At 60.8% G+C, this 57,671-nt stretch carries 50 protein-coding genes (2 of these 50 only partly in view); 26 read left to right on the top strand and 24 right to left on the bottom strand.

What is annotated here, in order from left to right:
- From CKW30_RS27410 to CKW30_RS02135, 6 genes are all read right to left on the bottom strand, one after another.
- Positions 1–2,462, bottom strand: partial view of an Ig-like domain-containing protein gene (locus tag CKW30_RS27410; protein WP_256584129.1) — the 5' portion only. Its footprint begins 2,080 nt before the window's first position; 2,462 of the gene's 4,542 nt are visible here — the first part of the coding sequence; its start codon is at positions 2,460–2,462; its stop codon lies beyond the left edge, outside the window.
- Positions 2,463–2,869: 407 nt separating this feature from the next.
- Positions 2,870–3,829: an alpha/beta hydrolase gene (locus tag CKW30_RS02115; RefSeq protein ID WP_095179687.1), complete on the bottom strand. Its 960-nt coding sequence runs from the start codon at positions 3,827–3,829 to the stop codon at positions 2,870–2,872.
- A gap of 61 nt (positions 3,830–3,890) precedes the next feature.
- Positions 3,891–4,919, bottom strand: coding sequence for a transketolase family protein (locus CKW30_RS02120; RefSeq protein WP_071171997.1), 1,029 nt, complete (start codon positions 4,917–4,919; stop codon positions 3,891–3,893).
- Positions 4,916–5,764 (bottom strand): transketolase, encoded by an 849-nt coding sequence (locus tag CKW30_RS02125; RefSeq protein WP_095179688.1) that lies wholly within the window; start codon positions 5,762–5,764, stop codon positions 4,916–4,918. Before CKW30_RS02125 ends, CKW30_RS02120 begins: the two co-directional genes overlap by 4 nt.
- Positions 5,765–5,781: 17 nt before the next feature.
- A complete protein-coding gene (locus tag CKW30_RS02130; protein WP_095179689.1) occupies positions 5,782–7,080 on the bottom strand; it encodes an MFS transporter in 1,299 nt (432 codons plus the stop codon).
- A 100-nt stretch (positions 7,081–7,180) separates the two neighbouring features.
- Positions 7,181–7,930: an SDR family NAD(P)-dependent oxidoreductase gene (locus CKW30_RS02135; RefSeq protein ID WP_073474913.1), complete on the bottom strand. Its 750-nt coding sequence runs from the start codon at positions 7,928–7,930 to the stop codon at positions 7,181–7,183.
- A gap of 194 nt (positions 7,931–8,124) precedes the next feature.
- Between CKW30_RS02135 and CKW30_RS02140 the strand changes: the two genes are divergently transcribed.
- Positions 8,125–9,042: a LysR substrate-binding domain-containing protein gene (locus CKW30_RS02140; RefSeq protein ID WP_024012668.1), complete on the top strand. Its 918-nt coding sequence runs from the start codon at positions 8,125–8,127 to the stop codon at positions 9,040–9,042.
- A 223-nt stretch (positions 9,043–9,265) separates the two neighbouring features.
- Positions 9,266–9,508 (top strand): hypothetical protein, encoded by a 243-nt coding sequence (locus tag CKW30_RS02145; protein ID WP_095179690.1) that lies wholly within the window; start codon positions 9,266–9,268, stop codon positions 9,506–9,508.
- A gap of 201 nt (positions 9,509–9,709) precedes the next feature.
- Here CKW30_RS02145 and CKW30_RS02150 read toward each other — a convergent pair whose 3' ends face one another.
- Complete coding sequence (locus tag CKW30_RS02150) at positions 9,710–10,618, bottom strand: LysR family transcriptional regulator (protein WP_095179691.1); 909 nt, start codon at positions 10,616–10,618, stop codon at positions 9,710–9,712.
- A 134-nt stretch (positions 10,619–10,752) separates the two neighbouring features.
- Here CKW30_RS02150 and CKW30_RS02155 point away from each other — a divergent pair, with 134 nt between their 5' ends.
- The 3 genes from CKW30_RS02155 (at position 10,753) to CKW30_RS02165 (ending at position 13,013) form a co-directional block, all read left to right on the top strand.
- Positions 10,753–11,781 carry an alpha/beta hydrolase gene (locus tag CKW30_RS02155; RefSeq protein WP_095179692.1) on the top strand — a complete coding sequence of 343 codons (1,029 nt, stop codon included), beginning with the start codon at positions 10,753–10,755 and terminating at the stop codon, positions 11,779–11,781.
- A 24-nt stretch (positions 11,782–11,805) separates the two neighbouring features.
- Positions 11,806–12,240: a cyclophilin-like fold protein gene (locus CKW30_RS02160; RefSeq protein ID WP_224787240.1), complete on the top strand. Its 435-nt coding sequence runs from the start codon at positions 11,806–11,808 to the stop codon at positions 12,238–12,240.
- Between the two features lie 140 nt (positions 12,241–12,380).
- Positions 12,381–13,013 (top strand): carboxymuconolactone decarboxylase family protein, encoded by a 633-nt coding sequence (locus CKW30_RS02165; RefSeq protein WP_095179693.1) that lies wholly within the window; start codon positions 12,381–12,383, stop codon positions 13,011–13,013.
- 39 nt (positions 13,014–13,052) lie between these two features.
- Here CKW30_RS02165 and CKW30_RS02170 read toward each other — a convergent pair whose 3' ends face one another.
- Entirely contained in the window at positions 13,053–14,054 is a 1,002-nt protein-coding gene (locus tag CKW30_RS02170) for a cupin domain-containing protein (RefSeq protein WP_371857501.1), read from the bottom strand.
- Positions 14,055–14,113: 59 nt separating this feature from the next.
- Here CKW30_RS02170 and CKW30_RS02175 point away from each other — a divergent pair, with 59 nt between their 5' ends.
- On the top strand, positions 14,114–15,340 hold the full coding sequence (locus CKW30_RS02175; protein ID WP_143497844.1) for an MFS transporter: 1,227 nt from the start codon (positions 14,114–14,116) through the stop codon (positions 15,338–15,340).
- 5 nt (positions 15,341–15,345) lie between these two features.
- On the opposite strand, the gene CKW30_RS02180 is transcribed toward CKW30_RS02175, so the two are convergent.
- Positions 15,346–15,969 (bottom strand): TetR/AcrR family transcriptional regulator, encoded by a 624-nt coding sequence (locus CKW30_RS02180; protein WP_056785092.1) that lies wholly within the window; start codon positions 15,967–15,969, stop codon positions 15,346–15,348.
- 130 nt (positions 15,970–16,099) lie between these two features.
- Here CKW30_RS02180 and CKW30_RS02185 point away from each other — a divergent pair, with 130 nt between their 5' ends.
- Positions 16,100–17,317: an MFS transporter gene (locus CKW30_RS02185; protein ID WP_076563247.1), complete on the top strand. Its 1,218-nt coding sequence runs from the start codon at positions 16,100–16,102 to the stop codon at positions 17,315–17,317.
- Positions 17,318–17,335: 18 nt separating this feature from the next.
- Here the strand turns inward: CKW30_RS02185 and msrA are convergent, their stop codons facing one another.
- From msrA to CKW30_RS02200, 3 genes are all read right to left on the bottom strand, one after another.
- Positions 17,336–17,842, bottom strand: a complete 507-nt coding sequence (msrA, locus tag CKW30_RS02190; RefSeq protein WP_016774420.1) for a peptide-methionine (S)-S-oxide reductase MsrA — start codon at positions 17,840–17,842, stop codon at positions 17,336–17,338.
- A 146-nt stretch (positions 17,843–17,988) separates the two neighbouring features.
- Positions 17,989–18,774, bottom strand: coding sequence for an enhanced serine sensitivity protein SseB (gene sseB, locus CKW30_RS02195; protein ID WP_095179694.1), 786 nt, complete (start codon positions 18,772–18,774; stop codon positions 17,989–17,991).
- 238 nt (positions 18,775–19,012) lie between these two features.
- Complete coding sequence (locus CKW30_RS02200; protein ID WP_095179695.1) at positions 19,013–21,139, bottom strand: TonB-dependent receptor domain-containing protein; 2,127 nt, start codon at positions 21,137–21,139, stop codon at positions 19,013–19,015.
- Positions 21,140–21,329: 190 nt separating this feature from the next.
- Here CKW30_RS02200 and ppk2 point away from each other — a divergent pair, with 190 nt between their 5' ends.
- The 5 genes from ppk2 to cydB all read left to right on the top strand — a co-directional run bounded on the left by ppk2 (position 21,330) and on the right by cydB (position 25,869).
- Positions 21,330–22,145, top strand: a complete 816-nt coding sequence (ppk2, locus tag CKW30_RS02205; RefSeq protein ID WP_095179696.1) for a polyphosphate kinase 2 — start codon at positions 21,330–21,332, stop codon at positions 22,143–22,145.
- 704 nt (positions 22,146–22,849) lie between these two features.
- On the top strand, positions 22,850–23,065 hold the full coding sequence (locus tag CKW30_RS02210) for a hypothetical protein (protein WP_095179697.1): 216 nt from the start codon (positions 22,850–22,852) through the stop codon (positions 23,063–23,065).
- Positions 23,066–23,088: 23 nt separating this feature from the next.
- Complete coding sequence (locus CKW30_RS02215; RefSeq protein WP_095179698.1) at positions 23,089–23,478, top strand: VOC family protein; 390 nt, start codon at positions 23,089–23,091, stop codon at positions 23,476–23,478.
- Positions 23,479–23,481: 3 nt separating this feature from the next.
- Positions 23,482–24,855 (top strand): cytochrome ubiquinol oxidase subunit I, encoded by a 1,374-nt coding sequence (locus tag CKW30_RS02220; protein WP_095179699.1) that lies wholly within the window; start codon positions 23,482–23,484, stop codon positions 24,853–24,855.
- A 12-nt stretch (positions 24,856–24,867) separates the two neighbouring features.
- Positions 24,868–25,869, top strand: a complete 1,002-nt coding sequence (gene cydB / locus CKW30_RS02225; protein ID WP_095179700.1) for a cytochrome d ubiquinol oxidase subunit II — start codon at positions 24,868–24,870, stop codon at positions 25,867–25,869.
- Positions 25,870–25,872: 3 nt separating this feature from the next.
- Here the strand turns inward: cydB and CKW30_RS02230 are convergent, their stop codons facing one another.
- The gene (locus tag CKW30_RS02230) at positions 25,873–28,482 is read right to left on the bottom strand and encodes an EAL domain-containing protein (protein ID WP_095179701.1); all 2,610 of its coding nucleotides are present in this window, start codon (positions 28,480–28,482) and stop codon (positions 25,873–25,875) included.
- Positions 28,483–28,701: 219 nt separating this feature from the next.
- Here CKW30_RS02230 and CKW30_RS02235 point away from each other — a divergent pair, with 219 nt between their 5' ends.
- On the top strand, positions 28,702–30,906 hold the full coding sequence (locus CKW30_RS02235) for an OsmC domain/YcaO domain-containing protein (RefSeq protein ID WP_095179702.1): 2,205 nt from the start codon (positions 28,702–28,704) through the stop codon (positions 30,904–30,906).
- 500 nt (positions 30,907–31,406) lie between these two features.
- Here the strand turns inward: CKW30_RS02235 and CKW30_RS02240 are convergent, their stop codons facing one another.
- The 3 genes from CKW30_RS02240 to CKW30_RS02250 form a co-directional block, all read right to left on the bottom strand.
- Positions 31,407–31,922: a PaaI family thioesterase gene (locus CKW30_RS02240; RefSeq protein WP_095179703.1), complete on the bottom strand. Its 516-nt coding sequence runs from the start codon at positions 31,920–31,922 to the stop codon at positions 31,407–31,409.
- 8 nt (positions 31,923–31,930) lie between these two features.
- Complete coding sequence (locus CKW30_RS02245) at positions 31,931–33,088, bottom strand: GGDEF domain-containing protein (protein ID WP_095179704.1); 1,158 nt, start codon at positions 33,086–33,088, stop codon at positions 31,931–31,933.
- A 105-nt stretch (positions 33,089–33,193) separates the two neighbouring features.
- Positions 33,194–33,442, bottom strand: coding sequence for a hypothetical protein (locus CKW30_RS02250; RefSeq protein ID WP_056785124.1), 249 nt, complete (start codon positions 33,440–33,442; stop codon positions 33,194–33,196).
- Between the two features lie 167 nt (positions 33,443–33,609).
- Between CKW30_RS02250 and CKW30_RS02255 the strand changes: the two genes are divergently transcribed.
- Entirely contained in the window at positions 33,610–34,251 is a 642-nt protein-coding gene (locus CKW30_RS02255; protein WP_095180289.1) for a class II glutamine amidotransferase, read from the top strand.
- A gap of 87 nt (positions 34,252–34,338) precedes the next feature.
- Positions 34,339–34,680 carry a hypothetical protein gene (locus tag CKW30_RS02260; RefSeq protein WP_041480431.1) on the top strand — a complete coding sequence of 114 codons (342 nt, stop codon included), beginning with the start codon at positions 34,339–34,341 and terminating at the stop codon, positions 34,678–34,680.
- Between the two features lie 1,246 nt (positions 34,681–35,926).
- Here the strand turns inward: CKW30_RS02260 and CKW30_RS02265 are convergent.
- From CKW30_RS02265 to CKW30_RS02280, 4 genes are all read right to left on the bottom strand, one after another.
- Positions 35,927–36,883, bottom strand: coding sequence for a 2-hydroxyacid dehydrogenase (locus tag CKW30_RS02265; RefSeq protein ID WP_056785128.1), 957 nt, complete (start codon positions 36,881–36,883; stop codon positions 35,927–35,929).
- 31 nt (positions 36,884–36,914) lie between these two features.
- On the bottom strand, positions 36,915–37,673 hold the full coding sequence (locus CKW30_RS02270; RefSeq protein ID WP_095179705.1) for an SDR family oxidoreductase: 759 nt from the start codon (positions 37,671–37,673) through the stop codon (positions 36,915–36,917).
- Positions 37,674–37,706: 33 nt separating this feature from the next.
- Positions 37,707–38,399 (bottom strand): fumarylacetoacetate hydrolase family protein, encoded by a 693-nt coding sequence (locus tag CKW30_RS02275; protein ID WP_095179706.1) that lies wholly within the window; start codon positions 38,397–38,399, stop codon positions 37,707–37,709.
- Between the two features lie 99 nt (positions 38,400–38,498).
- On the bottom strand, positions 38,499–39,848 hold the full coding sequence (locus CKW30_RS02280) for an MFS transporter (RefSeq protein ID WP_056785134.1): 1,350 nt from the start codon (positions 39,846–39,848) through the stop codon (positions 38,499–38,501).
- Between the two features lie 541 nt (positions 39,849–40,389).
- On the opposite strand from CKW30_RS02280, the gene CKW30_RS02285 reads away from it, so the two are divergent.
- Positions 40,390–41,322 carry an AraC family transcriptional regulator gene (locus CKW30_RS02285; RefSeq protein WP_095179707.1) on the top strand — a complete coding sequence of 311 codons (933 nt, stop codon included), beginning with the start codon at positions 40,390–40,392 and terminating at the stop codon, positions 41,320–41,322.
- A gap of 8 nt (positions 41,323–41,330) precedes the next feature.
- On the opposite strand, the gene CKW30_RS02290 is transcribed toward CKW30_RS02285, so the two are convergent.
- From CKW30_RS02290 to CKW30_RS02305, 4 genes are all read right to left on the bottom strand, one after another.
- Positions 41,331–42,524 carry a GAF domain-containing sensor histidine kinase gene (locus CKW30_RS02290; RefSeq protein WP_095179708.1) on the bottom strand — a complete coding sequence of 398 codons (1,194 nt, stop codon included), beginning with the start codon at positions 42,522–42,524 and terminating at the stop codon, positions 41,331–41,333.
- A 127-nt stretch (positions 42,525–42,651) separates the two neighbouring features.
- Positions 42,652–44,826 carry a TonB-dependent siderophore receptor gene (locus tag CKW30_RS02295; RefSeq protein WP_095179709.1) on the bottom strand — a complete coding sequence of 725 codons (2,175 nt, stop codon included), beginning with the start codon at positions 44,824–44,826 and terminating at the stop codon, positions 42,652–42,654.
- A 268-nt stretch (positions 44,827–45,094) separates the two neighbouring features.
- Positions 45,095–45,934 carry a glutathione-dependent disulfide-bond oxidoreductase gene (gene yghU, locus CKW30_RS02300; RefSeq protein WP_095179710.1) on the bottom strand — a complete coding sequence of 280 codons (840 nt, stop codon included), beginning with the start codon at positions 45,932–45,934 and terminating at the stop codon, positions 45,095–45,097.
- 231 nt (positions 45,935–46,165) lie between these two features.
- Entirely contained in the window at positions 46,166–46,669 is a 504-nt protein-coding gene (locus CKW30_RS02305) for a cupin (RefSeq protein ID WP_095179711.1), read from the bottom strand.
- A 180-nt stretch (positions 46,670–46,849) separates the two neighbouring features.
- Between CKW30_RS02305 and CKW30_RS02310 the strand changes: the two genes are divergently transcribed.
- From CKW30_RS02310 to CKW30_RS02355, 10 genes are all read left to right on the top strand, one after another.
- Positions 46,850–48,637, top strand: a complete 1,788-nt coding sequence (locus CKW30_RS02310) for a thiamine pyrophosphate-requiring protein (protein WP_095179712.1) — start codon at positions 46,850–46,852, stop codon at positions 48,635–48,637.
- Between the two features lie 10 nt (positions 48,638–48,647).
- On the top strand, positions 48,648–49,385 hold the full coding sequence (locus tag CKW30_RS02315; protein ID WP_177434185.1) for a DUF72 domain-containing protein: 738 nt from the start codon (positions 48,648–48,650) through the stop codon (positions 49,383–49,385).
- A 74-nt stretch (positions 49,386–49,459) separates the two neighbouring features.
- The gene (locus tag CKW30_RS02320) at positions 49,460–50,347 is read left to right on the top strand and encodes a Dyp-type peroxidase (RefSeq protein ID WP_076563227.1); all 888 of its coding nucleotides are present in this window, start codon (positions 49,460–49,462) and stop codon (positions 50,345–50,347) included.
- A gap of 9 nt (positions 50,348–50,356) precedes the next feature.
- On the top strand, positions 50,357–51,322 hold the full coding sequence (locus CKW30_RS02325; protein ID WP_095179713.1) for a Gfo/Idh/MocA family protein: 966 nt from the start codon (positions 50,357–50,359) through the stop codon (positions 51,320–51,322).
- Between the two features lie 216 nt (positions 51,323–51,538).
- Positions 51,539–52,291, top strand: coding sequence for a GntR family transcriptional regulator (locus tag CKW30_RS02330; RefSeq protein ID WP_095179714.1), 753 nt, complete (start codon positions 51,539–51,541; stop codon positions 52,289–52,291).
- A complete protein-coding gene (locus CKW30_RS02335; protein WP_095179715.1) occupies positions 52,288–54,018 on the top strand; it encodes a fumarate reductase/succinate dehydrogenase flavoprotein subunit in 1,731 nt (576 codons plus the stop codon). Before CKW30_RS02330 ends, CKW30_RS02335 begins: the two co-directional genes overlap by 4 nt.
- A gap of 27 nt (positions 54,019–54,045) precedes the next feature.
- On the top strand, positions 54,046–54,291 hold the full coding sequence (locus tag CKW30_RS02340; RefSeq protein ID WP_003225615.1) for a ferredoxin family protein: 246 nt from the start codon (positions 54,046–54,048) through the stop codon (positions 54,289–54,291).
- Between the two features lie 211 nt (positions 54,292–54,502).
- Entirely contained in the window at positions 54,503–55,927 is a 1,425-nt protein-coding gene (locus CKW30_RS02345; protein ID WP_177434186.1) for an ABC transporter substrate-binding protein, read from the top strand.
- Between the two features lie 561 nt (positions 55,928–56,488).
- On the top strand, positions 56,489–57,268 hold the full coding sequence (locus CKW30_RS02350; protein WP_024012709.1) for an ABC transporter permease: 780 nt from the start codon (positions 56,489–56,491) through the stop codon (positions 57,266–57,268).
- Positions 57,268–57,671, top strand: the beginning of a protein-coding gene (locus CKW30_RS02355) for an ABC transporter ATP-binding protein (RefSeq protein WP_095179717.1). The gene runs 445 nt beyond the window's last position; 404 of the gene's 849 nt are visible here — the first part of the coding sequence; it begins with the start codon at positions 57,268–57,270; the stop codon falls past the right edge of the window. The genes CKW30_RS02350 and CKW30_RS02355 overlap by 1 nt, the downstream gene beginning before the upstream one ends.

Below are 57,671 nucleotides of genomic sequence, written 5' to 3' on the forward strand. Positions count from 1 at the left end.
ACGCCATCCGATTGGCTGACTTGCAGTTGTTGGCCTTCGATCTGCGGGCTGTTCAGCGGCACTGTAAAGGCGCCGCTGCCGTCGACGATCGCGGTGCCCAGCACATTGCCGGCCGAATCCTTGACCGACACGGTGGCACCGGGTTCGCCGGTGCCGCTCAGTTCAGTGCCGCCTGCATTCAGCGACAGATTGGAAGGGGCAGTGGGGGCCTGGATATCCGGCGCTTCAACTGGAACTGCCGGGGAGCCAGTGGGCGAGCCATCGGTCTGCACAACGCTGAGGTTCTGGCCATTGGTTTGTGGCGACGACAGGGTGACTTCGAACCGGCCGTTGCTGCCGACCAAAGCTGTTCCCAGCACGGTCCCGTTGGTGTCAGTGACAGTAACGGTGGCGCCGATCTGACCCGCGCCGGAAACTATGGCGCCATTGGCGGAAATGCTTACATCGGTCACGGCTACCGGTGTGGTCAGATCGGGTGCGATTACGTTGACCGGCGCCGATGGATTGCCATCTGCGTCGGTCTGGATCACTTGCAGTTGTTGCGCATCGGTCTGTGGTGTGGAAAGTGGAACGGTAAAATTGCCATCGGCATCCACCGTGCCCGTGCCGATGATGTTGCCGGCCGGATCGCGCACAGTGACCGACGCACCCAACTCACCCTTACCGGTGAGCGTCTGCCCCTGAGCGTCGAGCGCAAGATCGGAGACGGCCGTCGGCCCTTGGGTGTCAGGCGTGACGTAGTTCAGTGGTGCGGAAGTGTTGCCAGCGGCGTCGCTGGCACTGATCTGCAGTGTTTCGCCATTGTTCTGCGGACTGCTCAGTTGCAGGCTGAACGTGCCGTCCGCGGCCACCACGGCCGAACCGAGCACATTGCCGTTGGCGTCGCGCACCGTTACGGTCGAACCGGCCTGGCCGCGTCCGCTTAACTGCGTGCCATCGATGCTCACTGCGATGTCACTTGGTTGGGTCAGCCCGTCGAGGTCAACCGCGATGATAGTCACTGCTGGCGAAGGGTTGCCGGCGGCGTCGGTGACCAGCACGCTCAGCGCCTCACCATCGATTTGCGCGGCATTGAGTTGCACTGTGAAGGAGCCATCGGCGGCGACCAGAGCCGTGCCGAGCAGCGTGCCTTGCGCATTGGTGACGCTGACTGTGCTGCCGGGTTCGCCACGGCCGGTGACCGAGAGGCCATCGCTGCTCACCGCCAGATCCGTCGCAGTGCCGGGGCCGGTGATGTCCGGTGCATTGAAGGTCACGGTCGGCGATTGCGCACCGGCGCTGTTGACCGCCACGATACTGAACGTTTCACCGTTGGCCTGCGCGCGAACCAGCGTCAGCAGGAAAGTACCGTCAGCGGCCACCGCCGCACGCCCGAGCAATTCGCCGTTGGCGGCACGGACTTCAATCGTGGTGCCGGCCCGGGCGGTGCCGGTCAGCTGGCTGCCGTCGCTGCTCAAACCGAGATTGCCTGGCGTCGTCGGTTCGACGATCTCCGGCGCGCTGACCGTTGCGCCGGTCGAGATATTGCCTGCCGCATCGGTTGCATTCACGGTCAGCGGCTGGCCGCCGGTTTGCGCGGGGCTGAGGGCGACGCTGAAAGTGCCATCCGCCGCCACCACAGCGCTACCGAGTAGCGTGCCATCGGCGGCGCGCACCTGGATGGTCGAGCCGGCTTCACCGGTGCCGCCGAGTTGCGTGCCATCGGCGCTCACAGCGAGGTTGCCAGGCGCAGTGGGCGCGGAGGTATCCGGCGCAGTGACCGTACCCGGCGTCGAAACGTTGCCTGCAGGGTCGGTGAGCGTCACGTCGAGCGGCTGGCCATTGTTCTGCGGCGTACCCAGGTCGACCTGGAAACTGCCATCGGCGCCAACGGTACCGGAACCCAAAATGTTGCCGGCTGCATCGCGTACCTGAACGACACTGCCAGCTTCGCCAAAACCACTCAGTACCCGGCCATCGGCCGACAAGGTTAACCCGGTCGCGGGCGCGGGAGGCGTCGCGTCTCCACCGCCGCCACCACCGCCGCCGCCCCCACTTCCGCCGGCAGCGGCTGCCGCACCACCCGCGCCCAACAGGCCAAGCCCGGCAATCGCCCAGGCCGGCGTCGCGCCATCCACCACACCGACGCCAGCGATCAGCTCGTCCAGCGAATTGATTTCGTCAAAGGTAAAGCCGTTGAACGGCTCGGCGCTGTAGCGCGCCTGCCACAGTGTCGCGTCGTCACCCTGAAAGACAATGTCATTGGGCACGCCGTCAGGGCTGGTGACAAAGAAATTGGAGATTTTGATTTGCTCGCCGGACTTCAAATTGACAATCAAATCCTGACCGCTGCGACTGGTCGACGCCAATTGATCGGGCCGAACCGGCATTTGTACAACTGAAGGCTGACTGAGCTGAACATTGCCCCAGTTCTGGGCAGTGAGCTGAGAATTGGCTTTGTCGGCAATGACGATGTTGTCCATTACTACTCCCTGTAAATGGGTGGGGCGGACGTCCACGGATGGTTTTAAAACCATAGATAGGGAGTGTCAGATGGGGCTGCCTGATTTTTGACGAGCGTATGGATGGGCCATTTGCCCACGTTTGTCTCTTTGAAAATTCGTTCTATTCAGGTCGTTACCGTTTGTCGGGACGTTGGATCCAAGGGGTTTTTGGGTGCAACAAAATGTGTCGGTTTCGACATTATCCAAAGAGACGCTGGAAAATATCCGGGCGGAATCGAGGAGAGCGATGGCTAAGCGATATTGAATTTCTCAAAGCGCAGGCCACCCTCCGCAGCTGCCTGTCTGCGAAGGTATTAATCAATAAGCGTAGAAGGGGGGGAAGGCTTTGTATAAGAAATCCTGTTTTACCGTTTCAGCGGTTCTTTCTATCCCTCAGCAGTTAATGCGCTAGCTATCGATCGCCGAAGTGATCGGACGATATCCAGCGCAGACTGATCGCTAACACTGCCGGGGCACTGATCAAACATATGTGGCGCCCCAGGGTAGACATGCAGTTCGACGGCAGCCCCGGCGCGCGACAGACGCATGGCAAATGCAACGTCCTCTTCCAGGAACAGATCCAGCGCCCCGACGGCCAGAAACGTCGGTGGCAAGTCACGCAGATCGTCTTGCAGGGCCGGCGAAAACCAGCCGATTGGCAGATCATCCAGCGCTTGGTCAGCGCGCAGGCAATCCCAACAGAACTGGTTGGCTTGCGCCGGCCAGCCAATCACTCCGGTCGTGCTGTTCTGGTGAGGCGAGGCCGGGCTGCCCGAACGGTAATCGAGCATCGGATAAACCAGCACCTGGCTGGCGATGGAATATTCGCCGCGATCCCGCGCCACGATGGCCAGCGCTGCTGCCAGACCTGCACCGGCACTGTGACCCATGACGATTACTTTGTCGGCGTCAATGTTGAGCGTTTGCCGGTTGGCGAAAACCCAGCCGAGGGCGGTGTAGCAATCTTCCAGGGGAATAGGGAAGGGGTGCTCTGGCGCGAGACGGTAATCGACAGCGACGATGATCGCCTGAAGTTCTTCGGCGAGGTTAGCCAGATAGTCATCGGCCATTTCGGGGCAACCAAGGACGAAACCTCCACCGTGGATGTACAGGATCACCGCAAAATTACCGCCCGGTGCCCCGGCGGCAGGCCGGTAAAGACACAGGCGCAAATCCTCACCGTCGTGGGCCTTGGTCCATAGGCTTTCACCGCGCGCTTGTTCTCGGGATTTGAATGTCGCATGGACACGCTTCCTGATCGCGGGCAGCGTCTCCAACGTCCAGGCTTCTGCGCCGGGGGTTAAAAAGCTTTTGAAGTCGGGATCCAGCAGTTCATGTGCTTTCACGTTCTGCCTCCTGGTTGCGAATGAACGAGCGCCTCGGATGGAGGCGCCGCTCACGGTGGAGTTACAGCCAGGCTTTGATCTGCGCGCAAACGGCCGGCGTCGAAATGCCGTAGCGATCATGCAGCGTCGGCAGGGCGCCGGCGTCGAGGAACGCGTCGGGCAACGCGATCTGCCTGAAGGTGGGCGTCACGCCATTGCGCAACAACAACCCGGCAACCGCCTCACCCAAACCGCCGATGATCGAGCTGTTCTCGGCGGTGACCACCAGACGCCCGGATTTGCGCGCTTCGGCGAGAATGGTTTGTTCATCCAGCGGCTTGATGGTCGGCACGTGCAGCACGGCCACATCAATGCCGTCGGCCTGCAATTGCTTGGCCGCTTCCAGTGAGCGCATGGTCATCAGCCCGGTGGAGATGATCAGTACGTCGTTGCCCGTGCGCAGGGTCTTGGCCTTGCCGATCTCGAATTTATAACCGTACTCGTCCAGCACCAACGGCACATTGCCGCGCAGCAAGCGCATATAGACCGGGCCTTGGTGAGCGGCGATGGCCGGCACGGCCTGTTCGATTTCCAGCGCATCGCACGGGTCGACAATCATCAGATTGGGCATGGCGCGGAAAATAGCCAGGTCATCGGTGGCCTGGTGGCTCGGCCCGTAGCCAGTGGTGAGACCGGGGAGGCCGCAGACGATTTTGACGTTGAGGTTTTCCTCGGCGATGGCCATGCAGATGAAGTCGTAAGCGCGGCGCGAGGCGAACACCGCGTAGGTGGTGGCGAAGGGTACGAAACCCTCACGCGCCATGCCCGCCGCAGCGCTCATCAGCAACTGTTCGGCCATGCCCATCTGATAGAAACGCTCCGGATGCGCCTTGGCGAAAATGTGCAGGTCGGTGTACTTGGACAGGTCCGCAGAGAGACCGACGATGTCCGCGCGCTGATCTGCCAGCGCTGCGAGCGCATGGCCGAACGGTGCCGAGCGGGTCGCCTGGCCCTCGGAGGCAATCGAGGCAATCATCGCCGAGGTGGTCAGGCGCTTTTTCACCGGCGCGCCAGTAGCAGTCGAAGGCGCAGTGTTGGCGGCGTTGCTCATTGGTCTTTTCCTTCTTCAAGGTTGCTCAGTGCCAGGTCCCATTCGTGTTCTTCGACGCGAATGAAGTGGGTCTTTTCCCGGTTCTCCAGAAACGGCACACCTTTGCCCATTTTCGTGTCGCAGATGATCACGCGCGGTTGCCCGCCCGGGTGATTGCGCGCGGCATCGAATGCAGCGACCAGGGCGTCGAGGTCATTGCCGTCGACGCGCTGGGTAAACCAGCCGAAGGCTTGCCAGCGATCGACGATGGGTTCGAACGAGAGAATCTCGCTGGAGTAACCGTCGGCCTGCTGGTTGTTGACGTCGACGATGGCGATCAGATTGTCGAGCTGCCAGTGCGAAGCCGACATCACCGCTTCCCAGGTCGAGCCTTCATTGAGTTCGCCATCGGACAGCAGGTTGTAGACGAACGAGGCCGAGCCTTTGCGCTTGAGGCCCAGGCAGGCGCCGACTGCGATGCCCAGGCCCTGACCCAGCGAGCCGCCGGTGATTTCCATCCCCGGGGTGTAGGCGGCCATGCCCGACATCGGCAGGCGGCTGTCATCCGAACCGTAGGTTTCCAGCTCGTCGAGGGGAATGATCTCGGCTTCGATCAGCGCTGCGTACAGCGCGATGGCGTAGTGGCCGATGGAGAGATAGAAGCGATCGCGTTGCTCCCATTCGGGATCTGTCGGGCGATGGTTCATCGCATGAAAGTATGACACCGCCAGCAGGTCAGCCGCGCCGAGGGCCTGGCCCACATAGCCCTGGCCCTGAACCTGGCCCATGCGCAGTGCATGGCGGCGAATGTTGTGCGCGCGCTGGGTCAGGCTCAGCGATGCAGCGTGTGCAAGATTAGTCGTCATGATGAAACTCCGTTGACTCAACGATTGACCAAAGCGGCAGGAATACGCAGGACCAGGCTCGCGCCGAGGAACAGCACGCCGGTGATGAGGTACATGCCGATGGCGCTGGAACCGGTCAGGGTGGTGATCCAGCCGATCAGATAGGGCGAGCAAAACCCGGCGAGGTTGGCGAAGCTGTTGACCGCCGCGATGCCGGCGGCCGCAGATACCCCGCCAAGCAGCGTGGTGGGCAGCATCCAGAACAACGAGGTGGCGGAGAGAATGCCGGAGGCGGCCAGGCACAGGCTGAGGATCGACAAGGTCGGATTGCCGCCCATCAGCGCTGCCAGGCTCAAGCCGATCGCACCGGCGATCATCGGCACGATCAGATGCCAGCGGCGCTCGCGATGTTTGTCGCCACTGCGGCCGACCAGCAGCATGGCGGCGATGGCGCACAGGTAAGGCAGGCTGGTCAGGAACCCGATGTGCAGCGGGTCGGAAACGCCTGCATTGCGCACCAGTGTCGGCAGCCAGAAGGTGATCGCATATTGGCCCATGACCACACAGAAGTAGATCGCCGCCAGCAGCCACAAGCGCCGGTCGCGAATGAACTCGCCGACCGAGGCATGGGTGACCTTTTGCTGGTCGTCTTCGGCCAGCTCGCGAGTGATCAGCGCTTTTTCCTCGTCATTGAGCCAGGTCGCCTGATGCACGCCGTCCTTCAGATAACTCAGCACCAGCAGGCCGACGATGACCGTGGGCACCGCTTCCAAAACGAACATCCACTGCCAGCCGGCCCAGCCGTGCACACCGGCAAAGTGGTTCATTATCCAGCCCGAAAGCGGGCCACCGACCATGCCTGACAGCGGAATGGCGATAAACCACAACACGGTCATGCGCGCCCGCCGATAGGACGGAAACCAGTAGGTGAGGTAGAGCAGCAGGCCCGGCGCCAGACCGGCTTCGGCAATCCCCAGCAGAAAGCGCAGCGCGTAGAACTGCCAGGCGGTTTCAACGAAGGCGAACAGGGCCGAGACGATGCCCCAGGTGATCATGATCCGCGCAATCCACACTCGCGCGCCGACCTTGTGCAGGATGATGTTGCTGGGCACTTCGCAAAGGAAATAGCCGATGAAAAACACCCCGGCGCCCAGTCCGTAGACCGTTTCGCTGAGGGCCAGATCGTTCATCATTTGCAGCTTGGCGAAACCGACGTTGACCCGGTCCAGATAGGCGCACAGGTAGCACAGCATCAGGAACGGCATCAGCCGCCAGGCCGTTTTGCGATAGGCAGAAGAACGCACGGTCGAAACCGCTTCGAGCGACAGGGTAGTCATGATGGTCTGATCTCTTGTTTTTATTGACCGCCAGGCCATCAGGCCCGGCTGCGTCATCGATCCAGAACCGCACGGGCCACGCAGGCCCGCCCAGAGTTACTCAGTGAATCAGCATGCCGCCGTTCACATCGAGGGTGATGCCGGTCAGATAAGCGGACAGGTCGCTGGCCAGAAACAGCGCGGCGTTGGCGACGTCCTGCGCTTGACCCAGGCGCCCGAGCGGAATGCCTTCGATGATGGCGTGGCGGCGGTCATCCTGCATCAGGCCGCCGGTGATGTCGGTGTGAATCAGGCCCGGGGCGATGGAGTTGACGCGGATATTGTCCGGCCCCAATTCCCGCGCCATGGCCTTGCCCAGCCCCAGCACACCGGCCTTGGCCGCGCTGTAATGCGGGCCACCGAAGATGCCGCCGCCGCGCTGGGCAGACACAGACGACATGCAGACGATGCTGCCGGAAGACTGTTGGCGCATCAGCGGAATCACCGCCTGGGACATGAGCAAAGTGCCGCGCAGGCTGACGTCCAGCACCTTGTCGTAGTCCGATGGGCGAATATCCAGAGTCTTCAGTGGCTGGGTGATGCCGGCGTTGTTGACGAGAATATCGATGCGCCCGAAGTGCTCGATGATGGCGGCGACGGCTTGCTGAACCTGCGCTTCGTCGGCCACGTTGGCCGCCAGGCCCAGATGACCTTCGCCCAGTGCTGCGGCGGCGTCACGTGCTGCGGATGCATCCAGATCGAGGATGACCACGCGAGCGCCGTGTTGCGCAAATGTGCTGGCGGTAGCGCGGCCAATGCCACGGGCAGATGCGGCACCGGTAATGATTGCGACTTTGCCTTGAAGAAGCATGGAGGATTCCCTCGAATTGTTTTTATTGGGTCGGTGTGTAAGTAACCGATGACTCAGCTTGTCCTCCGGGGCGAGCGTGAGCAATAACGCGGAAGTCACTCAATGCTGAAAAAAATTCAGCACTCGTCAGGCCGTTTCGCAAATGCTTGAATGAAACCGGTCCGTACATCACAAGAAATCACCACGGAGTCCCCATGCGCTCAGACACTGAGGCATCGATCATCCTGCCACCGCTGAAAGCAATTCAGGCCTTCGAGCAAACCGCGCGCTTCGGCAACGTCGCCAGGGCAGCAGAAGTGCTGGACCTGACGCCCTCGGCAGTCAGCCATCAACTGGCGAAACTCGAAGGGATGATCGGCCGGCAATTATTCGTTCGCGCTGCTCGGGGCGTCTCGCTGACGCCGGTCGGCGAGCAATACCTCAAGGAAGTCTCCGGGATTCTGCACAGCCTCGCCGTTGCCACCGAGCGTGCGGCCAGCGATGTCAGCCTCGATTGCCTGCGCTTGCACTCATCGCCAAGCTTCGGCCTGCTCTGGCTGATGCCGCGCCTGGAAGCGTTTCGCGCCAGTCATCCGGACATACAGATCAACCTGTCGTGCTCGTATGAATCGCTGCACTTCAGTCGCGACAAGATCGACGTCGATATCCGCCATGGTCTGCCGAACTGGCCAAGCTATGAGGTGCGCACGGTCAGGAATGAGACGTTCGCGGTGCTGACTTCACCGAAACTGCTCGCGCAGCGCCCGGTGCGCGGCGCGGCGGATCTGCTGGAGTGCGATCTGATTCTGTCGGAAGCCACTCTGCTCAAATGGCCGCAATGGTTTGCCCAGCATGGTCTGGCGCGTCCGGAACGGCCATACGCATTGAGCTTCGATCGTTCATACATGTCGCTGGAAGCGGCGAGTCATGGCTTGGGTTTCGCGCTGGAAAGCACATTGCTGGCGCAGAAGTATTTGGCCGCGGGCACGCTGGTTGAAGTCGCGCCTGAATCACTGAGTGCTGCGGTGGCGGCGCACCATTTGGTTTTCCCCAAGGCGCACTCCAGCTTTCCACGGGTCAGGCGTTTTCTGGCGTGGATGGAGAGCGAGTTGGGCCACGAGTTCGCGTATTGAGTCGGGATTAATTCTTTCAAACTCTCTGAACCGCTCAAGGTCAATCCATTATCGGTCTTGATCATTCACGCAAGAACGCACTTTACCGCGCACTGCCGATCCGCGAAAAACCAAAGGCTGAGCAGGCTGTTGTTTTCTGTGTTCATCGTTTCTTTAGAAGGGGCTGATTTATGGTCATCACATGTCTGGGATGGGGATCACTGATCTGTAAGCCGGGGAAGCGATGAGCACCCGCAGCCAGGCGCAGATTGCCGCGATCTTCGATCAGCTGTTGGCACTGCGAGAAAGCGTGGACATTCTTCAGCACGTGGAGAGCAGTAGCGTCGAGTCGCTGCGTGGTCATCAGACCGTGGACGCCCCCGAGTCGCTGGATCTGGTGTTTCAAAAGCTGCAAGAAGACATCGCCAGCATGGAGGAAACCTTGGCGACGATTGCCGAGGCTACCGGGGATGTGTCGAAGTTGTGAGGCGCGCGCGGGGTGGCATGCAGAGATGATTTGCCTGGTCTGGCGTCTTCGCGAGCAGGCTCGCTCCCACATTGGATTTGTGAATCGATTGATTTCCGGGATCTGCCGCTAAACCCTGTGGGGGTGAGCCTGCTCACGAAAGCGCTGGGTCAGGCACTTATTCTATTGGATGTGCCGACGCTATCGCGAGCTGGCCCGCTCCTACAAAGGGGCTGGGTCTCTCACCACGCGCAACGCATCCACCACCAGTGAAAACGCCGGCGACGGTTGGCGGCGGCTGGGGTAGTAGAGGTGGAAGCCACCGAACGGTTCGCACCAGTCTTCCAGCACTCTGACCAAACGCCCTTCAGCCAGGTGCGTACCGAACTCGTCTTCAGGCAGGTAGGCAATCCCTAACCCGTTCACAGCCGCGTCGGCGATGTGCACGGTGGAATTGAACACTAGTTGCCCGTCGACCCGTACTTTCAGCTTTTTGCCCTGGCGCTCGAATTCCCAGGCATCGACACCGTCGTAGGTCGGAAAGCGGATGTCGATGCAGCGGTGCGCCGCCAGATCGCGCGGATGTTGCGGGGCGGGGTGCTGGGCGAAGTAGCTGGGCGAAGCGACCACGGCCATGCGCAGTGGCGGGCCGATCGGTACGGCGATCATGTCTTGGGCGACGGTATCGCTGAAACGCACGCCGGCATCGAAGCGGTCGGCCACGATGTCGCGGAAACCGTAGTTGATATCGAACTCGAGCTTGATGTCCGGATATTGCAGCAATAGTGGCGTCAGCTTGGGCAGCAGGGTGGTCTTGATGATGTTGTCGCCGCAGGTGATGCGCACCGTGCCAGCGGGCTTGTCGCGCAACTCGGTCAGGGCGTCCAGCTCGGCTTCAATTTCATCGAAACGGTGCCCGACGGTGTGCAACAGGCGTTCGCCGGCCGCGGTCAGTGACACGCTGCGCGTAGTGCGGGTCAGCAAGCGAATTTTCAGACGTGCCTCCAGCGCCGAGACTACCTGGCTCACCGCCGATTGCGTCACGCCCAGTTGCACCGCCGCGCGGGTGAAGCTGCCGCTGCGGGCAACCGTGACGAAGGCGAGCAGGTCGTTGAAATTGGGTTTGGCCATGGGCGCGCGCTCGGGTTTATTGATTAGCAGAGTTTATAACCGCATTAAGCACTCATTAGCTAATCAAAGTCTCGAGCGTGCGCAACAATACCTTCATCCCGGCCACGACTGGCTTCTCGATCAAGGACGCCCCCATGAAACGACTGTTCATACTGCTCGGGTTTCTCCTGAGTTCATTCACTGCATTCGGAGCTGACATGTCCCACGGTGCTGACAATTTTTTCAAGAGCGATAAGGTGACCGTGCAGAAGGTCAGCTTCAAAAATCAATATCAACTCACCGTGGTCGGCAACCTGTTTGTCCCTAAAGGACTCGACCCGGCAGCGCGTAGCGCGGCGATTATCGTTGGTCATCCGATGGGCGCGGTAAAGGAGCAGAGCGCCAATCTGTACGCACAGAAACTGGCGGAGCAGGGCTTTGTCACCTTGTCGCTGGATCTGTCGTTCTGGGGCGAAAGCGAGGGCGCGCCGCGCAATGCCGTGCTGCCGGACATGTATGCCGAAGACTTCAGCGCGGCCGTCGATTACCTCGGCACACGGCCATTCATCGACCGCGAGCGCATCGGCGTGTTGGGCATTTGCGGTAGTGGCAGCTTCGTGATCAGCGCGGCGAAAATCGACCCGCGCATGAAAGCCATCGCCACGGTCAGCATGTACGACATGGGCGCCGCCAACCGTGACGGCCTAAAGCATTCGCAAAGCCTTGAGCAGCGCAAGCAGATCATTGCGCAAGCGGCCGAGCAGCGTTACGCCGAGTTTACTGGCGGCAAGGTCGAATACACCGGCGGCACGGTGCTGGAACTGAAGGCCGACACCCATCCGATCCAGCGTGAATTCTTCGATTTCTACCGCACCCCGCGCGGCGAATTCACCCCGGCCAGCTCGACGCCGCAACAGACCACGCGCCCGACGCTGAGCAGCAACACCAAGTTCATGAACTTCTATCCATTCGTCGATATCGAGAGCATCTCGCCGCGCCCGATGTTGTTTATTGCCGGTGCCGATGCGCACTCCCGTGAGTTCAGCGAAGAGGCGTTCCGGTTGGCGGGGCAGCCGAAAGAACTGGTGATTGTGCCGAATGCCGGTCATGTCGATCTGTACGACCGGGCCGAGCTGATTCCTTTTGCCAAGCTGACGCAGTTCTTCAAGAGCAACCTGAAGTAACTTTCAACGCGACGGAGCAAAGCGATGCGGATTTTTGCCAACGGCTGGAAGGGATTCGTACTGATGGCATGGCTGCCCTTTGCTCAGTCTGCTGCTAACCCGGAGGAGACCACGATGTGGATGACCGTCGGAGAACACCGTTTTGCCATTGCTCTTGAGGACAACCCGAGCACTCGGCAATTGCTCACGCGATTGCCGCTGAGCCTGAACATGGTCGACCTGCACAGCAACGAAAAATACGCCACCGTGCAGCCGCCCTTGCCCACGCAGCCCTATCGGCCGGGCACGATCCACAACGGCGATTTCCTTTTGTATGGCGACGATACGTTGGTGGTCTTCTACAAAACCTTCGATTCGTCTTACCGCTATTCGCGGCTTGGTCGCATCGACCGGCCGCAGGACTTGGCCGAGACCTTGGGGCGTGGCGATGTGCGGGTGACGTTCACGCTGGATGAGTGAGGAGATTCATTGATGAAGCTGAAAACCTGCATCAGCCGCGCCTTCTGCGCATTGTGGCTCTCGGCTGCGCGGTCCTCGCCAGCGCAGCCTGCGTGAATCCTCTGTGCGCCAATCCTTCCCGATCACCGGAGAAACCGATCATGCAAGAACAACCTCTGACGCTTAAGCAACTGGCGATCGCCCCGATTGCCGCCAACGCTGCAATCGGCGACATGCCGCGTTTGCACGACGCACTCAATCGTGGTCTCGATGCCGGGCTGAGCATCAGCGAGACCAAGGAAATTCTGGTGCAGCTGTACGCCTACGCCGGGTTCCCGCGCAGCCTCAACGCCTTGTCATTGCTGATGAAGGTTTTGCAGGAACGCGCTGCTCGGGGCATCGAAGACGTGCCGGGACGCGAGCCGGGTCCGGTTCCGTCGGGATATGCGCTCACCGAACTCGGCACCGACAATCAGACTCGTCTGGTCGGTGCGCCAGTGTCCGGCCCACTGTTCGAATTCGCCCCGGCGATCGATCAGTTCCTGAAAGTGCACTTGTTCGGCAACATCTTCGCCCGCGACAACCTGGCATGGACGGATCGGGAACTGGCGACGGTTGGCGCGCTGGCGGCAATGGCTGGGGTGGAATCGCAGCTGGAGTCGCATTTGAAGATCAGTCTGAATGTGGGAATGACGGTTGAGCAGTTGCTGCAAGTAGCGCAGGAGTTGGAGGCGCGTGGGGATTTGCAGGCTGCTGAGCGGGTGGGTGCGGGGCTGGGGAAAATCCAGCGGTGAGGGCGGCTCGGATTCATTGCCGCCCTGTTAACGCAATTTCTACAGTGCGCGCTGGCGCCGACTCGCTCCCGGTGAGCTTCCCGTTATCCGCTTGAACGCACGACTGAACGCCGCTTGGGAGGTGTAGCCCAAGCGCTGCGCCACTTCTTCGATCGGCAGTCTTTCCAGTGTCAGCCACTGACTGGCCAAGCGCATGCGCAGTTCGGTGGCGTAGCGCAGCGGCGGGGTGCCGAGGGTGGTCTGGAAGCGTTCGGCGAAGACCGAGCGTGAGGTGTTGCACAGCGTTGCCAGCTCGGCGACGCTCCAGTCGCGCCCCGGTTGTTGGTGCAGGGCCAGCAAAGCTTTCGACAGACGAGGGTCGCGCAGGGCGGCGACGAGACCGGAGGCATTGCCGCAAGCGCATTCGACCCAGCCACGAACAATCATTGCCGCCACTACGTCGGCAAGGCGAGCGAGAATGCCGGCGAAGCCGATGCGCGCTGCGCTGACTTCGCGTTCCATGGTCGCAAGAATTGGCATAAGCCCCGGATAACGCTGGCCGCCGGCGTCGATCAGCATCAGTCCCGGCATCAGCCGACCGAGGCCCTGCAGGCTGCCGAGCTCGAACTCCATACAGCCACTGAAGAGCAGGGCGCTATCGGGCGAAACGGCGCTGTGACCGACCTGCACCGCGCAGACCGTATCGCCGAGTGGCGCGGCGACGGCGCTGTCAATGTCCTGCACTTCGGCGTTTGGGTGTGACAGCAACTGGTGCGCTGCACCATGGGCAATGAATACCGCATTGCCCGCCGCCAACTCGTAAAGGCTGCCGTCCTCCAGTCGCAACACCGTCGATCCAGCGGCAACGAAGTGGAAATACGCATGGCCCGATTTGTCGCTGAAACCCAGACCATACGGCGGACCGGCGTGGATCCGCCGATACTGCACGCCACGCAGACGCATGCTGCGCAGCAATTCAGTGATCAGGTCTGATGACAGTGAAAAGGAATCAGTGCTGCTCATGTTCGGGGTTTCGATCAGAAGTTCAAGACTGCGCATCATAGATCATCCGGTTTGCCGTCAATAGACTGCCCTCTCGAAATGTCCGAGGGAGTCTGGAAATGAATGAACGTGTAGGTGATGGGCGAGCTGAAGAGGAGCCGATGGTTCCTGCGTGGATGGCGGTTTTCTCACTGGCGATGGGTGTGTTCGGTTTACTCACCGCAGAATATCTGCCGGCCAGCCTGCTGACACCAATGGCGCTGGATCTCGGCGTCAGCGAAGCGCTGGCCGGGCAAGCAGTGACGGTGACCGCATTGGTGGCGCTCTTTGCCGGATTGCTCGTACCTGGATTGACGCGCAGTCTTGATCGGCGGCTGGTCTTGCTCGGTTTCTCGGTACTGATGATCGCGTCGAATCTGCTGGTGGCGCTGTCGTCGAGCCTCGCAGTGTTGCTGATCATGCGCATCCTTTTGGGCATAGCTCTGGGCGGATTCTGGAGCATGGCGGCGGCCGTGGCGATGCGCCTGGTGCCGGCGGCGCTGCTGCCACGGGCGCTATCGATCATCTTCAGCGGGATCGCCGTGGGGACCGTGGTCGCGGTGCCATTGGGCAGTTATCTCGGCGGCCAGTTTGGCTGGCGCAGTGCGTTTTTCGCAGCTGCGGCGGTGGGCGTGGTGACGCTGGTCTTTCAAATGTTCACGTTACCGAGTCTGGCGCCGCATCGACCGTCACGCCTGCGTACGATGCTTGAGGTTTTGCTGCGACCGGGCATTGCCATTGGCATGTTCGGCTGTGGATTGGTGCACACCGGCCACTTCGCGTTGTTCACCTATATCAGGCCATTTCTGGAAAGCACCACCGGAGTCGGCGCGCAGACGCTGGCGCTGATGCTGCTCGGTTTCGGCGTGGCGAACTTTGCCGGCACGCTGTTCGCTGGCTGGCTGTTGCAGCGCAATCCACGCGCAACACTGGTGCTGATGCCGGTGTTGGTGGGCGTTGCTGCTCTGGCGTTGGTCGGGTTACCGGCGTCGCTCACCGGGCAGGCGTTGCTTCTGGCTCTGTGGGGGATGGCCTTCGGTGGCGTGCCGGTGGCATGGTCGAACTGGGTGGCGCGATCGATACCCGATCAGGCCGAAAGCGCAGGCGGCATGGTCGTCGCATCGGTGCAGTCGGCGATTGCCGCAGGCGCTGCCGCCGGCGGTTCGGTGTTCAGTTTCAGCGGCATCAATGGCGTGTTTGTAGCAGCTGGAATTCTGATGTTGCTGGCCGCGCTGCTGATTGCCCTGAAGGTCAATGTCGATGTGCCGGAGCCGGGTTCGGCGCCGGTGGCACCGGTGCATTTGTGATTTGATCAATCCGCCTTACGCGTGGCGGCAATTTCCCAGATTTGCATGATCTGAGTGATAGCAGCATCAATGTTATCCAGCGCGGTGTTGTCTCTGGCGAGGATGGATATGCCCTGCAGGAAACTGTCGAATACCGTCGCCATCGCCGCCGCACTTGTGCCGCTGGCCAGCTCGTCGGCATTCACAGCGCGTTCGACGCAGGCTTGAATGCCGGCACGGGTGCGCTGCCTTGAGTGGGTCAGGGCTTGCGCCACATGGGCGGTTTCCGGGCTCGGTGCGCTCATGACGCCGAGGGTAACCATGCAGCCCTTGGGGTGTGTGTCGTCGCACTGCATGCGTGCCGACTGGCGCAAAGCGGTCTCGATCGCCTGGCGTGGTGGCAGGCTGTCGTCCCACAGGCACTCGGTGACTTGCGCATAGGTGGTTAAATAACGCTGCACGCATTCATCGAACAACGCTTCCTTGGAACCGAACGCGGCGTAGAAGCTAGGTGCAGAGATACCGCCACCCAGGCCTGCCTTCAATTGGGCCAGCGATGTCGCGTCGTAGCCGTGTTGCCAGAACAGTTGCAAAGCCTGATCGACGGCGTCGTCGCGATCAAACTGACGGGGGCGACCGGTTCTCGCCATGACCTGACTCCTCATTGATTTAATATAAAGACTAGTCGATACAGAAATTGTTGACAACGCTGCGCATGCACCCTCAGGATCTAGATCGATCGGTATTTAAATCTGAGTCGGTTTTTTCGAGGAGCTTCCAGTGACACCTTCAATCACGTTAACGGCTACGCCAAAAGGTCTGCCCATCGGCGCTTTGCTGGCGCTGGCCATGACTGGCTTCATCTGCATCGTCACCGAAACCCTGCCGGCGGGCCTGTTGCCGTTGATCAGTGAAGGCCTGGCGATTTCGCCGTCCATGGCCGGGCAAATGGTTACCGCGTACGCATTGGGTTCCGTACTGGCGGTGATCCCGATGACCATCGCCACCCGGGGCTGGCGGCGCCGCAACGTGCTGCTGCTGACGATTGTCGGTTTCCTGCTGTTCAATTCGATTACCGCGCTGTCGTCGCATTACGGCGTGACGCTGGTCGCGCGGTTCTTCGCCGGGGTTGCGGCGGGTCTGGCATGGAGTCTGCTGGCCGGCTATGCGCGACGCATGGTTGAGCCCGAACAGCAGGGCAAGGCGTTGGCGCTGGCGATGGTCGGCACACCGATTGCGCTGTCGCTGGGCGTGCCTCTGGGTACGTGGCTCGGTGGGCTGGTCGGTTGGCGCACTACATTCGGTCTGATGTCGGCGCTGACCTTGGTACTGATCGTCTGGGTACTGGTGAAAGTGCCCGACTACCCGCCGCAGCCGGCCCATCAACGCCTATCGCTGAGCAAAGTCCTGACTACCCCGGGCGTGCGTCCTGTGCTAGCAGTGGTGATCAGTTGGATGCTGGCGCACAACATTCTCTACACCTATATCGCTCCGTTCGTGGCGCCGGCGGGCATGGCCGAGCGGGTGGATGTGGTGTTGTTGAGCTTCGGCATCGCCGCTCTGGTCGGGATATGGCTGACGGCGAAGCTGGTCGAGCCGCTGCTGCGTTCGACGGTTCTGCTGAGTTTGGCGACCTTTGCCGCCGTCTGCGTGGCGCTGGGATTTGGCGGAGGCAGCCCAGAGGTGATTTATCTCGGCGTGGCGGCATGGGGTTTAACCTTTGGCGGCGCGGCGACGCTGTTGCAAACGGCGCTGGCTGATGCGGCGGGCGACGGAGCGGATGTCGCCTTGTCGTTGAACGTAGTGGCGTGGAACAGCGCGATCGCTGGCAGCGGTGTCGTCGGCGGCGTGCTGCTCGATCAGTGGGGCGTTACCTCATTTCCGTGGGCCATGCTGGCACTGGTCGCTATCGCCTTCGCCATTGCCTGGGGTGCCCGGGCCCACGGTTTCAAGTCGGGCCCGCGCTCTGTAGAAGCTTCGGTGGTGGCGGGGCATTGAACCCCGCCAGCAGTTTCTTCAACCGCGCTTCGGCAGTTTCCAGTTAGGCCGGATGAAATGGCAGGTGTAGCCGTTCGGAATCCGCTCCAGATAATCCTGATGCTCGGGTTCCGCTTCCCAGAATGGCCCGGCCGGTTCTATTTCCGTAACCACTCGGCCCGGCCACAATTTCGATGCGTCGACGTCGGCGGCGGTGTCTTCAGCGACGGCGCGCTGCTCGTCGTTGAGGTAGTAGATCGCCGACCGGTAGCTCGGGCCAAGATCGTTGCCCTGACGGTTGGGCGTGCTCGGGTCGTGGATCTGAAAGAAGAACTCAAGGATCTGCCGGTAGCTGATCACGGCCGGATCAAACTCGATTTCGATGGCTTCGGCGTGGTTGCCGTGGTTGCGATAGGTCGCATTCGGCACATCGCCGCCGGTATAGCCGACGCGGGTTTTCAGCACACCCGGATAGCGGCGCAACAGATCCTGCATGCCCCAGAAGCAGCCGCCGGCGAGAATGGCAGTTTCGGTTTGAGTGGTCATGGTGTGTGCTTCCTCTCGAGACGATGGGGGGATACCCACTGTTATGAGGGCGGGTTGAGAGAATCCAAGGTCACGCTCATGAGAATCGACCACTGGCCTGCTGATCAAGCGACATGCAGGCGACTGCGATTTTCATCAGATCGTATTCAACCAAAGCCAAAGAACGAACGCAGCTTGCTCGGTGACTTGCGCTCGTAGAACGGTTTGGTCTCCCTGAGGAAGTAATCACTCAGCCCGGCTTGTCCCGTCAGCACGCGGCAAAAATCAACCGGCCCGCCATCAGGGGCTGTGTCCGCAGCGACATTGCCGGCTTCGCGCATGACCTGTTCGATATCGCCATCCGCTTCGATGCCGACGATCAAGTGCGGTTTTTCATCAACCGAGGGGTCGTGCATCAGCGCCAGGAACGCGCGTTTCACATTGGCGTGTTTGGCCAGCAGTTGCGAGAGCGAATGGACCATCGTCGATGGGTAGTCCGAAGGCTGTCCAAGCAAGACGTTGGTTTCTTTTTCAACGGTACGCTGCGTGGCGGGCCGGCCGATTTCGCCTGAGAGCAGGCGTTGCACTTCCTCCGGAAAGAATTCCTTGCCGTACGGCGACTTCGGATTGAGAAAGAGCAGCGCGCCCAGCGTGATTTCGAACAATGATCGGGCAGGGATTTCTACATAGCTCTGCTCGCTGTCGATGGATTGTTGCAGCGTTGGCAGCGAGGAGAAGAACGGAATGACCGGCGTGCCATCGGGCTTCTGCCAATGGGCGATGCTGATGTTGCTGCCGGCTTCGAGATTGACATGACCTTGCGCCGCACCGGCGGTGCCGAGGATGTAGACAGTGGAATCCAGCAGGGTGCGATAGAACTCAGGGCGATGCGCAGGTTCATCGGCCGCCAGTCGGAGCGATGTTTCCAGAGGGTTTTCTTGGGAAGTATCCATGAGGTCAGTCCGTTATTTTCAATGGAGAGCGATGATTATCTGGTCGGTCCGATGAGACGTGCTGTCACGATGATACTCGTCCAGAGATTCGAATCCTGCGTCGTTCTAACCCACACCACAAAGCCAACTGTGGGAGCGAGCCTGCTCGCGAAGGCGTCGTGTCAGTTGAAATAACTCACGGCTGATACACCGCTTTCGCGAGCAGGCTCGCTCCCACATTTGAATTTCGCGTTGGGTCTTATAGCAAACTCCACGAAACCCCAACATAAGCCCCCATCCCTTCACCCGGAGTCGACCGCGCAGCATCCAGACCTTTGTCGTCATACCCCGGCGTGACCGTTGCCGCGTAGCGTTTGCCGGTCAGGTTGCGCATGTCGACCCAACCTTGCCAGTCGCCCTTCGGGGCGTTGTAGCCCAGGGTGGCGCCGAACAGGGCGTAGGGATCGGCGTAGTAGCTGTTGGCGTAGTCCACGGCAACTTTGGAGACCAGTTGCGTGTTCACGGCGGCAAAGAAGCCCTGCGGCCAGTCGTAACGCAGTTCGCCCTGGTAATAATGCATCGGCAGGCCCGGCAAGCGGTTGTCGCCGAAGCGCTCATCGTCGCGGTAGTGGAAGTCGCTGAAGGTGTAGGCCTGGCGCAAGCTCAACTGGCGGCCGTCGGCGGCGGTCCAGAGTTTGTTGTTGAGGCTGGCCTCGATGCCCTGGTGCACGGTCGGGCTGGCGTTGAGTTCGTAGGGCGTGACGGCGTTGGCGTCCGGCAGTACCGAGAGCAGTTCGTGACGAACTTGCGCGTAGTACCAGGCCAGGCTCCATTCGCCCAAATGGCTGTCGCCACGGCCGCCGAGTTCCAGAGTGGTAGCGGTTTGGTTTTGCAGTTCGACCGGGTCGCGCTGGGTGCCGGTGGCGGCGCCGTTGCCGCCAGGGAAGCGCACGTTGGAGCTGTAGATCAGCGACCACGGGTGCGGTGCTTCGACGGAGCGGCTGAGGTTGCCGAACACTTGCACGTCCGGGGTGATCTGGTAGCGCAGGCCGATGCGCGGTGCATAGTCCCAGTCGCTGAGACTGGTCTTGCCGCCGCCCTGCGGATAGGTCACGGCGCTTTCGCGGCGGGTGTAGATCGCGGCTAGGCCGGTGGTCAGCCAGAGGTCGTCGGCAATTTCCAGGTCATTGCCGAAATGCAGCACGGTATCTGAACCCTGATAAGTGAAATTACGCATCCGCGTGCCGGGGGCATAGCTGGCGGTGTTGCCACTCGGGATGCGCACGAACTCGCTGGCGCCATCGTTGGGCAGGTGCTTGGTCACGCGCAGGCCGACATTGCTGCGGCTTTCCATCCCGAACAAAGTGTCGCGGCGTTTGTAGTCGAAGGTGCCGCTAACGTCGGTATAAGCCACCTTCAGCCGGTTGGGGCCTTCGCGCAGATCCATCGGGTAGTCGTGGTAGGCGAGGCCGGTCTGGATGCTCGAATCGTCATCGAGGTAGAACGTGGTCTTGTTGCCGATGAACGTACTGCCGGGCTGCTTGCGGCTGTCATCGCGGGCCACATACGCCGGGTTGGCTGCCCGTGGGCTGTGTTCGATGGAATGCTTGGTCACGCGACCGGCGAGGTCGTTGTCGGTTTCGCGATAGCGAAAGTAGAAGCGGGTTTCCAGATTCGGGTTGAAGCGATAGCCGAAGTTGGCGATCAGGCCTTTGCTCTCGCTGGCGGTGTGGTCCTGATAGCCGTCGGCGTTGGCATCGGTCAGGGACATGTAGTAATCGAAATCTCCCAGCACTTGCCCGGAGCTGACCTGGCGCTGCTGATAGCCATGGCTGCCGGTGGCGTAGCGCACTTGCAGCTTTGGCGCGGTGTAACCGGTGTGGCTGACGTAATCGATAGCGCCGCCCAGTGCCAGCGCGCCGCGATCGAAGCCGTTGGCGCCGCGCAGCACTTCGACATGGTCGACCCACAACGGCTCGAGCAATTCATACGGCGTGCCGCCGGGGCCGGTCAGCGGCAAGCCATCCAGCATCGTGTAGAGCCCCGAGGCGTGGGCACCGGGTGCGCGGTTGATGCCTGAACCACGGATGGAAATCTTCACGCCTTCGTTGCCCGCCGACTGTGCATACACCCCCGGCTGATAGGCCAGCACATCCTGATTGCTGGCAACGCGGCCCTGAATCGGCTGGCGCATGTCGACCACGTTGGTGCCGCCGGGAACCTGCTCAAGGCGTTCCCGCGCTTCTTCGACCGCTGCATCGCTGCCACTGCGCTCATCTGCCGAAATCAGCACTTGCCCCAGCTCCAGACCTTGGGTCTCGGCCATCGCCGGGCAGGCCAGGGCCAGACCGAGCAGGGCAGTGGGCAATGATTTGGACGACGGCATCGAAAAAACTCCAGCAAACAGGGGATCGGGCAATGAACAGTGCGACGTCGGAACAACCTCAGGAAACACATGGCGACAGGGCTTTTTTGCCCGGCAATGGCAAACAACCGGGCGTGAACTAACCTCACGGATCAGGCCCTTCGGGTCAATAAACAAATTCAGCGGGCTGTTGAAGCGCGAGGACAGGTTCATGGCGAAAGACAAGAAGAAACCTGCAAAGGCAATCGAACGTCCGCGCTTGAAAAACAAGGACTATCTCGAACAGCTGCGCAAGCTCCACGTTGAGCTGGTCAAGCTGCGGGAGTGGGTCATCGCCAAAGGTGTCAAGGTTTGTATTGTTTTCGAAGGGCGCGACGGTGCGGGCAAGGGCGGGGTGATCAAGGCGATCACGGAGCGCGTCAGCCCACGGGTGTTCCGCGTGATGGCATTACCGGCGCCAACCGATCGAGAAAAAAGTCAGATGCATGTACAGCGCTATCTGCCGCATCTGCCGGCGGGCGGCGAGGTGGTGATTTTCGACCGCAGTTGGTACAACCGCGCCGGTGTCGAACGGGTCATGGGTTTTTGTACGGAGGAGCAGGCCGACAAGTTTCTCAAGTCGATCCCGTGGGTGGAAAACGCCATCGTCGATTCGGGGGTGATCCTGCTCAAGTACTGGCTTGAGGTCAGTCCGGAGGAACAGACCCGCCGGCTCGAAGCGCGAATCAATGACGGGCGCAAGATCTGGAAACTGACACCCATGGATCTGAAGTCCTACAGCCGCTGGTATGACTACTCACGGGCGCGGGACGAAATGTTCAAGCACACCGACACCGATTGGGCGCCGTGGAGGGTTGCCGACTCGAATGACAAACGTCGTGCGCGGCTGAACATCATCACTGATCTGCTCAGTCGCATCCCCTATGAAGAGGTGAAGCGCGACAAGGTCGAGTTGCCGAAACGGCAGAAGCCGGGCAAGTACCGGGAGCCGGATTATGCGTACAAGCGGGTGGCGGAGCGGTTTTGACATTTGCGGGTTTTTTGGGCGTGGCGGCCTTTGGGCCGACCAGGCTCTTGGGGTTTTGGGTGTATATCCGTTTTTTCGGGTGTTGCGGCTGGCGGTTCCGCTCTTACAGCGGGTCACTTTTGCAGACGCCCAAAAGTAACCAAAACGCTTTGCTCCTGCGTTCGGCCCTCGCAGGCTCGGGTTCCTTCGCTCCGGGATCGATCCTGGCGCAGCGGCTCCGGTTTGCTTCGCTGCACCTACACTCGCTGTGTACGACTGCGTCGTACGGTCGCTGCGCTCCCACGCCCGGATCAATCCCTCCACTCAGCCTTCCGACGTCGCCGGTGAGTCAAGATCAAAAGCACTCGAGCTTGCGCTCATTGTTGAGTGGTGCGGCTTCGCCGCGGGCAGCTGCGCTGCTTTGCGTTTGCTTTGTAGGCGAGCCTGCTCGCGAAGGCGGCCTGACAGCCGACCTGTTCTTGAGCTGGTACGCGATCCAACTGTAGGAGCTGCCGAAGGCTGCGATCTTTTGATTTTGCTTTTCTGTGGGCGTGAGCCTGCTCGCGATGACGGAGGAACATTCAAATTTAATTTGACAGATATACCGCTATCGCGAGCAGGCTCACTCCGACAAGGTTTTGCGCATCAACCGTCCATCCGTCGTCTGCCCTGAACCTCTCTCGCGCTGATTTTTCTACCGGGTAAGTCCCTCAGGAGATACCGGTATGTTCGATCAGCAAAAGCAGGCATCACTGGCGGCATGGCGCAAGATGGCAGAGCAGGCCGAGGGCGATCTGGATCCGGAACAGCAATATGACGAGCTGCTCAAGGCTGCGGATCAGATGGAGGAGCAAGGCCTGATCACCAGTGCCGAATGGCGCCAGTTGGTGCGTGACGCCGGCAACGTTTTCACCTTGAACCAAGAACAGCCACAGCGCTGACAGCTGTCATCGGAGGACGTCCCATGCTCAGTTATCTGTTTATCGGCGCCAACGACGTCGAGCGTTCGGCAGCTTTTTACGAGGCGATTCTGACGCCGCTCGGCTACCGGCATGATCGCGAAGAACACTACTGTTTTTACCTGCCCGATTGCATCGACAAGTCCAACGGCCCCGGCAGTGTGCACATCTCGCAACCGTTCAATGGTGAGCCGGCGACACCCGGCAACGGCATGATGCCGGCGTTTCGCGCCGACTCGCGGCATAAGGTCGATCAGGTGCACAAGGCCGGGCTCGACCATGGCGGCAGCGACGAAGGCGCGCCTGGCACTCGCGAGGCCTATACGCCGGACTTTTACGTGGCCTATCTGCGCGACCCCGAAGGCAACAAGCTGGCTGTGTTCTACAGCGGCTGATGGATGGAGCCTGTTGATTCGGCCCTGATGGCCGCCCGCGCCCAGTTCGCGATCACGATCAGCTTTCACATCGTGCTGGCGGCGTTCAGCATCGGTCTGGCGAATTTCCTCATGGTGCTGGAGGCGTTGTGGTTGAGGACCGGGCGTCAGGTTTATCTGGATGTCTATCGCTACTGGCTCAAAGTGTTTGCGCTGAATGTCGCAGTGGGCACGGCGTCGGGATTGATTCTGGAGTATCAGTTCGGCCTCAACTGGTCACGGCTATCGGTGCAGGCCGGTGATGTCCTCGGTCCGCTGATGTTCTATGAAGTGATGGCGGCGTTTTTCATCGAAGCGGGTTTCCTTGGCATCATGCTCTTCGGCTTGAAGAAAGTCGGCCCGCGTCTGCACTTTTTTGCCACCTGCGCTGTGGCGGTGGGCTCGCTGATCAGCGCGTTCTGGATTCTGTCTGCCAACTCCTGGATGCAAACCCCGGCCGGCTATTCGATTGGCGCGGACGGGCGGTTCCTTGCCGAGGACTGGTGGGCAATCATCTTCAACCCTTCGTTTCCCTATCGCCTGGCGCACATGCTGCTTGCCGTGTTCATCGGCAGCGCGACGCTGATTGCCGGGATCAGTGCCTGGCAATTGCGCAAGGCCCCGGAAAACCCGCGTGCTCGCCTGCAATTCTCCATGGCGCTGTGGGTGATTGCGCTGCTGATGCCGGTGCAGATTGTTATCGGCGATCTGCATGGCCGGCACAGTTTGCAAGCCCAGCCGCAGAAAGTGGCGGCCATCGAAGGCTCGTGGACGCGCCCGGCTCAAGGGGCAGGGGAGCCACTGCGGCTGTTCGCATGGCCGGATATGCAAGAGCGCCGCAACCACTGGGAGGTGGCGATTCCGCGCATTGGTTCCCTCTACCTGCAGCATGACCTGACCAGCACCATCGCCGCGCTTGATGAATTTCCGGCTGAGGACATCCCGCCCGTGGCGCCGGTGTTTTTCGCGTTCCGGCTGATGGTCGGGCTGGGGCTGTTGATGCTTGGGCAGGGTGTGGTCAGCCTGATCCTGCGCCGACGGAATCGCCTGTACACGGCGCGGCTCTGGCTGGGCGCGTGCGTGCTGCTGGCACCGGCCGGGTTTCTGGCGATGCTCAGCGGCTGGGTAGTCACCGAAGTGGGGCGACAGCCGTTCACCGTTTACGGATTGATGCGCACGGCGGACAGTCTGTCGTCGGTGTCCAGGGCTCAAGTCGTCGGGTCGACGTGGCTGATTCTGCTGTTTTATCTGCTGATCTTCGGCATCGGTCTGTGGGTGTTGCTGCGCCTGTTGCGCGAGCCGCCGCAGCAGGACCAACTCGAGCCGCAGCCCACCCTTGCCGACGAAACCGGGCACTGAGGAGTCGCAGACATGGATATCGATTGGCTGACTCTATTGTGCGCTGCCGCATTGGCGTTCTCGGTGATGAACTACGTGTCGCTCGACGGCACCGATCTGGGCGTCGGCATGCTCATGGGCCTCACGGATTGCAAACACCAGCGACGAGCCATGGCGGTGTCGATTCTGCCGGTATGGGACGCCAACGAAACCTGGCTGGTGCTCGGCGGCGGAGGGCTGCTGGCGCTGTTTCCGCTGGCGTATGCGATCTTGCTTCCGGCCCTGTATGTGCCTTTTATCGTGATGTTCCTCGCCTTGATCGCGCGGGCCATGGCGCTGGAGTTTCGCGACTACGCACCGAATGAAACACGCAAGCGCATCGTCGACGGCGTGCTGGCCCTGGCTTCGCTGCTGACCGGGTTGGTCCAGGGCATGGTGCTCGGCACTCTCGTGCAAGGCGTTGCGCATCAGGGCGGTCAATACATTGGCGATGGCCGCGACTGGCTGAATCCGTTCCCGGTATTTTGCGGTTTGGTGCTGGTACTCGGTTACGTCTGGCTGGGGACGTGCTGGTTGTACTGGCGCACCCTGGATGAATTGCAGCAGCGCTCGGCTCGTCAGGCCCGCATGCTGGCGCTGGTCGTCGCGGCACTATTGCTGGTGCTGATCGCATGGACGGCGACGTTGCAGCCGCAATATGCCCGGAGGCTCGCCGATATTCGCCTGTGGTTGCCGGCAGGACTGATCGTCAGCGCTCTAGGATGGGTGTTCAGCAAAGGCTTTCACTGCCGCTTCGACTTCATCCCACTGTTCGCCGCATTGGGCATCTTCGTCCTGGCTTTCGCGGTGATGCTGGTCGCGCTATTTCCCTTCATCATTCCGCCGGATCTGACCTTGAGCGAAGCCGCATCCAGCCCGAACAGCCAGATCTTCATGCTGGTCGGATTCGCCGTGCTGATCCCCATCACGCTGGCCTACAACACCTTCGGTTTCCGCGTATTCAGCGGCAAGGTCCGCGTTGCCAGCGATGGTTGAGATTCACGTTACCCGACCTTTTTTGCTCACCAGCGACAGGCGCGAAGCCCGTAGCAGATCAGCAAAAGCCGCCTTGTCGATCGGCCGACTCATGAAATAACCCTGCACCTCGTTGCATTGATCCTTGCCGAGAATCGCCAGTTGCTCCTCGGTCTCGACGCCTTCGGCGGTCACAGTCAGCCCCATGGCTTTGCCCAGACCGATGATCGCCTGCACCACGGCACGGTCGTTGGCGCCGCTGCTGATCGAGGCGATAAAGCGTTTGTCGATCTTGATCCCGTCGAATGGATAGGCGCGTAGGTAACCGAGCGACGAATAACCGGTGCCGAAGTCGTCCATGTTCAGACGCACGCCGAGCTCCTTGAGCTGATTCATGGTGGTCAGCGCGCCGTCGGTGTCGTTGAGCATCACGTTTTCGGTGATCTCCAGCTCCAGACGGCTGGCCGGGAAACGCGTATCCACCAGCACTTCACGAACATCCTCGACGACATCGCTGAGAGCGAACTGCGCAGGCGAGAGGTTGACCGACAGCAGAATGTCATGGGGCCATTCCAGCGCGGTTTCGCAGGCTTCGCGCAACACCCAGCGGCCCAGCGGCACGATCAGGTCGGTCTGCTCGGCCAGCGGAATGAACACGTCCGGTCCGAGCAACCCTTGGGTCGGATGCTGCCAGCGCACCAGCGCTTCGACTGAAACGATGTGTTTGCCGTCGACCTTGTAGCGCGGCTGATAGTGCAGGACAAATTCGTTGTGCTTGAGCGCGTGGCGCAGGTCATCTTCCATTTGCCGGCGCGTCTGGATCTGGTCGCTCATGTGCGCTTCGAAATAGCACCAGGTGTTCTTGCCGTCGGACTTGGCCTGATACAGCGCGATGTCGGCGTAGCGGATCAGATCGCTGGCGGCAAAACCGTGTCGACGACTCAGGGCGATGCCGATGCTCGCGCCGATGTGCAGCGGATGTTGTTCGTAATTGATCGGTTGATGCAGGCTGCCGATCAGCCGTGTGCAGAATTTGTCGATCTCGTTATGGCTGTCCATGCCGTTGAGCACCACGACGAATTCATCACCACCGAGACGGGCGACGATGTCGTGCTCGCGGGTGCATTCGCGCAGGCGCGTGGCGACTTCCTGGAGAACCGCGTCACCGGCAGGATGGCCGAGGGAATCGTTGATCGGCTTGAAGTTGTCCAGATCGATCATCAGCAGCGACAGCGGCGGCGCGTGTTCCTTCAATACCAGGACGTCGTCGAGATAACGCGCCAGTTTGTTGCGGTTGGGCAGGCCGGTCAGGGCGTCATGCATCGACAGGTGCTGGATCTGCGCATGGGCGGCGACTTCGTCGGTGATGTCGCTGGCAGTGCCGCGATAGCCGACGACGCTGTTCTTGTCGAAAATCGGCCGCGCCGAGAGCCGGCAGTGGCGCGGCTGCCCGGAGTGATCGCGATAAGTGCAGCGCAAATCGCTGGCGCTGTTTTCTTCGCTGAGTTTGCGCAGCCACAGCTCCAGTGGTGTGGTGTCGCAAGTCAGTAATTCGCCGATGTCCTGGCCCAGCCACAGAGCTTGCGGGTAACCGGTGACTTCGCTGAAGCGCGCCGACAGATAGGTCAGCGCCAACTGATCATCAACTTCCCAGATCCAGTCCGACGCCGCTTCGGCCACGGCGCGAAAGCGTTCTTCACTGGCTTCGAGGGCATGATTGGCTTTCTCGAGTGCCTGATTCGAGGCCTGCATGGCATAAATGCTGTTGTCGACGTATTGCGATGAGCGCAATGCATGGCGGAAAAAATAGGCGGTGAGCAGCATCAGCACCAGAAACGTCGCGCCGAGCGGTGGCACCAGCGTCCACAACAATTGCTGACCGGGCCGTTGCAGGTCGGCGACCAGACTGTAGCCGGTGCTGTCGAGGGGCACGCTTGGATGGCCTTTCTCAATGGTTTCATCCGGGACCAGGGTCAGGTTCGTCAGGCCATAACCGCTGCCGATCTTGCGCAGTTTGGTCGGGGTCAGCTTGTCGACGAACACCAGCACCGAGGTGTTTCTCAATTCATCCAGCGGGCGCTCGTCATTGGGAATGATCGCGGCAGCGGTGATCAGCGCCGGCCAGCCTTCGAACAATGAATAACTGCTGATCGGCTTGGTCAGATCAGGCTGACTCAGCACCTGCTCGACCAGCGCCGAGGCGGGCGCTTGCAGTACGCTGGATACGTCGGTTTCAACCATCTGCCCGCGAATCACCGCGTACTTGGTGCGATTGCGATCAAGGACGAACACGCCGTCGTAGCCGTCGCTGGTGAACAGGGTCTTGCCCATGTTCTGTTCGGTGTAGGCCCAGTTGACGTCGATCGGCCCGCTCAAGGCCTCATAGGCGCGGGTCCAGTAGGCATAACTGGTGATGTAGTTTTTCGACGCGGTGATGCGGTTTTCCACGGCGCGCACGGAATAGAACTGGTTCTGTTCCAGATCTTTCGCGTCAAGGGTATTGGCAATGCCAAGCAGGGTGCTGATCGCGGCAATAACGCCAGCGACGAACAGTGCGCCAACGGCGATGGCCAGGCGCCGGGTGACGGCGCGTTGCGGGGTGGGGATTGGCTGCGCAGGGAGAATAACGGCCATGTGCTCGTCCTTGATCCGGTGTCTTCTGAATCTAGAACAATGGCGAGCGCACAATGTTCAGATTGTTGTTATTGGTATCGCCTGGATTTTTTCAAAGTGTAGCGAATCCGTTGGAATTTCCAGCAGCGCGGCCAGCGGCGAATCCCGAAAGGGCGAGACTTCCCGCACAAAAACCGGATAATGGCCGCCATTCGTTTAGCCGTATTCTGGTAATCCCGCATGGAAATCAAGGTCAACTTTCTCGACAACCTTCGACTTGAAGCCAAGTTCGACGACTTCACGGTGATCGCCGATCAGCCCATCCGCTACAAGGGCGACGGCTCGGCACCGGGGCCGTTCGACTACTTCCTGGCGTCGTCGGCCTTGTGCGCGGCTTACTTCGTCAAGCTGTACTGCGACACGCGCAACATCCCGACAGAGAACATTCGCCTGTCGCAGAACAACATCGTCGACCCGGAAAACCGCTACAACCAGATCTTCAAGATTCAGGTCGAATTGCCCGCCGACATCTCGGACAAGGATCGCCAGGGCATCCTCCGTTCCATCGACCGTTGCACCGTGAAGAAAGTGGTGCAGACCGGCCCCGAGTTCATCATCGAAGAAGTCGACAACCTCGACGCCGATGCCCAGGCCTTGTTGATGCCGCAGTCCGATTCCCAGGCAGGCACCTACATCGCCGGCAAGGACCTGCCGCTGGAACAGACCATTGCCAACATGTCGAAGATCCTCGCCGACCTCGGCATGAAGATCGAAATCGCCTCGTGGCGCAACATCGTGCCCAACGTCTGGTCGCTGCACATTCGCGATGCGCATTCGCCGATGTGCTTCACCAACGGCAAGGGCGCGACCAAGGAAGGCGCACTGGCGTCGGCGCTGGGCGAGTTCATCGAGCGCCTCAATTGCAACTTCTTCTATAACGACCAGTTCTGGGGCGAAGACATCGCCAACGCCGAATTCGTCCATTATCCGGACGAGAAGTGGTTCAAGCCGGGTTCGAAAGACGAATTGCCAAGCGAGATTCTCGACGACTACACCCTTGGCATTTACAACCGCGACGGCGAACTGCGCGGCTCGCACCTTTACGACACCAACTCCGGCAACACTCAGCGCGGTATCTGCTCGCTGCCGTTCGTGCGCCAGTCGGACGGTGAAGTGGTGTACTTCCCGTCGAACCTGATCGAAAACCTCTACCTGAGCAACGGCATGAGCGCCGGCAACACCTTGGCCGAAGCGCAGGTGCAGTGCCTGTCGGAAATTTTCGAGCGCGCGGTCAAACGCGAAATACTCGAAGGCGAAATGGCCCTGCCGGATGTACCGCAAGAGGTACTGGAAAAATACCCGAGCATCCTCGCCGGCATCAAAGGCCTTGAAGAGCAGGGCTTCCCGGTGCTGGTCAAGGACGCCTCGCTGGGCGGTGAATTCCCAGTGATGTGCGTGACCCTGATGAACCCGCGCACTGGCGGCGTCTTCGCCTCGTTCGGCGCGCACCCGAGCCTGGAAGTCGCGCTGGAACGCAGCCTGACTGAACTGCTTCAGGGCCGCAGCTTTGAAGGACTCAACGACTTGCCGCAGCCGACGTTCTCGGGGCAGGCAGTGACCGAACCGAACAACTTTGTCGAGCACTTCATCGATTCCAGCGGTGTGGTGTCGTGGCGCTTCTTCAGCGCCAAACCAGATTTCGAATTCGTCGAATGGGACTTCTCAGGCCAAGGCGAAAACTCCAACGCCGAAGAAGCCGCGACCCTGTTCGGCATCCTCGAAGACATGGGCAAGGAAGTCTACATGGCGGTCTACGAGCACATCGGCGCCAAAGCCTGCCGCATCCTCGTGCCGGACTACTCGGAGATCTACCCGATCGAAGACCTGATCTGGGACAACACCAACAAAGCCCTGCAATTCCGTGCCGACATCCTCAATCTGCACAACCTCAGCAAGGTTGGCCTGCGCAATCTGGTCCAAGGCCTGGAACGCAGCGAGCAGGATGACTACACCGATATCACCACGCTGATCGGCATTGAGTTCGATGACAACACGCCGTGGGGCAAGCTGACGATTCTGGAACTGCGCCTGCTGATCTACCTCGCACTGCAGAAGTTTGACGAGGCCAAGGATCTGGTTGAGGCGTTCCTGCAATACAACGACAACACCGTAGAGCGCGGCTTGTTCTATCAGGCAGTGAATGTGGTGCTGGAGATGGAGCTGGACGAGGATCTCGAGCTTGAGGATTACGAAGCCAATTTCCGCCGGATGTTTGGTGACGAGCGTATGGATGCGGCGATTGGGTCGGTGAATGGCAGTGTGCGTTTTTACGGTTTGACGCCAACGAGCATGAAGCTGGAAGGGCTGGATCGGCATTTGCGCTTGATCGAAAGCTATAAAAAGCTGCACGCGGCGCGGGCTGGTGTGGTGGCTTTGTCGCGTTGAAGAGCTGGCTCAGAACGTTTCGCTTTCGGCTTGAGTGTGGCTGCGTGGCTTGAACCGTAGCCCCTCACCCCAGCCCTCTCCCGAGGGAGAGGGAGCCGATTTTCAAGCTTTTTAGAATTTGTGTTCGACTCGGTTTCCCAGGTCGGCCTATTCCACCAGACACCTCGGTCAATCCCCTCTCCCTCTGGGAGAGGGGTAGGGTGAGGGTTTTTTCAAGATTTGAGTTCGGCTCGGTTTCCCAGGTCGGCCTATTCCACCAGACACCTCGGTCAATCCCCTCTCCCTCTGGGAGAGGGGTAGGGTGAGGGTTTTTTCAAGATTTGAGTTCGGCTCGATTTCCCAGGTCGGCGTATTTCCACCAAGCACCTCGGTCAGTTCCCTCTCCCTCTGGGAGAGGGCTAGGGTGGGGGTTTTTTCAAGATTTGAGTTCGGCTCGGTTTCCCAGGTCGGCGTATCTGCACCAAGCACCTCGGTCAGTTCCCTCTCCCTTTGGGAGAGGGCTAGGGTGAGGGGCTTTGGCTTTTGCGGCCATGCGCTGCATCCGCCAACTGCCCCGTATCCACCCGCACAAACACCGAATCACCCACCGCCGTGAGCACTTCCCCGGCATACACCTCGCAAATCACCCGGGTCTTGCGCCCGACTTCACCTTCGACTCGCGCGCGCAAGAGCAGCGGCACGCCCATCGGTGTGGGTTTGATGAATTTGATCCCGAGGTTGCCAGTCACGCAGTCGATGCGCGGCAGGCTGCCGGCTTCGCGGTTTTCCGCGCGGTAGTGCCAGGCCATGGCGGTCCAGTTCGAATGACAGTCGACAAGCATGGCAATCAGCCCGCCGTAAACCAGATCCGGCCAGCCGCAATATTGAGCTTCGGGCAGATGCTCGGCGATGACGTGTTTGCCGTCCTCATCCCAACGACTTTTCACGTGCAGGCCTTGCGGATTGCGGCCGCCGCAGCCGTAACAAACGCCGTCGGGGGCGGCGAGGTCTTGCAGCGGGGTGTCGTGGCTGGACATGGCGGGTTTCATCCTGGAGTGGCGAGGCCGGACAGGCGCAAGCGGTTGCGTCCGCCGCGTTTGGACTCGTAGAGCGCGGCGTCGCCAAGTTCGATCAGCGCCGCCAGACTGGCCGGCGGTTTGTCGAACAGGGTGGCGCCGATGCTCAAGGTCACCGCAGCGGACGTGGGATAGGTGTGCGACGCCAGGGCCAGAAACTGTTCGCGCAAGGCGTTGCCCAGTTCAAGGATAGCTTCGGCTGACGCGTTGTTGAGCAGCATCAAAAACTCATCGCCACCCAGCCGCGCCGTCAACGCATTGGCCGGAAGCTGGGCACGGATCATTTCGCTCAAGGCAATCAGCAAGCGGTCGCCGGCGATATGCCCGTACTGGTCGTTGACCAGTTTGAAGTTGTCGATATCGATCAACAGCAACGCACCCGGTCTTTGCGCGGATACGCCGGCCAGCAGGCGTGGCGTACGCTTTTCCAAGGCGCGGCGGTTGTAGAGGGCCGTGAGCGGATCGCGCTCGGCGAGGCGGGCGATCTGCTTTTCCCGGCGATAACGCTCGGTGCCGGTCATCGACAGGGCGATCAACATGATCGCCATCGCGCCTTCGACCAGCGAGATCTGAATGATCTCGCCGCGAAACGCCGCCAGATCGATCAGCGTGCCGGGGATCACCACGGTCAGGGCCTTGGCCACATAAAAGATGCCATGGCCGAGCAGCACATAACGCAATTGCACCGCGCCCACGCTCAACGACTTGCCGTGCGGGCGCAGCAGCGAACTGGCCTTGAGTGTCGGGATCGCCACCAGCATTGAGTTGGCCACCAGCATGGCCTTGGACCACAGCGGGCCGTCCGGCAACATCAACATGATCAGCCACGTCGCGAAAATCAGGTACCACGCTGGCGACAGTCGGGTCTGGGTGAAGCGCGCCACACCGAGCAGGAAAAAGAAGTGCGCGGTCACCAGCAGGCCGTTGGCGAACCAGATGCCCAGCAGCAGAAAACCGCTGCTGCGCAGCAGCGCGAGGGTGGAACCGATGGTGATGGTGGCGAAACCGGCGCTCCAGAACAGTAGCGAAGGCTCACGAATGCTGCGCCACTCGACCGCCAGATACAGCGCGGCAGCGGCTGCGAGGGCGATCGTGATGGTCAGCATCGTTGGCGGGTCGAGCGGCATTTCCGGGCAGGCCTGTCTGTATGGCAATAGGCCTGCGATTGTAAGCGTTTGGTCAGGTTTTTCGCAGGGGGCGTGTTGCCGGGCAGACCACTGGCGCTTCAGCGGTCACTCTTGCGGGCTTAGCCAGGTGTCTACCACGCGGCGATCGAGCTCTTCCCAATAAGCCATGCCCAGCACCCGCGTGGTATTGAGGCCGCGCAGATAACCGCGCAGTTGCTGGGCGGTATCGCGGATCAATTGCGCATCGCGGGTGTTTTTGTCCAGCAGGACGCTTTCGTACTGCACCAGGTATTCGGCTACGCGGTCGCGATATTCGGGCAGCACGGCGTCACGGATTAGATCAAACGTTCTCAAGGCGAGACCCTCATCATTTTTCTTGAATGTGCTCAGTGTGCATCAGTCTGCGCGACGCGCAACTATTGCTGGAAGTAATAGTGACCATCAAGAAACGCAAGTTCTGCTTTGCCGGCGATCGGCGGAAAATCGCCTCCATCGAAGACGCAGCTCAAGGAAATTGCGCGATGAACATTCTGACTCGACTGGCAATGATCGCCCTGCTGATGGGCGGGGTAGTTACCGCACCGGCTTACGCAGACGACTCCCGGTCGTGTCACCTGCAACCCATCGCCGCCAGCGCATCGGCCTTGCAGCACACGCAGACCGTGGGTGTGTTGTTGAGCGAAAACACCTTACAGAACCTGCAGTATCTGGAGCGTTACCACGACATGGCGCTCAACGGTGCGAAAGACGCACTGGATTCGCGAATCCGCGACGCCTTTGTCGGCAGTTCCGACCCGGAACTGGCCCTCGACTGGCTGATGAGTTCGCTGCAGCAACAGTTCGTCTCGGTGACCGTTTACGACAATCTGGATGAGCTGCTTCAGACCCATCCGGATGTGGTGGTCAAGCTCGATACCTTCAATCGCTTGCTGACCCAGCGCAACAGTCTGGTCGAGGCGCGCTTCTCTGCACGGTTCTACGACGCCGACCTGCAATACATCGGCAAGGCCGAGGGGGCAATCGAGCAGGAGCTGCCTTCGGTCTGGGTGCATGACCGGGCGGCGCCGCAGATCGCGGCACAGATCAATCAGCAGCGTGATCTGCAACTCAATGCGCTGAAGCAATTCGATGTGTCGCTCAAGGCCCTGGTGGCGTCGAGCTGATTCTCCAAAAAGTTGAATGGCAGCGGCGATCCCGTGAAGTCGAACCGTTGCCGGTTGAACCGAACCTTTATTTTCAGGATTACCCCGATGCGTCCTTTATTCGTGCCAGCCATGGCTTTTGTTTCCCTGTTGCTCGGCGGTTGTGCTTCGGCGCCGAACGATCCGACTCTGACGTTGCAGACCAGCAAGACGCCGGCGCAGTACGCCGATTGCGTGGTGCCGAAGTTGCAGGGCAGTGCGTTGAATCCGACGGTTTCGCAGAGTCAGCGCAGTTATCGGATTGTGGTGCCGAGCAAGGTGTCGGCGGATAACGTGCTGGAGGCGTACAAGGCGGGGAAGGGCGGCAAGGTGTTCATTTATGAGCGGCATTTGCTGGCGTCGAATTTGTTGCCTTCGAGTTTTGAGCGGGCGGCTCAGGAGTGCATTTGATCTGAGCGCTTGACGGGTTTTGACAGAGCTCCTTTGGTTGGCCGCAACCAACCAATTTTTTCGCCCCACACTGGTTTTCGGTTGTGGGGCTTTTTTTTGGACTTGGCGGCCTTTGGGCCGACCATGCTCTTCGGGTTTTGGGTGTATATCCGTTTCTGCGGGTGTGGCCGATTACGGTTCCGCTCTTACAGCGGGTCACTTTTTCAAACGCCGGAATGCCGGCCCAGCAAAAAGTAACCAAAAGGCTGCGCCCTGACGTTCGGCCCGCTCGCTTAGGCTCGGGGTTCCTTCGCTGCGGGACTGATCCTGGCGCAGCGGCTACGGTTTGCTTCGCTGCACCTCCTTCCGCTGTGTACGACTGCGTCGTACGGTCGCTGCGCTCCCACGCCCGGATCAATCCCTCCACTCAGCCTGCCGACGGGCTCCAGATCAAGAGCCACTCGAGCTTGCGCTCATTGTATTGAGTGGTGAAAAGCAGGAGGCGGATTGCTTTTGCTTTTTGCTTTTCTGTGGGAGCGAGCTTGCTCGCGAAGGCGGCCTGACAGCCGACCGTTTTCTCACTGAATGCATCCGATCAAAACTGTAGGAGTGAGCCTGCTCGCGATGGCTGTGTATCAGGCAACACGATGATGATTGGGGAGTGTTCTTTTGTCTTGCGATCCGGTTTCTCCAGGGACGGCCCTCACCCTAACCCTCTCCCAGAGGGAGAGGGGACTTGGTCGAGGTGTTTGTTGAAGATGCGCCGACCTGAGACTCTGCGTCGAGCTCGTTCTTGAATTCAACGAAGATCGGCTCCCTTCCCCCTCGCCCCCCGGGGTTGTATGTACCGGGGACTTGGTCGAGGTGTTTGTTGAAGATGCGCCGACCTGAGACTCTGCGTCGAGCTCGTTCTTGAATTCAACGAAGATCGGCTCTCTTCCCCCTCGCCCCCCGGGGTTGTATGTACCGGGGACTTGGTCGAGGTGTTTGTCGAAGATGCGCCGACCTGAGACTCTGCGTCGAGCTCGTTCTTGAATTCAACGAAGATCGGCTCCCTTCCCCCTCGCCCCCCGGGGTTGTATGTACCGGGGACTTGGTCGAGGTGTTTGTCGAAGATGCGCCGACCTGAGACTCTGCGTCGAGCTCGTTCTTGAATTCAACGAAGATCGGCTCCCTTTCCCCCTCGCCCCCTGGGGGGAGAGGGCTGGGGTGAGGGGGCTGGGTTTCACTGACTCAACGCAATCTGCAGCCTATCCCAAACAACCATTCACCCTGTCACACACCCAACCGGCACTTTCCCCGCAAACGTATCTACCAGACTCGCCACAACCATTTCCCCCATCCGCGTGCGTGTCTGAAGCGTGGCGCTGGCCCGATGCGGTTGCAGCACCACCTGTTCATTACCAAACAACGCTTCCGGCACATTCGGTTCATCGACAAACACATCCAGCCCAGCCCCGGCAATCTCGCCAGCCGCAAGCGCGGCAACCAGAGCCTTCTCATTCACCAGTTTGCCCCGGGCGACGTTGATCAGATAACCGTCCTTGCCCAGCGCTTGCAGCACTTGCGCGTCGATGATCGCTTCGCCCTTGTCCGCCGCTGCGGCGAGGATCAGGGCGTCGCTGTCGCGGGCCAGTTGTTTGAGGTCGGCGACGAAGGTGTGGGGGACGTCGCTCATTGGTTGCAGGTCGGTGTAGCTGATCGGGCAGCCGAAGGCGGCGGCGCGGGTGGCGATGGCGCGGCCGACGCGGCCCATGCCGACGATGCCGATGCGCATGCCGGAGACTTGTCGGGCCAGGGGCAGTGGGGCGAGTGGGGTTGGGCTTTGCGGCCATTGGCCGGAGCGGACGTAGCGGTCGCTGGTGCACAGGCCGCGACAGACCGAGATGAGCAGGCCGATGGCGAGGTCGGCGACGTCTTCGGTGAGGGCGCCGATGGTGGCGGTGACGCGGATGCCGCGGTCGCGGGCGTAGGCCAGATCGACGGCGTCGGTGCCGACGCCGTTGACCGCGACGACTTCCAGGTTCGGCAGTTGCGCCATCAGCGCCTGGCTGATGCCGGTGTGGCCGCCGGTGATGACGCCGCGAATGTTGGCGCCGTGTTCCTTTATGTAGGCGGGTTTGTCCGCTTGCTGGAAGTAGCGGCGTACGGTGAACAGTTCGTCCAGACGCGCGTTGATTGCCGGGATCAGGATCGGGCTCAGTTGCAGGATTTCTGGCTTCATGGCTACCTCGTTACGCAATAAAAAGGCCGGCTCAACCGCGGCCGGCAAACGGCATGGCGCTGGCCATGACGGTCATGTTCAGGACGTTGGCCGACAGCGGCAGGCCGGCGATGTAGCGCACTGCATCGGCGACGTGTTTGACGTCGACCATCGGCTCGACGGCGATGCTGCCGTTGGCCTGGCGTACGCCTTTGGTCATGCGCACCGACATTTCGGTCAGGGCATTGCCGATGTCGATCTGGCTGCAGGCGATGTTGAATTCACGGCCATCCAGCGCCAGGGATTTGGTCAGGCCGAGCACGGCGTGTTTGCTCGCGGTGTAGGCGCTGCTGAACGGGCGCGGCGTGTGTGCGGAAATCGAGCCGTTGTTGATGATCCGCCCGCCCTGCGGCTGTTGTTTGCGCATCAGCCCAAACGCGCCGCGAGCGCACAGAAAGACTCCGTTGAGGTTGGTGTCGATCACGTTGCGCCACTGCTCGAAGGTCAGCTCGTCCAGCGGCACGGCGGGGGCGTTGACGCCGGCGTTGTTGAAGACCACATCGAGGCGCCCGTAGACCTCGGCAATGGTCGCGAACAGCACGTCGACACTGGCCGGATCACGCACGTCGGTGGGTACCGCCAGCGCTGGGTGACCCTGGCTCTGCGCCAGTTCGACCAGCGCTTGCAAGGGCTCGGGCCGGCGTCCGGCGAGCACAAGGGTAAAGCCGTCGGCCATCAGGCCGAGTGCCACGGCGCGGCCGATGCCACTGCCGGCGCCGGTGACCAGCGCAACTTTCAAAGAGGTCGTCATATTGTTGTTCTCCTTTTTCTCAATCCGCTGGAATCAGGGCCGTGGGCCGACGCGCATTTCCAGGTGGCCGATGCCGTCTATGCCAGCGCTGATCACGTCGCCCGGTTGCAGGCTGTCAACGCCGGCGGGGCTGCCAGTCATGATCAGGTCGCCGGCGCGCAGGGCCACGGATTGCGAGATGCGCGCGATTACTTCACTGACCGACCAGATCTGGCTGTCGAGGTTGTCGCGCTGGCGTTCTTCGCCGTTGACGTTAAGCCACAACTCGCCCTCGGGATGGCCGCAGCGGCTCACCGGGACAACGGCAGTCATCGGCGCGGCGCCGTCGAACACCTTGGCGCCTTCCCACGGCAAACCGTTGCTCTTGGCTGCGCGTTGTACATCGCGGCGGGTCAGGTCGAGGCCGGCGGCGTAGCCCCACACGTAGGCGAGCGCTTGATCCTCGGGGATATGGGCGCCGCCTTCACCGATGGCAACGACCAGTTCGATTTCGTGAACGAAGTCCTCGCACACTGAGGGGAAGGCGACGTCGCCGACGGCATCGACCACGCAGCTTGCCGGTTTCATGAAAAACACCGGCGGCTGGCGCGACTGGCCTTGAGAGTCCGGCCATGGGTAGTTGCGGCCGACACAGAACACCCGGCCGACGGGGAAGCGCTGCTCGGTGCCGAGGACCGGCAAGGTCACGGGCAGATCCGGGGTAAAGACGTATTCGGTCATGTTCATCCTGCGGGTCATCCTGTTTGAAAGGGCAGCGTACGGCGGCTGGCGTCGGCGAAGTTGGACGAAAGCCGCCTGCGTTTGGACAAATCCGGGCTTTTCGCCTCAGCGCACCTTCAGCTCGATGCGGTACAGACGTCCGAGCAACAACGAATAGGAGAGCGTGCCGATCAGCGCGACGCCGCCAATAAACCAGAAGGCATAGGCGAAGGTGCCGGTGGCGTGGACGATGGCGCCGATCACGATCGGCGTGACGATGCCGCCGATGTTCGCCGCCAGGCTGGTAATGCCGCCGGTGAGGCCGATCAGCTCTTTTGGCGCCACTTCCGATACCGCCGCCCACGATGAGGACGCGATGCCTTGGGCGAAGAACGCGATGGTCAACACGGCGATGCAGATCAGGTTGGAGTCGGTGAAATTCACCAGCACGATCGACATGCCCAGCATCGAACCGACCACCAGCGGCAACTTGCGCGCAAACGACATCGAGTAGCCGCGACGGATCAGCAAGTCGGAAACGATGCCGGCCAGCAGAATCCCCACCGTCGCACCGACGAAGGGCAGCACGGCGAAGATCCCGGCCTTGATCATGGTCAGTTTGCGTTCTTCGATCAGGTAGGTCGGGAACCAGGTGAGGAAGAAGTACAGCGCCGAGGTGCTGGCGAATTTGCCGATGCAGATCGCCCAGATCTGCCGATAACTGAACAGCTCGGCAATCTGCCGCCAGTTGAAACGGGTGCGCTCCTGGCTGCTCTTGACCAGACCGCCGCCGGTTTCGATGTACTTCAATTCTTCCTGGCTGACTTTTTTGCAGTTCAGCGGATCGCGATACAGGTACAGCCACAGCACACCGAAGACGATGCCGAGTGCGCCGGTGCTGTAAAACACGTGGCGCCAGTCAAAAGTGGTCGCCAGCCATAACAGGGCGCCGGTGAACAGCGCCGTGCCGAGGTACTGGCCGCACACGTAAATGCTACTGGCCATCCCGCGTTCCCGCGCCGGGAACCACACCGTCACGGCGCGGCTGTTGGCCGGAAAGGCCGGGGCTTCCATGGCGCCGACCGCCAGGCGCAGGCCGAACAGCGAGGCAAACCCCGTGGCGAAACCCTGGCAAACGGTGACGGTCGACCAGCTGATCAGCGATACGCCGTAGGTGAAGCGCGAGCCAAACCGATCAGCGATGAAGCCGGCCGGCACCAGTGCCAGCGCATAGGTCCAGGCGAAGGCGGAAAAGATCAGGCCCATTTCGATCTTGTCCAGGCCCAGGTCCTTGGCCATGAACGGCGCGGCAATCGAAATGTTCACCCGGTCGATGTAATTGATGATCGTCGCAATCAGCAGCAACGACAGCATGAACCAGCGCCGCCGGGTCGGCAGACGCTGCGCCGAAACGGCATCGCGTGCGCCGGCTATCACCGGCGGCACCGTGGCACTGGAAGAATGGGAGTTGGACATGCGGAGACCTCGTTATTGTTAGAAGAGTCGAGATTTTTCGAGCAGCCGATGCCGTTGCCCGCAAGGTGTGGGGCAAGGCAATCGAACGGGTTGCAGCGCGGCTTTCAGACGTTCAGGAACGTCTTTCTGCGACTGATTTCAAGGGGAGGTCGGGCGGGGCGGCGAGGGGAAATAGCAGGATCATGACGTGCGCACCTTTGATTGTTTTTGAAAGAGGTTGGGCTGCGTTGGTCATTACAGTGGTCGTACAACGGTTCTAAATCAACCGATGGGTTAGAACGTTTTTTCTTGAAAAAAGTGGATTTGGCGAACGTGTCCAAAAAGATAAATACGATTTGTCTTGAGAATAAAGATCAGGTTTAAAGCATAACTAACTGAAAAATAACGACTATCTCTACTTTTACGATAATGCGGTTTTTGGACAGGCTCATCGCGAGGCTTCTTTCAAAAAAGACAATGTCATCGTATGACTCGTTGCCGCCCACCGCACAACCCTGCAAGATGACGGGCGCCACCTCACTGCCCGGAGGACCTCCCGCCCATGTCTTCACCCAGCCGTATCCCGACCTACGTCATGCAGCAACGCAGCGAATTGACCGATTTCTACATTCGCGACAAAAAGGGTCGGCGCGCCGAAACCGCGCCTCACCGGCATGAGTATTTTCAAATCCAGATCAACCTCGGTGGCGACACCGTGCAGCACATCGGCAGCGTGCAGCGGCCGTTCCCGCGCAACACTCTGGCGTTCATCCTGCCGCACCGCGTGCATGTGATTCCGCATCCCGAGGACAGCAATTTCATCGTCATCAATTTTTCCCAGACGTTCCTCTTGCCGCATCTACAGTGCGACCCGATGGATCTGGAAGAGGTGTCAATCCTGCTCGCGCCTGAACTGTCGCCGTTCCGCTTTCAGGAGCATCTGGATTTCATTTTGGGCGATGAGGATTTCGCTCAGGTCTGCGGCCTGATCGAGCAGATGCGCAGCCTTGATGAGAACCGTCAGTTCGGCACGCGGGAAATGCTCAAGGGCTTGTTGCTGCAGATGATTGGCAGCGTATGTTTTCTTTACGCCGAGCCGCTCAAGCGCTTGGCGGAAGAGAATGCCGCCGAGAACAGCCGTCGCGACGCCTTGAGCCGAATGTTCGAGTACTTGCGGAAGAACATCGCCGATCCTGATCTCAACCTGATCAAAGTCGCCGCTGCGACCTATCTGTCACCGACTTACCTGACGCACTGGCTGCGCAAGGAGATCGGCAAGACGTTCACCGAGCTGGTGCTGGAGCGGCGCATGCACGCGGCGCGCAATTTCCTGCTCAACAGCACGCGCTCGGTGGGCGAGGTCGCGCGGCTGTGTGGATTTGCTGATGAGGCCTATTTCTCTCGACGTTTTCGCCAGATTCATGGCCAGCCACCGGGGCAGTTTCGTCGCCGCCAGCTCAACCCGGACACGCCGCAGACGCCACTGAATATTTAGAGCAGCGCTCAGACCCACTTGAAGCGGGCAGGGAAGCGCGCCACGAAACAGGTGCCTGCCTCGCTGTCGGACGTCACGGTCAAGGTGCCGTTGTGCGCATTGGCAATTTGCCCGGCAATGTACAAGCCCAGCCCCAGCCCTTCATTGCGCTGACCGGCTTCGGAACGTGAGAACGGTTCAAACAGCAGCGGCATCAGCGCGGGTGGAATCGGCGCGCCCTGGTTGGTCAGCGAAATCACCATCTCGTCGCCCTCGGCAAACGCCTTGAGCACGATCGGTTCGGCCGTAGAACCGTGGGTCACCGCGTTGCCCAGCAGATTCGACAACAACTGACTGATCCGCAGCGGGTCGCAATAGACCCCGGTCGGTACCTCAAGCGAATCAATAAACGTCGCCTGCGGGTACGCCACCTGGATTTCTTCAAGGGTCTGGCGCAGCGTTTGCTGCAAGTCATCGACCAGTTTGCGCTGCACCGGGATGCCACTGCCGAGCCGACCCCGGGCGAAGTCGAGGATGTTTTCGATCAGCACGCCCATGCGCACCGAACTGGTACGGATCGCCGATAGCAGCGTGCGCGAGCGCTTGTCTTCGGCTTTGCTTTGCAGCAGATCGGCGCTCATGCGAATGGCACTGAGTGGCGTGCGCAAGTCATGGCCCAGTACGGCGATGAACTGCTCGCGCAGGCGGCCCAATTCGTTGGCATCGGCCAGCGCGGTTTTGGTCGCGTGCAAATGGCCCTGGGTATCCAGGCTCATCGCAATCAGCTGGGCGAAGAGGGTGAGGGTCTTTTCGATGGCCGGGTCGTCGAGGTTCGCCGGAACCGAATCAATGGCGCAGAGTGTGCCGAAAAACTCGCCATCGGCCTTGATGATGGGAATGGAAATGTAGCTTTCCAGACCGTAGGTTTTCGGCGTGTGGTGCGTGGAGAACAGCGGGTGCTGGCTGGCATGGCCGAAGATCACCGGCTGATGGTGCTGACGGATTTCATGGCAAATCGTCGATTCCAGCACCAGCTCGCCGCCAGGCAACAGGCCGAAGTCAATCGAATCATCCACGGCGCAGGCGATCCACTTGCTCTCGGTAACCCGCGCTACGGCGGCGAAGCGCATGCCGGTCATGTGCTTGACCATGCTCAGGATCACCGGCACGGCGTCAATGCTGCCGATGGCTTCGAGGTCGGAGGAGAAATCTGTCTGGGGCATGGCCGGCGCTTCGCGAAAGTGTCGCCAGAGACTATCGGTAAACGCCGGACATGCCTAATGAACCTGCAAAAAAGGGCGCCGGGAAAACTCCCGGCGCTCTGTGTGGTGCTTGCTGAGCGCTATCGCCTCAGAACTTGTACTTGGCCGTCATCATGTAGCTGCGCGGGGTGCCGTAGTTATCGGTCGAGCCCCAGGTCACGTCGGTGCCGATGGAGGAATAGTACTTGCGGTCAAAGATGTTGTTGGCGTTGACCTGCAGGTCGAGGTGCTTGTTGACCTCGTAACCGGCCATCAGGTCGGTGACCGCGTAGCCGCCCTGTTCGAGACGATAGCTGCCGCCGTTGGCCAGAGCGATGTCGTTGTACATGCGGCTCTGCCAGTAGACGTTGCCGCCCACGCGCAGTTTTTCCAGCGGGCCTTTGAAGCGGTACACGGTGGAGACCTTGAACAGGTGCTCCGGCATGTCAGTGTCGAATTTCTGGTTATTGTTGGCCGGGTTTTCGTCCTTGATGTAGTGGGCGCGGGTGTAGGTGTAGCCGGCGCCGACTTGCCATTGCTCGGTCAGCGCACCTTGCAGTTCCATGTCCACGCCTTGGGCGCGAACTTTGCCGGAGGTTTCGTAGCAGGTCAGTTCCGGGCAGCCGAGCTGGGTCGCCGCCTGGGTGGCGCGGTTGGTCTGGTCCATCTGGAACACCGCCACGCTGCCGTTCAGCGCGCCGTTGAAATATTCGCCCTTGATTCCGACTTCGTAGTTTTCACCGACGATCGGCTCGAGCACTTTGCCGCCGAGGTCCTTCTGGGTTTGCGGGGTGAAGATATCGGTGTAGCTGGCGTAGACCGAATGATGGTCATCGAGTTTGTAGATCAGGCCGGCGTAACGGGTCAGGTTGCGCGTGACCTTGAAGTCGCCGTCGGCACTGCGATCGTCGTAGTCATACCAGTCCAGGCGGCTGCCGAGGATCAACGTCAGCGGGTCGGCCAGGCTCAAGCGCGTGGTCAGGTAAACCGCGTCCTGGGTGGTGACGTTACGCGACTTGCCACTGCGCACGAAGTCAGGCTTGGGCGCGGCGATCGGCAGACCTGTGTCGTAGGGCGAGTATTCCTTGGTGGTGGCGTCGTACACGCGGTTGCTGGCGCCGACTACCAATTCGTGGGTACGGCCGAACGCTTCGAACGGGCCGCTGGCGAAACCATCAAAGGCGCGTTGCTTGTCGGTGTGGTGCGATTGGTAGGCGGTGGTTTCCAGCGGGCCGTCGTAGCGCGACAGGTACGTGCCGGAGAATTCACCCTCGAGGGTCGACGTCGAGCCGCCGAGGTGCAGTTTCCAGTCATTGGCGAAACGGTGTTCGACTTCACCGAACACGGTGTCGACCTGCAGCTTGCGGTTTTCCCAATCGGTGCCCGGGTAGGTGGAGCGGGGCAGGTCGAGGTGGTGGCCGTTTTCGCCGATCGGCAGGCCGCCCCAGAAATAGTTGGTCTGATCGTTTTGCCGCGAGAAGCCGAGGGTCGCGGTGGTGCTGTCACTCAGGTCGGCTTCACCGATGGCGTAGAACAGGCCGTGATCGTTTTCCTCCTTGTCGCGGAAGCTGTCGGCGCCCTGATACGACGTCACCACCCGGCCACGCAGGGTGCCGCTGTCGTTCAGCGGGCTGGAGGCATCGACTTCACCACGGTAGTCATCCCAGCTGCCGGCGGCGCCAGTGAGGGTCACGCGCTGATCGGCGGTTGGACGCTTGCGGACCATGTTGATCGCCGCCGACGGGTTGCCGGCACCGGTGACCAGGCCGGTCGCGCCACGAACGATTTCCACCCGGTCGAACATCGCCAGGTTCGGCTGCACCGCCAGGGTGAACGGCGAATACGAGCTGGGCAGGCCGTCGTACATGATGTTGTCGATGTCGAAACCGCGCGCCTTGTAAGTCTGCCGGCCCGGGCCGCTGGCCTCGCTGAGGAACAGCCCCGGCGTACCGCGCACCACGTCGTTGACGCTGGTCATGTTCTGGTCGTCCATGCGCTGACGAGTGATTACCGTCACCGCCTGCGGCGTTTCGCGCATGGTCAGCGACAGCTTGGTCGCGGTCTGCATCGGGCCGGTGGTGTAGGACTGCGTGTCTTCGGTGGTGCTGCTCATCTGCGTAGCGCCGATTTCGGTCGCTTGCAGTTCCAGCGGGCCATTGGCTGGCGCAGTGGCTGCGGTTTCTTCAGCCAACGCAGGAGCGATGCTGGCCATGCCGATGGCGAGTGCGAGTGCGAGGAGGTTAGGTGAAAGGTTCGAGCGGCGGTGAATGGTGTGAAACGACATCTATCTGCTTCCCCAAGATTTACCCAAACGAAACTAATGCGAGTGAATGTAAGAATTATTCGCATTAGTATGTCGGAAGTTTCCGGGGGAATAAACCCGTACGAGTCAGTTAGTTAATGATTTTTTCACAATTGGATTTGATGGCCTTCGGACGCAAATGTGGGAGCGAGCCTGCTCGCGAAGGCGGTGGGTCATTCAACAGATGCGTTGTCTGATACGACGCTTTCGCGAGCAGGCTCGCTCCCACAGGGTTATGCGGTTTTTGCTATCAGTCCAGATCCTTCGCCTCATGCCGCTCCGGCACCTGACTGTCTTCATCACCCCAGGTGCGATTCACTCGCTGCCCACGGATGACCGCTGGCCGCTTGGCGATTTCTTCTGCCCAGCGCTGCACATGGGTGTACTCGTGCGCGGCGAGAAATTCCGCCGCCGAGTAAACGTTGTTGCGCACCAGTTGCCCGTACCAGGGCCACACGGCGATGTCGGCGATGGTGTAATCGTCGCCGGCCAGATAGGTGTTGTCGGCGAGACGGCGGTTGAGCACATCCAGCTGCCGTTTGGCTTCCATGGTGAAGCGGTTGATCGGATATTCGAGCTTCTCTGGCGCATACGCGTAGAAGTGCCCGAAGCCGCCGCCCAGATACGGCGCCGAGCCCATTTGCCAGAACAGCCAGTTGAGGGTTTCGGTGCGACCGGCCGGATCCTTGGGCAGCAAGGCGCCGAACTTTTCCGCGAGATACAGCAGAATCGAACCGGACTCGAACACCCGGATCGGCGGCTCGACGCTGCGATCCAGCAGCGCCGGGATTTTCGAATTCGGGTTGACCTCGACAAAGCCGCTGGAGAACTGATCGCCTTCGCCAATGCGGATCAGCCACGCATCGTATTCGGCCTCGCTGTGCCCGAGTGCGAGCAACTCTTCGAGCATGATGGTGACCTTGACGCCGTTGGGCGTGGCCAGCGAATACAGCTGCAACGGATGCTTGCCGACCGGCAGTTGCTTGTCGTGGGTCGGCCCGGCGATCGGCCGGTTGATGCTGGCGAAGTGGCCGCCGGACGGGGCTTCGTGTTTCCAGACCTTGGGCGGAACGTAAGACGCATTGCTCATGAAACAGACCTCGTCGATGCTGGGAGAGAACAGGTAGACACCGTATCTCGAAAGGATTGAGAACACTACCTTGTGGGAGCTGGCTTGCCAGCGATGACGGCGGCACATCCAGCATCAATATTGGCTGACCCACCGCAATCGCTGGCAAGCCAGCTCCCACAGGTTCGGAGTCAGGCACAAGTCTCCCGTGGGAGCGAGCCTGCTCGCGAAGCGTCGGCAGGGTCGCCGCGCCTAATGGCTCCAATACCGCCCAACTGCACCCCCGACTCCCTGCACCGGATCTGTCTCAGGAAACGCCAGCCCCGCGATCTGCGCCAACTGCGCATCACTCGGCGCGGCCCGGCAAATGTCCGCCTGCTGCCCCGGCGGATAAGCACCCACCACCAGAAAATCCTCACTCGATCCCAGATTGCAGTGCCCGGTTCCGGCCGGCAGCAACAGCACATCCCCGGCGCTGACGTCGACGACTTGGCCGTCAGGCCCGCCCAACATCAACCGTGCCTGACCGGCCGCCACGCCAAGTACTTCGTGGCCTTCAGTGTGGTAGTGGTGATAGTCATAAATGCCGTAGCGCCACTGCGCCGGCCAGCCATTGGCGCCGAAGGTCTGCTCGAAGCGCGCCGCCGGATCGTCGCCTTCAACGGCAATCGCGCTGCGGTAGATCAGCACTGGCAGACGCGGATTGTTCGGCACCCAGTCATTGCGTTGCAGCAGCAGGGTTTGTACTTCAGTCATGGCCCATCCTCCTTCGATCATTTCTCAATCGACCACAGAGCAGGGCGCACGCCTCAAAAAATCATTGCCGCGCAAACACGGCGCCGAAGTTGATGCCCGGAAAATCCAGCGAAACTTCATCGCGCAGCGGGCTGTCCAGACCCTTACATGTCCATGCAGCGGTAAATGGCGAGGGTCAAGATGACGATGACAGTTGGTGATTTTCTGGTTGAGCGGCTCAGCGAATGGGGCGTCACACGAATTTTTGGTTATCCGGGGGATGGCATCAATGGCGTGTTCGGCGCCATGAGCCGGGCCAAAGGCAAGATCGAATTCGTTCAGGCACGGCACGAGGAAATGGCTGCGTTCATGGCCTCGGCCCACGCCAAGTTCACCGGCGAGCTGGGCGTGTGCATCGCCACCTCGGGTCCCGGCGCTTCGCACCTGATCACCGGGCTCTACGATGCCCGGATGGACCATATGCCGGTGCTGGCCATCGTCGGTCAGCAGGCGCGTACGGCGCTGGGCAGTCACTACCAGCAGGAGCTGGATCTGGTGTCGATGTTCAAAGACGTCGCCGGGGCTTTTGTGCAGCAGGCTTCGGCGCCTTCGCAAGTGCGCCATTTGCTTGATCGTGCGGTGCGCACTGCGGTCGGCGAGCGCCGCGTCACCGCGCTGATTCTGCCCAATGACTTGCAGGACCTGCCTTACGAACAACCGGCGCGCGCCCATGGCACCGCGCATTCCGGCGTCGGCTTCAGCAAGCCGAAAGTCGTTCCTTATGCAGCCGATCTGCAACGCGCCGCCGAGGTACTGAATAGCGGCGAGAAAGTCGCGATTCTGGTCGGTGCCGGTGCGCTGGAGGCGACCGATCTGGTCATCGCCGTGGCGGAAAAGCTTGGCGCGGGCGTCGCCAAGGCGCTGTTGGGCAAAGCAGCGTTGCCAGATGATTTGCAGTGGGTCACCGGCAGCATCGGCCTGCTCGGTACCGAGCCCAGCTACAAGCTGATGAGCGAGTGCGACACCTTGCTGATGATCGGCTCGGGCTTCCCGTATTCCGAGTTTCTGCCCAAGGAAGGCCAGGCGCGCGGGGTTCAAATCGATCTGCAGCCGGACATGCTCAGCCTGCGTTATCCGATGGAGGTCAATCTGGTCGGTGATTCAGCGGAAACCCTTGCCGCGTTGCTGCCCTTGCTGGAACAGAAAACCTCGAACAAATGGCGCAAGAAGATCGAAGGCTGGCGCAGCAGCTGGGAGAAAACCCTGGAAAAACGCGCCATGGCCAAAGCCGATCCGGTCAACCCGCAACGAGTGGTCTACGAGTTGTCACCGCGCTTGCCCGAGCAGGCAATTATCACCAGCGACTCCGGCTCCTGCGCCAACTGGTTCGCCCGTGACCTGAAAATCCGTCGCGGCATGAAATGCTCGTTGTCCGGTGGCCTGGCCTCGATGGGCGCGGCGGTGCCCTATGCGATCGCGGCGAAATTTGCTTACCCGGAACGCCCGGTCATTGCCCTGATCGGCGATGGCGCGATGCAGATGAACAACATGGCCGAGCTGATCACTGTCGCCAAATACTGGCGCCAATGGCAGAACCCGAAATGGATCTGCGCGGTGTTCAACAACGAGGATCTCAACCAGGTCACCTGGGAGCAGCGGGTGATGGAGGGCGATCCGAAGTTCGAAGCGTCGCAGAGCATTCCCGATGTGCCGTATCACCTGTTCGCGATCTCCATTGGCCTCAAGGGCATTTTCGTTGATCGTGAAGAAGAGGTCGCCGCTGCGTGGGAACAGGCACTCGCCTCGGAAGTGCCCGTGCTGATCGAGTTCAAGACCGACCCGAACGTGCCGCCACTGCCGCCGCACATCAAGCTTGAGCAAGCGAAGAAATTCGCCACGACCCTGCTCAAGGGCGATCCGGATGAAGCCGGGGTGATTGTGCAGACCGCCAAGCAGGTGTTGGGCGCCGTGTTGCCCGGGCAGAAATGACGGTGTGCGCTTGAACGAGTCAACCATCTACATCGGTTGCGCCGGCTGGAGTCTCGCTCGCGAGCACTGGCCGGCATTCCCCGCCGAAGGCACGCACCTGCAACGCTACGCCGCGCGCTTCAACTGTGTGGAAATCAACAGCTCGTTCTACCGCCCGCATCGGCGTCAGACCTACGAGCGCTGGGCCGACTCGGTAGCGCCGGACTTTCGCTTCGCCGTGAAAGTGCCGAAGCTCATCACCCATGAACAGCGGCTGGCGGACAGCGCGGCCGCGCTCGATGAGTTTCTCGGACAGTGCCAGGGCTTGGGTGATCGACTCGGCTGCCTGCTGGTGCAACTGCCACCGAAACTTGCCTTCGATGCGCCGCTGGCCAAGGCGTTTTTTCATGCCCTGCGCGAGCGGTTCAAGGGCAGGGTAGTGCTTGAGCCACGACACGAATCGTGGATTGAGGCTGAGCCAATGCTGGTGGATCTGCAGATTGCCCAGGCGGTGGTCGATCCCTCGCGGATCAGCAGCGACACCGCCCCGGGTGGCTGGCAAGGCCTGCAGTATTGGCGCCTGCACGGCTCGCCACGGATTTATCACAGCGCTTATGAAGCGGCCTATCTGCAACAGCTTGCTCAGTACCTGCGGCGCGCGAAGGCCGACGGCAGAGACATCTGGTGCATCTTCGACAACACCGCCAGCGGCGCCGCCACGGCCGATGCGCTGGCTTTGAAGGCGTTGATCGAAGGCGTTGAACGCTGAACGACGACGCTCTCGCCACCCACACAAACGATCCGGCTACAGGTAAACTCCGCGCACTTTTTCAAGGAGTTCACATGAGTTACTACCAGCCGGGCATTCTCGCTACCCCTGTTCCTGCGCAAGCACGTCATCTGTTTTTCGCCCTGGCGTCGGTTGAAGCCTTGCCGCAAGCGATCGACAGCCTGCTGATGCTGGTGGATGGCAAGTCGGCGGTGGTTGGCTTTGGTGAGTCGTTGACCAAGGCGCTGAATGTCGAAATCGCTGGCCTGCGCAGCTTCCCGGCGCTGACCGGCGTTGGCGTGAATAACCCGTCGACCCAGCATGCCCTGTGGATCTGGCTGCACGGTGTTGACCGTGGTGAGCTGCTCAACCGCTGCAACGCTATCGAAGCCGCGCTGGCTCCGGCCTTGCGTCTGGTCGAGATGCAGGAAGCCTTCCGCCACATGGAGGGCCACGACCTCACCGGTTATGAGGACGGCACGGAAAACCCCCACGATGACGCCGCTGTGGCTGCCGCGCTGCTGAGCTCCGGCGCGGACGGGCTGGTCGGTGGCAGCTTCGCCGCGATCCAGCAATGGCAGCACGATCTCAAGGGTTTTCATCGCCTGTCTGCCGGCGCCAAGGACGACATCATGGGGCGTCGCTTGAGCGATAACGAAGAAATCGACGACGCGCCAATCTCCGCCCACGTCAAGCGCACCGCGCAGGAAAGCTTCGCCCCGGAAGCCTTCGTCGTGCGCCGCTCGATGCCGTGGATCGAAGGCGATCGTGCCGGTTTGATGTTCCTCGCTTTCGGTTTCTCCCTCGATGCCTTCGAAGCGCAGCTGCGCCGTATGAGCGGTCTGGAAGACGGTATTGCCGATGGCTTGTACCAGATCAGCCGACCAATCACCGGCGGCTACTACTGGTGCCCGCCGCTCAAGGACGGACGCCTTGATCTGCGCGCGTTGCGCATCGGCTGAGGACTGAAGATGAACGTGGTGCGCTGGGGCATGATCGGTTGCGGTAGCGTCGCTGAACGCAAGAGCGGGCCGGCCTTTTACAAGGCGCCCGGTTCGACGCTGATTGCGGTAATGGGCCGTCGCCTCGAAGCGGTGACCGACTACGCTGCGCGCCACGGCATTAGTCGCGTCTACACCGATGTCGATGCGCTGATCAACGATCCCGAGGTGGACGCGGTGTACATCGCCACGCCGCCCGACAGCCACCACGCCTACAGCCTGAAAGTCGCCGCCGCCGGCAAGCATTGCTGCGTGGAAAAGCCCATGGCACTCAACGCCGGGCAAAGCCGCGAGATGCAGCAAGCGTTTGCCGCTGCCGGTCTGCACTTGTTCGTCTCGTATTACCGCCGCTCGCTGCCGCGCTTTGCCCAGGTGCGGCATTGGCTGGAGGAGGGCCGCATCGGTGATGTCCGGCATATGAGCTGGACGCTGACCAAAGCGCCGTCGCCGGCTGATCTTGAGGGTCGGGATAATTGGCGCACCGACCCTGCGGTGGCTGGCGGCGGTTACTTTGCCGACCTGGCCAGCCATGGCCTGGACCTGTTCCAGTATCTGCTTGGCGACATCGTTGAGGTCGCCGGTTTCACCGCGCGTCAGGCGGGTCTGTACGCCGCCGAAGATGCGGTCAGCGCCACTTGGCGATTCGCCTCCGGGGCGTTGGGCACGGGCTGCTGGAACTTTGTTGCGGATCGCCGTGAGGATCGCGTCGAGATTATCGGCAGCAAAGGGCGGATCGGGTTTTCGGTGTTTGATGAACATCCGGTGCAGCTGTTTGCCGATGAGCAGATCAGCCTGGAGATTGCCCATCACGAGCATATCCAGTGGCATCACGTGCTGGGGATGAATGCGCATATTCGGGGTGATTCACAGCATCCCGCCGCGGCCGAGCAAGCCGTCAAGACCGACTGGGTGATGGACCGGATCCTCAAACGCTGAATAGCTTACGATCCCCTGTGGGAGCGAGCCTGCTCGCGAAAGCATTCTGTCAGTCAGTATCTTGGGTGACTGACACACCGCTTTCGCGAGCAGGCTCGCTCCCACAGGTTTTGCCGGCGCAACACGCATCTAAGGTTATGCCCAAACAGTATTTCTCAACCTCGGCATCACATCTCTAAGATCACGTCATAACTCGTTATAACAAGTGATCCCGTGATGACCGATAACGTTCTCTCCCTCAGTAGCGTTCCGCTGCACACCCAACTGCGCGACGTTCTGCGTGCGCGGATTCTCGACGGTGAATACCCGCAAGACAGTCAAATGCCTTCCGAAAGCGAACTCGGTGGGCTGTTCAAAGTCAGCCGCATCACCGTGCGCCAGGCCTTGGGCGATCTGCAGAAAGAAGGGCTGATCTTCAAAATCCATGGCAAGGGCACCTTCGTCGCCAAGCCGAAAACCTTTCAGAACGTCAGCAGCCTGCAAGGCCTCGCCGAGTCGATGACCGGGCGCGGTTATGAAGTGATCAACCGCCTGCGCAGTTTCAAATTCATTCCGGCCGACAAGCGTGTGGCCGAGCGTCTGCAGGTGGCCGAGGGTGAAATCGTCGCGCAGATCAAACGCGTGCGCCTGATCAACCGCGAGCCGATCTCGCTGGAAATCACCTACCTGCCCAAAGACGTCGGCGAGCGGCTGGAGAAGGCCGATCTGGTCACCCGCGACATCTTTCTGATTCTGGAAAACGACTGCGGCATCGCCCTCGGCCACGCCGATCTGGCCATCGATGCGGTGCTGGCCGACAGCGACCTGACCCAGGCACTCAGCGTCGAAGCGGGCTCGCCGATCATGCGCATCGAGCGCCTGACCCACGATGCCCACGGCCAGCCGCTGGACTTCGAACACCTTTATTACCGTGGCGATGCGTTCCAGTACCGCCTGCGGATCGACCGGCAAAAAGGGGAGCAGGCATGACCCGCAACGTTCTAGAACAGGAATACGACATCGTCGTGATTGGCGGCGGCACGGCCGGGCCGATGGCGGCGATCAAGGCCAAAGAGAAGAACCGCGATTTGCGCGTTTTGCTGGTCGACAAGGCCAACGTCAAGCGCAGCGGCGCGATCAGCATGGGCATGGACGGCCTGAACAACGCGATCATTCCCGGCCACTCGACACCGGAGCAGTACACCAAGGAAATCACCATCGCCAATGACGGCATCGTCAATCAGGCGGCGGTCTACGCCTATGCGACGCACAGTTTTGAAACCATCGAACAACTCGACCGCTGGGGCGTGAAGTTCGAGAAGGACGAGACCGGCGACTACGCGGTGAAAAAGGTCCACCACATGGGCGCCTATGTGCTGCCGATGCCGGAAGGGCACGACATCAAGAAAGTCCTGTATCGGCAGTTGAAACGTGCGCGGGTGAGCATCACCAATCGCCTGGTCTGCACGCGTTTGTTGACCGACAAGGAGGGCGCGGTCAACGGTGTTATGGGCTTCGATTGCCGCACCGCCGACTTCCATGTGATCAAGGCCAAAGCAGTGATTCTCGCCTGCGGCGCGGCCGGACGCCTCGGCCTGCCATCGTCTGGCTACTTGATGGGCACCTACGAGAACCCGACCAATGCGGGCGACGGCTACGCGATGGCCTATCACGCCGGGGCTGAGCTGGCCAATCTCGAGTGCTTTCAGATCAACCCGTTGATCAAGGACTACAACGGCCCGGCCTGCGCCTACGTCACCGGCCCGCTGGGTGGCTACACCGCCAACAACAAGGGCGAACGCTTCATCGAGTGCGACTACTGGAGCGGACAGATGATGTGGGAGTTCCATCAGGAACTGGAGAGCGGCAACGGTCCGGTGTTCCTCAAACTCGATCACCTGGCCGAGGAAACCATCCAGAACATCGAGGAAATCCTGCACAGCAATGAGCGCCCGAGCCGTGGCCAGTTCCACGCCAACCGTGGCACCGACTACCGCACGCAGATGGTTGAAATGCACATTTCGGAAATCGGCTTTTGCAGCGGCCACTCGGCGTCCGGCGTGTGGGTCAACGAGCGTGCCGAGACTTCAGTGAAAGGCTTGTATTCGGCCGGCGACATGGCTGCGGTGCCGCACAATTACATGCTTGGCGCGTTCACTTACGGCTGGTTCGCCGGGCACAACGCGGCGGAGTTCGTCGCCGGCCGCGAGTTTTCCGCACTGGACAGCGAGCAGATCGCCAAGGAAAAAGCCCGGGTCTACGCGCCGCTCGACCGCGAACACGGCCTGCCACCGGCGCAGGTGGAATACAAGCTGCGCCGCTTCGTCAACGACTACCTGCAACCGCCGAAAGTGACCAAGAAGATGCAGATCGGCCTGCAGCGTTTCAGCGACATCGAGCACGATCTCGAGCAGATGAAAGCCAACAACGCTCACGAACTGATGCGAGCGATGGAAACCAGCGTGATCCGCGATTGCGCCGAAATGGCCGCCCGCGCTTCGTTGTTCCGCGCCGAAAGCCGCTGGGGCCTGTACCACTATCGCGTCGATCATCCGCAACGCAACGACGCCGAGTGGTTCTGCCATTGCCATCTGAAGAAGGGCGAGGACGGGCGCATGACCAGTTTCAAGAAAGCCGTCGAGCCTTACATCATCCCGCTCGATGCCGAAGAAATGCAGGCCTATGACCGCCTGCGGGTCGGCGCCTTCGCCGCTTGATGCATCACTAGAAAGAGTGTCCGAACCATGGCTTATCAAGCTCAGGAAATCTTCTTCCGCTCCAACGCCCCGGTCACCGTGGACGAGGACAAATGCATCGCCGAAAAGGGCTGCACCGTGTGCGTCGACGTCTGCCCGATGGACCTGCTGGCGATCAACCCGGCCACGCAAAAGGCCTACATGGCGTTCGATGAATGCTGGTACTGCATGCCGTGCGAGAAGGATTGCCCGACTGGGGCGGTGAAGGTCGACATCCCCTATTTGTTGCGTTGACCCCAAATCCATTGTGGGAGCGAGCCTGCTCGCGAAAGCAATCGTTCGTTCAACAATGATGGTGACTGACCCGCCGCCTTCGCGAGCAGGCTCGCTCCCACATTGCAATTGTGATTATCCAATAGCCATCCGGTGAACCCCGGACGCTGAATGCAAAACACCCCTCGTTTCCCACCGCGCCCTGATCGCGGCGGAGACGAACTTCAAACAAATGATTCGAGGGGAAACACTCATGTTGCGTGCAGCACTTGCCGGTCTGGTACTGGCTTCATTCACCTTGTCGGCCTCGGCCGAAACCATCCGCATCGCCATCGGCACTCAGGACACCACCATCAACTGCGCCGCTGGCGGGTTGTTGATCAGGGAACTGGGTCTGCTGGAAAAATACCTGCCCCACGATGGCGCCTACAAAGACGCGAAGTATGACGTGCAGTGGAAGAATTTCACCAGTGGCGCGCCGCTGACCAATGAGATGGTCGCCGGCAAACTCGATTTCGGTGCCATGGCCGATTTCCCCGGTGCGTTCAACGGCGTGGCATTCGAAACGGCGGGCAAGCACAGCCTGTTCATCAGCGTGCTGTCAGGCAGCATCAAGGGCAGCGGCAACGGCATCGTCGTGCCGAGCGCTTCGTCGGTGCAGAGCCTCAGCGAACTCAAGGGCAAGACCATTTCGGTGCCGTTCGCCTCGACGGCTCACGGCATGTTGCTGCGCGCCGTGGCAGAGCAGGGCTGGGACCCGCTCAAGGATGTCAACATCATCGCCCAGCCACCGGAAGTCGCCGGCTCGGCATTGCAGGCCGGCAAGATCGACGCCCACGCCGATTTCGTGCCGTTCGCCGAGCTGTTCCCGAGCCGTGGTTTCGCCCGCAAGATCTACGACGGCGCCCAGGCCAACGCGCCGACTTTCCATGGCGCACTGGTGGATCAGGCCTACGCCAGGAAGTACCCGGAAATCGTCGTCGCCTATTTGCGCGCGAGCATCGAAGCCAACCAACTGCTTGCCGCCGAACCCGAGAAGTACAGCGAACTGATCGCCAAAGTCACCGGCGTCGATGCCGAGGTCAACTACCTGTTTCACGGCCCGCTCGGCGTACAGACCCGCGACCTGAGCTGGAAACCTGAATACCGCCAGGCTGTCGGTACCGCCATCGATACCTTGAAGCTGCTGAAGAAAGCCGATCGCGGGCTCGACCTGAACAGCTTCATCGACGACCAGTACATCCGCGCCGCCTTCAAGGCCTCAAATCTAGATTACACCGCGCAACTGGCCAACTACGCGCAGACGCCATTGCCGGGCGTGGATGCGGCGACGGGCAAAGCCATCACCGACGTCAGCCATGTCGCGGAAATCTGGGTGCGTGGCGAGGAAAAAGTCCGCCGTTATGGCTCGGCTGAAGCGGCCTTCACCGCGTTGGCAGGGTTGAAGCAGGAGGGCAAGAACATTCGTGCGGTGTATGCGCAGGCCAGTGACAGCGGGATCAAGTTGTTCGCCGAACAAGCGTGGTTTGCCAGCGACGCCAAGGGTCGCCTCAGCGCATTTCTGCTCAAGGGCCAGGCCCAGCAATACGCTGCGGCGCAGGGTGGCAAGGTGTTCGACTTTAGCGATGCCACTGCGCAGGTTGTTGCTGCGCGCTGAAGATCAAAAGCCCCTCACCCTAACCCTCTCCCAAAGGGAGAGGGGACTGACCGAGTTGTTGGTGAGAGATACGCCGACGTGAAGTACCGAGTCGAACTGAGGTCTGCAAGCGCTGAAGATCAAAAGCCCCTCACCCTAACCCTCTCCCGGAGGGAGAGGGGACTGACCGAGTTGTTGGTGAGAGATACGCCGACGTGAAGTACCGAGTCGAACTCAGGTCTGCAAGCGCTGAGATCAAAAGCCCCTCACCCTAACCCTCTCCCGGAGGGAGAGGGGACTGACCGAGTTGTTGGTGAGAGATACGCCGACGTGAAGTACCGAGTCGAACTCAGGTCTGCAAGCGCTGAGATCAAAAGCCCCTCACCCTAACCCTCTCCCGGAGGGAGAGGGGACTGACCAAGTTGTTGGTGAGAGATACGCCGACGTGAAGTACCGAGTCGAACTCAGGTCGTGAAAAGCACGCAAATCGGCTCCCTTTCCCCCTCGCCCCCCTGGGGGAGAGGGCTGGGGTGAGGGGGTAAATCTCAGCCATCACACAGAACCCGAACTGGAAACCGGACTATGAAAACACCGTTGCGCTGGACATCAAGAGCCGCCTCACTGCTGCTCTGCCTGCTCTTCTGGCAACTAGCCGCCAGCCATCACTGGAACCTCGGCCTGGTCACCTTTGCCAACGTGCCGACGCCACTGGCGGTGATCGAAGCCGCACTGGGCCTGGGCGACTCCGGCAAACTCTGGCAGCACTTGAGCAGCAGCCTCGGCCGGGTCTTCGCCGGTTACGTGGCGGCGCTGATCATCGGCATCGCCCTGGGCCTGGCCATCGGCCGGTCGAAATGGGCTGAAGACATTTTGCTGCCACCGCTGGAAGTCCTGCGCCCGATCCCCGCCGTGGCGTGGATTCCGCTGGCGATCCTGATGTTTCCGTCCTCGGAGTTGTCGATGGTTTTCATCACCTTCACTGGCGCGCTGTTCCCGATCCTGCTCAACACCGTGCACGGCGTCGAAGGCGTTGATCCACGCCTGATCGCCTCGGCAAAAAGCCTCGGGGCAGGGCGTCGGGCGATTCTGCTGGAAGTAATCCTGCCGGGCGCTGCGCCGAGCATCATCACTGGCCTGGCGATCGGCATGGGCACGTCGTGGTTCTGTCTGGTGACGGCAGAAATGATCTCCGGGCAGTTCGGCATCGGTTACTACACCTGGGAGTCCTACACCATTCAGAACTACGCCGACATTGTAGTTGGCATGCTCCTGATCGGCGTGTTGGGCATGGGCAGCAGTTGGCTGATCAAACGCCTGGGCGGCTTGTTCACGCCTTGGCATCGACCGCGAGGCAAAGCCTGATGAGCGTGATGCAAACCCCGGAAGGGCGGATCGACATCCGCCAATTGTCCATCGTCCTCGGCCAGGGCCGCGAAGCCTTCGAAGCGGTGCAGGGCCTCGATTGCCAGATTGAACCCGGCCAGTTCGTGTGCATTCTCGGCCCCTCCGGTTGCGGCAAGTCGACCTTGCTCGGCGCCCTGGCCGGACACTTGAATGCCAGTACCGGCAGCTTGAAAGTCGACGGCAGCGCGGTGACCGGCCCGTCGCCGCAGCGCGGCATGGTGTTTCAGCACCACACGCTGTTCCCGTGGCGCACGGTGCGCGACAACGTCGCCTTCGGCCTGAAGATGCGGGGCGTCGGCAAGGCTGAGCGCCATCGCGCCGCTGACGACATTCTCAAACTGGTCGGCCTCGAAGGCTTCGC

This window comes from Pseudomonas sp. Irchel 3F6, assembly GCF_900187595.1.
GTDB lineage: Bacteria > Pseudomonadota > Gammaproteobacteria > Pseudomonadales > Pseudomonadaceae > Aquipseudomonas > Aquipseudomonas siliginis.

Coding starts and splice junctions, on each gene's coding strand:
- CKW30_RS02120 (WP_071171997.1), bottom strand. CDS start 4,919: ATGAGCAACGCCGCCAACACTGCGCCTTCGACTGCTACTGGCGCGCCG.
- CKW30_RS02125 (WP_095179688.1), bottom strand. CDS start 5,764: ATGACGACTAATCTTGCACACGCTGCATCGCTGAGCCTGACCCAGCGC.
- CKW30_RS02130 (WP_095179689.1), bottom strand. CDS start 7,080: ATGACTACCCTGTCGCTCGAAGCGGTTTCGACCGTGCGTTCTTCTGCC.
- CKW30_RS02135 (WP_073474913.1), bottom strand. CDS start 7,930: ATGCTTCTTCAAGGCAAAGTCGCAATCATTACCGGTGCCGCATCTGCC.
- CKW30_RS02140 (WP_024012668.1), top strand. CDS start 8,125: ATGCGCTCAGACACTGAGGCATCGATCATCCTGCCACCGCTGAAAGCA.
- CKW30_RS02145 (WP_095179690.1), top strand. CDS start 9,266: ATGAGCACCCGCAGCCAGGCGCAGATTGCCGCGATCTTCGATCAGCTG.
- CKW30_RS02150 (WP_095179691.1), bottom strand. CDS start 10,618: ATGGCCAAACCCAATTTCAACGACCTGCTCGCCTTCGTCACGGTTGCC.
- CKW30_RS02155 (WP_095179692.1), top strand. CDS start 10,753: ATGAAACGACTGTTCATACTGCTCGGGTTTCTCCTGAGTTCATTCACT.
- CKW30_RS02160 (WP_224787240.1), top strand. CDS start 11,806: ATGCGGATTTTTGCCAACGGCTGGAAGGGATTCGTACTGATGGCATGG.
- CKW30_RS02165 (WP_095179693.1), top strand. CDS start 12,381: ATGCAAGAACAACCTCTGACGCTTAAGCAACTGGCGATCGCCCCGATT.
- CKW30_RS02170 (WP_371857501.1), bottom strand. CDS start 14,054: ATGATGCGCAGTCTTGAACTTCTGATCGAAACCCCGAACATGAGCAGC.
- CKW30_RS02175 (WP_143497844.1), top strand. CDS start 14,114: ATGAATGAACGTGTAGGTGATGGGCGAGCTGAAGAGGAGCCGATGGTT.
- CKW30_RS02180 (WP_056785092.1), bottom strand. CDS start 15,969: ATGGCGAGAACCGGTCGCCCCCGTCAGTTTGATCGCGACGACGCCGTC.
- msrA (WP_016774420.1), bottom strand. CDS start 17,842: ATGACCACTCAAACCGAAACTGCCATTCTCGCCGGCGGCTGCTTCTGG.
- sseB (WP_095179694.1), bottom strand. CDS start 18,774: ATGGATACTTCCCAAGAAAACCCTCTGGAAACATCGCTCCGACTGGCG.
- CKW30_RS02200 (WP_095179695.1), bottom strand. CDS start 21,139: ATGCCGTCGTCCAAATCATTGCCCACTGCCCTGCTCGGTCTGGCCCTG.
- ppk2 (WP_095179696.1), top strand. CDS start 21,330: ATGGCGAAAGACAAGAAGAAACCTGCAAAGGCAATCGAACGTCCGCGC.
- CKW30_RS02210 (WP_095179697.1), top strand. CDS start 22,850: ATGTTCGATCAGCAAAAGCAGGCATCACTGGCGGCATGGCGCAAGATG.
- CKW30_RS02215 (WP_095179698.1), top strand. CDS start 23,089: ATGCTCAGTTATCTGTTTATCGGCGCCAACGACGTCGAGCGTTCGGCA.
- CKW30_RS02220 (WP_095179699.1), top strand. CDS start 23,482: ATGGAGCCTGTTGATTCGGCCCTGATGGCCGCCCGCGCCCAGTTCGCG.
- cydB (WP_095179700.1), top strand. CDS start 24,868: ATGGATATCGATTGGCTGACTCTATTGTGCGCTGCCGCATTGGCGTTC.
- CKW30_RS02230 (WP_095179701.1), bottom strand. CDS start 28,482: ATGGCCGTTATTCTCCCTGCGCAGCCAATCCCCACCCCGCAACGCGCC.
- CKW30_RS02235 (WP_095179702.1), top strand. CDS start 28,702: ATGGAAATCAAGGTCAACTTTCTCGACAACCTTCGACTTGAAGCCAAG.
- CKW30_RS02240 (WP_095179703.1), bottom strand. CDS start 31,922: ATGTCCAGCCACGACACCCCGCTGCAAGACCTCGCCGCCCCCGACGGC.
- CKW30_RS02245 (WP_095179704.1), bottom strand. CDS start 33,088: ATGCCGCTCGACCCGCCAACGATGCTGACCATCACGATCGCCCTCGCA.
- CKW30_RS02255 (WP_095180289.1), top strand. CDS start 33,610: ATGAACATTCTGACTCGACTGGCAATGATCGCCCTGCTGATGGGCGGG.
- CKW30_RS02260 (WP_041480431.1), top strand. CDS start 34,339: ATGCGTCCTTTATTCGTGCCAGCCATGGCTTTTGTTTCCCTGTTGCTC.
- CKW30_RS02265 (WP_056785128.1), bottom strand. CDS start 36,883: ATGAAGCCAGAAATCCTGCAACTGAGCCCGATCCTGATCCCGGCAATC.
- CKW30_RS02270 (WP_095179705.1), bottom strand. CDS start 37,673: ATGACGACCTCTTTGAAAGTTGCGCTGGTCACCGGCGCCGGCAGTGGC.
- CKW30_RS02275 (WP_095179706.1), bottom strand. CDS start 38,399: ATGAACATGACCGAATACGTCTTTACCCCGGATCTGCCCGTGACCTTG.
- CKW30_RS02280 (WP_056785134.1), bottom strand. CDS start 39,848: ATGTCCAACTCCCATTCTTCCAGTGCCACGGTGCCGCCGGTGATAGCC.
- CKW30_RS02285 (WP_095179707.1), top strand. CDS start 40,390: ATGTCTTCACCCAGCCGTATCCCGACCTACGTCATGCAGCAACGCAGC.
- CKW30_RS02290 (WP_095179708.1), bottom strand. CDS start 42,524: ATGCCCCAGACAGATTTCTCCTCCGACCTCGAAGCCATCGGCAGCATT.
- CKW30_RS02295 (WP_095179709.1), bottom strand. CDS start 44,826: ATGTCGTTTCACACCATTCACCGCCGCTCGAACCTTTCACCTAACCTC.
- yghU (WP_095179710.1), bottom strand. CDS start 45,934: ATGAGCAATGCGTCTTACGTTCCGCCCAAGGTCTGGAAACACGAAGCC.
- CKW30_RS02305 (WP_095179711.1), bottom strand. CDS start 46,669: ATGACTGAAGTACAAACCCTGCTGCTGCAACGCAATGACTGGGTGCCG.
- CKW30_RS02310 (WP_095179712.1), top strand. CDS start 46,850: ATGACGATGACAGTTGGTGATTTTCTGGTTGAGCGGCTCAGCGAATGG.
- CKW30_RS02320 (WP_076563227.1), top strand. CDS start 49,460: ATGAGTTACTACCAGCCGGGCATTCTCGCTACCCCTGTTCCTGCGCAA.
- CKW30_RS02325 (WP_095179713.1), top strand. CDS start 50,357: ATGAACGTGGTGCGCTGGGGCATGATCGGTTGCGGTAGCGTCGCTGAA.
- CKW30_RS02330 (WP_095179714.1), top strand. CDS start 51,539: ATGACCGATAACGTTCTCTCCCTCAGTAGCGTTCCGCTGCACACCCAA.
- CKW30_RS02335 (WP_095179715.1), top strand. CDS start 52,288: ATGACCCGCAACGTTCTAGAACAGGAATACGACATCGTCGTGATTGGC.
- CKW30_RS02340 (WP_003225615.1), top strand. CDS start 54,046: ATGGCTTATCAAGCTCAGGAAATCTTCTTCCGCTCCAACGCCCCGGTC.
- CKW30_RS02345 (WP_177434186.1), top strand. CDS start 54,503: ATGATTCGAGGGGAAACACTCATGTTGCGTGCAGCACTTGCCGGTCTG.
- CKW30_RS02350 (WP_024012709.1), top strand. CDS start 56,489: ATGAAAACACCGTTGCGCTGGACATCAAGAGCCGCCTCACTGCTGCTC.